56 protein-coding genes and 3 tRNA genes (2 of these 59 cut by a window edge) are annotated in these 55498 nt (G+C 71.2%); 37 read left to right on the top strand and 22 right to left on the bottom strand.

What is annotated here, in order from left to right:
* The 3 genes from ABD831_RS18425 to ABD831_RS18415 all read right to left on the bottom strand — a co-directional run.
* Positions 1-1304, bottom strand: the 5' portion of a protein-coding gene (locus ABD831_RS18425) for a hypothetical protein (protein WP_344950090.1). 1522 nt of this gene lie to the left of the window's left edge; only the first 1304 of its 2826 coding nucleotides appear in the window; its start codon is at positions 1302-1304; its stop codon lies off the left edge, out of view.
* The gene (locus ABD831_RS18420) at positions 1301-1654 is read right to left on the bottom strand and encodes a hypothetical protein (protein WP_344950087.1); all 354 of its coding nucleotides are present in this window, start codon (positions 1652-1654) and stop codon (positions 1301-1303) included. Before ABD831_RS18420 ends, ABD831_RS18425 begins: the two co-directional genes overlap by 4 nt.
* Before the next feature lie 130 nt (positions 1655-1784).
* Positions 1785-3554, bottom strand: a complete 1770-nt coding sequence (locus ABD831_RS18415; protein WP_344950222.1) for a glycoside hydrolase family 13 protein — start codon at positions 3552-3554, stop codon at positions 1785-1787.
* A gap of 166 nt (positions 3555-3720) precedes the next feature.
* Between ABD831_RS18415 and ABD831_RS18410 the strand changes: the two genes are divergently transcribed.
* Positions 3721-4575, top strand: a complete 855-nt coding sequence (locus tag ABD831_RS18410; protein WP_344950084.1) for an LLM class flavin-dependent oxidoreductase — start codon at positions 3721-3723, stop codon at positions 4573-4575.
* A gap of 53 nt (positions 4576-4628) precedes the next feature.
* Here ABD831_RS18410 and ABD831_RS18405 read toward each other — a convergent pair whose 3' ends face one another.
* Positions 4629-5126 carry a MarR family winged helix-turn-helix transcriptional regulator gene (locus ABD831_RS18405; protein ID WP_344950081.1) on the bottom strand — a complete coding sequence of 166 codons (498 nt, stop codon included), beginning with the start codon at positions 5124-5126 and terminating at the stop codon, positions 4629-4631.
* Positions 5127-5180: 54 nt separating this feature from the next.
* On the opposite strand from ABD831_RS18405, the gene ABD831_RS18400 reads away from it, so the two are divergent.
* Positions 5181-6392 carry an FAD-dependent oxidoreductase gene (locus tag ABD831_RS18400; protein ID WP_344950078.1) on the top strand — a complete coding sequence of 404 codons (1212 nt, stop codon included), beginning with the start codon at positions 5181-5183 and terminating at the stop codon, positions 6390-6392.
* On the top strand, positions 6389-6796 hold the full coding sequence (locus ABD831_RS18395) for an NUDIX hydrolase (protein ID WP_344950074.1): 408 nt from the start codon (positions 6389-6391) through the stop codon (positions 6794-6796). Before ABD831_RS18400 ends, ABD831_RS18395 begins: the two co-directional genes overlap by 4 nt.
* Before the next feature lie 46 nt (positions 6797-6842).
* Here ABD831_RS18395 and ABD831_RS18390 read toward each other — a convergent pair whose 3' ends face one another.
* The 4 genes from ABD831_RS18390 to pepN all read right to left on the bottom strand — a co-directional run bounded on the left by ABD831_RS18390 (position 6843) and on the right by pepN (position 11792).
* Positions 6843-7469, bottom strand: coding sequence for a hypothetical protein (locus tag ABD831_RS18390; RefSeq protein WP_344950071.1), 627 nt, complete (start codon positions 7467-7469; stop codon positions 6843-6845).
* Positions 7470-7601: 132 nt separating this feature from the next.
* Complete coding sequence (locus ABD831_RS18385; protein WP_425582852.1) at positions 7602-7988, bottom strand: globin; 387 nt, start codon at positions 7986-7988, stop codon at positions 7602-7604.
* Between the two features lie 55 nt (positions 7989-8043).
* Positions 8044-8967 carry a mechanosensitive ion channel family protein gene (locus ABD831_RS18380; RefSeq protein WP_344950068.1) on the bottom strand — a complete coding sequence of 308 codons (924 nt, stop codon included), beginning with the start codon at positions 8965-8967 and terminating at the stop codon, positions 8044-8046.
* A 242-nt stretch (positions 8968-9209) separates the two neighbouring features.
* Positions 9210-11792, bottom strand: coding sequence for an aminopeptidase N (gene pepN, locus ABD831_RS18375; protein ID WP_344950065.1), 2583 nt, complete (start codon positions 11790-11792; stop codon positions 9210-9212).
* A 139-nt stretch (positions 11793-11931) separates the two neighbouring features.
* Here pepN and ABD831_RS18370 point away from each other — a divergent pair, with 139 nt between their 5' ends.
* From ABD831_RS18370 to trmB, 4 genes are all read left to right on the top strand, one after another.
* Complete coding sequence (locus tag ABD831_RS18370; RefSeq protein WP_344950062.1) at positions 11932-12567, top strand: mycothiol-dependent nitroreductase Rv2466c family protein; 636 nt, start codon at positions 11932-11934, stop codon at positions 12565-12567.
* Between the two features lie 71 nt (positions 12568-12638).
* The gene (locus ABD831_RS18365) at positions 12639-13121 is read left to right on the top strand and encodes a ribose-5-phosphate isomerase (RefSeq protein WP_142180014.1); all 483 of its coding nucleotides are present in this window, start codon (positions 12639-12641) and stop codon (positions 13119-13121) included.
* A 45-nt stretch (positions 13122-13166) separates the two neighbouring features.
* The gene (locus tag ABD831_RS18360; RefSeq protein ID WP_344950056.1) at positions 13167-14282 is read left to right on the top strand and encodes a PP2C family protein-serine/threonine phosphatase; all 1116 of its coding nucleotides are present in this window, start codon (positions 13167-13169) and stop codon (positions 14280-14282) included.
* Positions 14283-14316: 34 nt separating this feature from the next.
* The gene (trmB, locus tag ABD831_RS18355; RefSeq protein ID WP_344950053.1) at positions 14317-15057 is read left to right on the top strand and encodes a tRNA (guanosine(46)-N7)-methyltransferase TrmB; all 741 of its coding nucleotides are present in this window, start codon (positions 14317-14319) and stop codon (positions 15055-15057) included.
* Positions 15058-15228: 171 nt separating this feature from the next.
* Here trmB and ABD831_RS18350 read toward each other — a convergent pair.
* Positions 15229-15302, bottom strand: a tRNA-Pro gene (locus ABD831_RS18350).
* 148 nt (positions 15303-15450) lie between these two features.
* Between ABD831_RS18350 and ABD831_RS18345 the strand changes: the two genes are divergently transcribed.
* A tRNA-Gly gene (locus ABD831_RS18345) sits at positions 15451-15524 on the top strand.
* A gap of 46 nt (positions 15525-15570) precedes the next feature.
* On the top strand, positions 15571-15867 hold the full coding sequence (locus ABD831_RS18340; RefSeq protein ID WP_344950050.1) for a DUF2087 domain-containing protein: 297 nt from the start codon (positions 15571-15573) through the stop codon (positions 15865-15867).
* Positions 15868-15908: 41 nt separating this feature from the next.
* Here the strand turns inward: ABD831_RS18340 and ABD831_RS18335 are convergent, their stop codons facing one another.
* Entirely contained in the window at positions 15909-16424 is a 516-nt protein-coding gene (locus ABD831_RS18335; protein WP_344950047.1) for a hypothetical protein, read from the bottom strand.
* A 140-nt stretch (positions 16425-16564) separates the two neighbouring features.
* Between ABD831_RS18335 and tig the strand changes: the two genes are divergently transcribed.
* The 8 genes from tig (at position 16565) to ABD831_RS18295 (ending at position 23177) form a co-directional block, all read left to right on the top strand.
* Positions 16565-17914 (top strand): trigger factor, encoded by a 1350-nt coding sequence (tig, locus tag ABD831_RS18330; protein ID WP_344950044.1) that lies wholly within the window; start codon positions 16565-16567, stop codon positions 17912-17914.
* 214 nt (positions 17915-18128) lie between these two features.
* Positions 18129-18422 carry a hypothetical protein gene (locus ABD831_RS18325; RefSeq protein ID WP_344950041.1) on the top strand — a complete coding sequence of 98 codons (294 nt, stop codon included), beginning with the start codon at positions 18129-18131 and terminating at the stop codon, positions 18420-18422.
* Positions 18423-18630: 208 nt separating this feature from the next.
* Positions 18631-19269, top strand: a complete 639-nt coding sequence (locus tag ABD831_RS18320) for an ATP-dependent Clp protease proteolytic subunit (RefSeq protein WP_142180023.1) — start codon at positions 18631-18633, stop codon at positions 19267-19269.
* Between the two features lie 31 nt (positions 19270-19300).
* The gene (locus ABD831_RS18315) at positions 19301-19954 is read left to right on the top strand and encodes an ATP-dependent Clp protease proteolytic subunit (protein WP_142180025.1); all 654 of its coding nucleotides are present in this window, start codon (positions 19301-19303) and stop codon (positions 19952-19954) included.
* Between the two features lie 105 nt (positions 19955-20059).
* Entirely contained in the window at positions 20060-20314 is a 255-nt protein-coding gene (locus tag ABD831_RS18310) for an acyl-CoA-binding protein (RefSeq protein ID WP_344950038.1), read from the top strand.
* 86 nt (positions 20315-20400) lie between these two features.
* On the top strand, positions 20401-20847 hold the full coding sequence (locus ABD831_RS18305; protein WP_344950035.1) for a hypothetical protein: 447 nt from the start codon (positions 20401-20403) through the stop codon (positions 20845-20847).
* Positions 20848-20995: 148 nt separating this feature from the next.
* Positions 20996-22273: an ATP-dependent Clp protease ATP-binding subunit ClpX gene (gene clpX / locus ABD831_RS18300; RefSeq protein ID WP_142180030.1), complete on the top strand. Its 1278-nt coding sequence runs from the start codon at positions 20996-20998 to the stop codon at positions 22271-22273.
* A 46-nt stretch (positions 22274-22319) separates the two neighbouring features.
* Positions 22320-23177, top strand: a complete 858-nt coding sequence (locus ABD831_RS18295; RefSeq protein ID WP_344950032.1) for a hypothetical protein — start codon at positions 22320-22322, stop codon at positions 23175-23177.
* Here the strand turns inward: ABD831_RS18295 and ABD831_RS18290 are convergent.
* The 8 genes from ABD831_RS18290 to valS form a co-directional block, all read right to left on the bottom strand.
* Positions 23080-24627 (bottom strand): MFS transporter, encoded by a 1548-nt coding sequence (locus tag ABD831_RS18290; RefSeq protein WP_344950029.1) that lies wholly within the window; start codon positions 24625-24627, stop codon positions 23080-23082. The two genes, ABD831_RS18295 and ABD831_RS18290, sit on opposite strands and share 98 nt — an antisense overlap.
* A gap of 59 nt (positions 24628-24686) precedes the next feature.
* Complete coding sequence (locus tag ABD831_RS18285) at positions 24687-25340, bottom strand: TetR/AcrR family transcriptional regulator C-terminal ligand-binding domain-containing protein (RefSeq protein ID WP_142180036.1); 654 nt, start codon at positions 25338-25340, stop codon at positions 24687-24689.
* Positions 25341-25428: 88 nt separating this feature from the next.
* The gene (locus ABD831_RS18280; protein WP_344950024.1) at positions 25429-25968 is read right to left on the bottom strand and encodes a hypothetical protein; all 540 of its coding nucleotides are present in this window, start codon (positions 25966-25968) and stop codon (positions 25429-25431) included.
* Between the two features lie 143 nt (positions 25969-26111).
* Entirely contained in the window at positions 26112-27425 is a 1314-nt protein-coding gene (locus tag ABD831_RS18275) for a DUF58 domain-containing protein (RefSeq protein WP_344950021.1), read from the bottom strand.
* A 6-nt stretch (positions 27426-27431) separates the two neighbouring features.
* On the bottom strand, positions 27432-28424 hold the full coding sequence (locus tag ABD831_RS18270; protein WP_142180039.1) for an AAA family ATPase: 993 nt from the start codon (positions 28422-28424) through the stop codon (positions 27432-27434).
* Between the two features lie 3 nt (positions 28425-28427).
* On the bottom strand, positions 28428-29063 hold the full coding sequence (locus tag ABD831_RS18265) for a hypothetical protein (RefSeq protein WP_344950015.1): 636 nt from the start codon (positions 29061-29063) through the stop codon (positions 28428-28430).
* Positions 29060-29827 carry a DUF4129 domain-containing protein gene (locus ABD831_RS18260; RefSeq protein WP_344950012.1) on the bottom strand — a complete coding sequence of 256 codons (768 nt, stop codon included), beginning with the start codon at positions 29825-29827 and terminating at the stop codon, positions 29060-29062. Before ABD831_RS18260 ends, ABD831_RS18265 begins: the two co-directional genes overlap by 4 nt.
* 103 nt (positions 29828-29930) lie before the next feature.
* On the bottom strand, positions 29931-32597 hold the full coding sequence (valS, locus tag ABD831_RS18255; RefSeq protein WP_344950009.1) for a valine--tRNA ligase: 2667 nt from the start codon (positions 32595-32597) through the stop codon (positions 29931-29933).
* 199 nt (positions 32598-32796) lie between these two features.
* Between valS and ABD831_RS18250 the strand changes: the two genes are divergently transcribed.
* The 12 genes from ABD831_RS18250 (at position 32797) to ABD831_RS18195 (ending at position 46545) form a co-directional block, all read left to right on the top strand.
* The gene (locus ABD831_RS18250) at positions 32797-33570 is read left to right on the top strand and encodes a lysophospholipid acyltransferase family protein (protein WP_344950006.1); all 774 of its coding nucleotides are present in this window, start codon (positions 32797-32799) and stop codon (positions 33568-33570) included.
* Between the two features lie 47 nt (positions 33571-33617).
* Entirely contained in the window at positions 33618-34391 is a 774-nt protein-coding gene (locus tag ABD831_RS18245; protein ID WP_344950003.1) for a TIGR03936 family radical SAM-associated protein, read from the top strand.
* 209 nt (positions 34392-34600) lie between these two features.
* A complete protein-coding gene (locus ABD831_RS18240; protein WP_344950000.1) occupies positions 34601-37831 on the top strand; it encodes an Rne/Rng family ribonuclease in 3231 nt (1076 codons plus the stop codon).
* A 125-nt stretch (positions 37832-37956) separates the two neighbouring features.
* Positions 37957-38265: a 50S ribosomal protein L21 gene (gene rplU / locus ABD831_RS18235; RefSeq protein ID WP_142180216.1), complete on the top strand. Its 309-nt coding sequence runs from the start codon at positions 37957-37959 to the stop codon at positions 38263-38265.
* Positions 38266-38304: 39 nt separating this feature from the next.
* Complete coding sequence (rpmA, locus tag ABD831_RS18230) at positions 38305-38574, top strand: 50S ribosomal protein L27 (protein ID WP_030200289.1); 270 nt, start codon at positions 38305-38307, stop codon at positions 38572-38574.
* Positions 38575-38707: 133 nt separating this feature from the next.
* Positions 38708-40234 carry a GTPase ObgE gene (obgE, locus tag ABD831_RS18225; RefSeq protein ID WP_344949996.1) on the top strand — a complete coding sequence of 509 codons (1527 nt, stop codon included), beginning with the start codon at positions 38708-38710 and terminating at the stop codon, positions 40232-40234.
* A 118-nt stretch (positions 40235-40352) separates the two neighbouring features.
* Positions 40353-41477, top strand: a complete 1125-nt coding sequence (locus ABD831_RS18220) for a sensor histidine kinase (protein WP_344949993.1) — start codon at positions 40353-40355, stop codon at positions 41475-41477.
* Positions 41474-42277: a LytR/AlgR family response regulator transcription factor gene (locus tag ABD831_RS18215; protein WP_344949990.1), complete on the top strand. Its 804-nt coding sequence runs from the start codon at positions 41474-41476 to the stop codon at positions 42275-42277. The genes ABD831_RS18220 and ABD831_RS18215 overlap by 4 nt, the downstream gene beginning before the upstream one ends.
* Entirely contained in the window at positions 42274-42654 is a 381-nt protein-coding gene (locus ABD831_RS18210; RefSeq protein WP_344949988.1) for a hypothetical protein, read from the top strand. Before ABD831_RS18215 ends, ABD831_RS18210 begins: the two co-directional genes overlap by 4 nt.
* A 17-nt stretch (positions 42655-42671) precedes the next feature.
* The gene (locus tag ABD831_RS18205) at positions 42672-44333 is read left to right on the top strand and encodes a sodium/solute symporter (protein ID WP_344949986.1); all 1662 of its coding nucleotides are present in this window, start codon (positions 42672-42674) and stop codon (positions 44331-44333) included.
* 281 nt (positions 44334-44614) lie between these two features.
* Entirely contained in the window at positions 44615-44902 is a 288-nt protein-coding gene (locus ABD831_RS18200; RefSeq protein WP_185744907.1) for a DUF485 domain-containing protein, read from the top strand.
* Positions 44899-46545 (top strand): solute symporter family protein, encoded by a 1647-nt coding sequence (locus ABD831_RS18195; protein ID WP_344949984.1) that lies wholly within the window; start codon positions 44899-44901, stop codon positions 46543-46545. Before ABD831_RS18200 ends, ABD831_RS18195 begins: the two co-directional genes overlap by 4 nt.
* 146 nt (positions 46546-46691) lie before the next feature.
* Here the strand turns inward: ABD831_RS18195 and proB are convergent, their stop codons facing one another.
* Positions 46692-47804: a glutamate 5-kinase gene (gene proB, locus ABD831_RS18190; protein ID WP_344949981.1), complete on the bottom strand. Its 1113-nt coding sequence runs from the start codon at positions 47802-47804 to the stop codon at positions 46692-46694.
* Between the two features lie 191 nt (positions 47805-47995).
* Here proB and ABD831_RS18185 point away from each other — a divergent pair, with 191 nt between their 5' ends.
* A complete protein-coding gene (locus ABD831_RS18185) occupies positions 47996-49279 on the top strand; it encodes a glutamate-5-semialdehyde dehydrogenase (RefSeq protein WP_344949978.1) in 1284 nt (427 codons plus the stop codon).
* Between the two features lie 46 nt (positions 49280-49325).
* Positions 49326-50021: a class I SAM-dependent methyltransferase gene (locus tag ABD831_RS18180; protein ID WP_344949975.1), complete on the top strand. Its 696-nt coding sequence runs from the start codon at positions 49326-49328 to the stop codon at positions 50019-50021.
* Here the strand turns inward: ABD831_RS18180 and ABD831_RS18175 are convergent.
* Complete coding sequence (locus ABD831_RS18175) at positions 50006-51220, bottom strand: glycosyltransferase family 2 protein (protein WP_344949972.1); 1215 nt, start codon at positions 51218-51220, stop codon at positions 50006-50008. The genes ABD831_RS18180 and ABD831_RS18175 overlap by 16 nt on opposite strands.
* A 94-nt stretch (positions 51221-51314) precedes the next feature.
* Here ABD831_RS18175 and ABD831_RS18170 point away from each other — a divergent pair, with 94 nt between their 5' ends.
* The 6 genes from ABD831_RS18170 (at position 51315) to ABD831_RS18145 (ending at position 54167) form a co-directional block, all read left to right on the top strand.
* Positions 51315-51923, top strand: coding sequence for a DUF402 domain-containing protein (locus ABD831_RS18170; protein WP_344949969.1), 609 nt, complete (start codon positions 51315-51317; stop codon positions 51921-51923).
* Positions 51924-52040: 117 nt separating this feature from the next.
* Complete coding sequence (locus tag ABD831_RS18165) at positions 52041-52268, top strand: hypothetical protein (RefSeq protein ID WP_344949966.1); 228 nt, start codon at positions 52041-52043, stop codon at positions 52266-52268.
* Positions 52269-52285: 17 nt separating this feature from the next.
* A complete protein-coding gene (nadD, locus tag ABD831_RS18160; protein ID WP_425582851.1) occupies positions 52286-52942 on the top strand; it encodes a nicotinate-nucleotide adenylyltransferase in 657 nt (218 codons plus the stop codon).
* A complete protein-coding gene (gene rsfS / locus ABD831_RS18155; protein WP_344949960.1) occupies positions 52939-53349 on the top strand; it encodes a ribosome silencing factor in 411 nt (136 codons plus the stop codon). Before nadD ends, rsfS begins: the two co-directional genes overlap by 4 nt.
* Complete coding sequence (locus ABD831_RS18150) at positions 53346-54011, top strand: histidine phosphatase family protein (RefSeq protein ID WP_344949957.1); 666 nt, start codon at positions 53346-53348, stop codon at positions 54009-54011. The genes rsfS and ABD831_RS18150 overlap by 4 nt, the downstream gene beginning before the upstream one ends.
* An 83-nt stretch (positions 54012-54094) precedes the next feature.
* Positions 54095-54167: transfer RNA gene (locus ABD831_RS18145), tRNA-Ala, on the top strand.
* Positions 54168-54260: 93 nt separating this feature from the next.
* Here ABD831_RS18145 and ABD831_RS18140 read toward each other — a convergent pair.
* Together ABD831_RS18140 and ABD831_RS18135 are read right to left on the bottom strand one after the other, a co-directional pair.
* The gene (locus ABD831_RS18140; protein WP_344949954.1) at positions 54261-55352 is read right to left on the bottom strand and encodes a glycosyltransferase family 4 protein; all 1092 of its coding nucleotides are present in this window, start codon (positions 55350-55352) and stop codon (positions 54261-54263) included.
* Positions 55353-55496: 144 nt separating this feature from the next.
* Positions 55497-55498, bottom strand: partial view of an amylo-alpha-1,6-glucosidase gene (locus ABD831_RS18135; RefSeq protein WP_344949951.1) — a 2-nt sliver only. It continues 2146 nt past the right edge of the window; a 2-nt sliver of its 2148-nt coding sequence is all that appears in the window; the start codon falls outside the window, past its right edge; its stop codon straddles the right edge of the window (only 2 of its three bases are visible, at positions 55497-55498).

Raw genomic sequence — 55498 nt, 5'->3', positions numbered from 1 at the left:
GCGTCATCGAACCACGACGTGAAGCTCGAGACGCCGTCGGGCAGCAAGGTGCTGCCGTGTTCGAGCCTGGCGTCGGCGTCGCGGGTCTCAGCGATCTCCGAGGTCGCGGCCGCCGCTGCTGCTCGGCGAGCGAGGCGGGCCGGGAGGGACCGGTCGTCCCCTGCGGCGCGGGCACCGGCGAGCAGCTGGCCGAGCAGCCAGGCGCCGGAGGCGCGTCCACCGCCGCGCGGGTCGACGTGCACCGTGTCGACACCAGCGACGAGCTCATCGGCGAGAAGCGCTGCGCCCGAAGCCAGCTGGGCGCGGGTCCGCGGGTCGGTCCCGGCTGGCGCCGAGTGGCTCGTCGCGGTGACGAGGAGCGAGCCCAGGGCCCCGAGCAGGCCGCGCACCCCGTCGACAGGTGCACCCGAGACGGAACGCGTGACGCCTGCGGCCACCAGAAGCTCGGAGAGGCCGCCTGCGCCGAGCTCGGACAGCAGCGCTTGCGCGTAGACAGGATCGTCCACTCGAGCCATGACCCGGTTCGTCAGCTGCACCGTCTCACCCGCCCCCGCTGCGCCAGGACCGCCGACAGCGCCGTCGACCGGGTCGACGCCGGCCAGGAGCCGACGAGCGAGCACGCCGTCGGCCACCGCCGCCTCACGTGAGGCCCGCGCGGCGACCGCACCGTCGGCGAACCAGAGGCCGCCGGTCACCACCTCCCGGACGGCCGCTGCGCTGGTCAGGGTGTCCGCCGGAACGGTCGTGTCGGTCACGGCGGCCACGAGCCCCGAGCACCGGCGCGCCGTGGCTCGCAGCTCGTCCATGACGACGGCGTAGGAGCGGCTGAGCCGAGCGCGCCCGGCACGCTGCTCGGAGCGAGCTCGCTCGACACCCAGCGTGCCCATGGCACCCGTCGGGTCGGGGATCCCGGCGACGCGGAGGACGGCGAGCAGGTGTTCATCGTCGAGCGCGTCCCACTGCCGCTGCAGCGAGCGCACCCGGGCGATCGCGTGCTCCAGAGCCGCGGCATACGTCATCAGCGACCGGGATGCCTGAGGGAGGGCGTCGACGACCCGACGCGCCCGGCACCCGAGCTCGTCCGCCTCAGCACGGGCCACGGAAGCGGCCTCACCGGACCAGACGGCTCCCAGCCGACGTCCGAGCGTGCCGCTGACCGTGGTGCTGGCGCGGGCGCGCGATGCGGCCCGGTCGAGGGACCGTGCTGCGGAGCGCAGGCCGGCGACGTCTCCGGAGGGCAGGGGGAGTGCGACATCACCCGGGACGGTCACCGCCGAGTGCCCGGCCTCGTGCGCTCGGCTCATCGCGGACCGGGGCCGGACGGATCACCCGGTGCTGCCTGGCCACTCGCAGCGATGGCGGCGAGACCGGAGGTGACGAAGAGCTCGACCGAACGAGCCTCCAGCGTCGACCGGTCCAGGCGGTCGCCCAAGGCGCTCGCCGCGTCAGCGAGCGCGTCGAGGGCATGGACGTGCACGCTGCGGAATCGCTCGAGGGCGATGCCGAGACCATCACCCTCGCCTCTGACGGCTGCCGAGGCGAAGGCCCCGGCTGAGGCCACGGCCGACGCGCAGGCGCTCAGCTCGCTCGGATCGTTGGACAGGGCGAGCCGCTCGCAGGACACCCCGTGGGTGTCGATGGAGTAGCGCGTCATGCCACGACCGTAGGAGAGCGGGACGCTCCGTCTCGGCCGTCATCCACAGGACCTGGTATGCCGTGAGGCCCCCGTCCCAAGGGGACGGGGGCCTCACGTGCGAGGGGCCGGATGCGCCCCCGTCATCAGGTCAGGACCAGCGGGCCCAGACCGTGGTGTCGGTCGGGACGAGCCCGTTCTCGAGCGGTCCGGAGGCCACGATGAGCTCCGCGCCCTCGGGCAGGGCGACCGCCTCGGCGCCGAGGTTGGCCACGACGAGCACCCGGTCGCGCCCGGACGCGCCGTTGGTCAGCGCGACGACGTCGTCGCCGTACCCCGTGACCCACGTGAGCGAGCCGGTACCGAGCGACAGCTCGCGACGCGACGCGAGGAGCGAGCGGTACAGCTCGAGCGTCGACCCTTCGACACCTTCCTGGCGGTCCACGGCGTACTCCGCGTAGGCGCTGGGCTGGGGGAGCCACGTGCTGGCGCTCGGGCCGAATCCGAGCGACGGGCCGTCGGCCGACCACGGGATCGGGACGCGGCAGCCGTCGCGGCCGGTCTCTGCGCCGTCGGTGCGCGCGAACGTCGGGTCCTGGCGGTACTCGGCCGGCATGTCGGTCGAGTCCGGCAGGCCGAGCTCCTCGCCCTGGTAGATGTAGGCGCCGCCGGGCAGCGCGAGCATGAGCGCGGTCGCGGCGCGGGCCCGGCGCAGGCCGAGGGCGCGGTCGGGCTGCGGGTCGGTGGCCGAGATGCCGTTCATCCGCGGCGTGCCCGGCGCGTAGCCGAGGCGGGACGCGTGACGCACGACGTCGTGGTTGGACAGCACCCACGTCGACGGGGCGCCCACCGAGTCGGCGGCGTGCAGCGAGGAGGTGATGACGGTGCGCAGGTCGTCAGCGATCCACGACGCCGTGAGGAAGTCGAAGTTGAACGCCTGGTGCATCTCGTCCGGGCGGACGTAGGCGACAGCGCGCTCCTGCGGCTCGACCCAGGCCTCGGCGCACAGGATGCGGTCGGGCGTGCCGTAGGACTCGAGGATCTGGCGCCAGGCGCGGTAGATCTCGTGGACGCCGTCCTGGTCCCACATCGGGCTGCGCTTCGTGTGGTCGATGCGGGGGGCCTCTTCGGCGGGTGCGTGCCCGTGCTCGACACCGTGCTCGACACCGTGCTCGTGCTCGGAGTGACCGAGCATCGTGGTGCGCTCCTCCTCGGTGTCGGGCAGGCCCTGCTCCTTGATGAGACCGTGCGCCACGTCGACGCGGAAGCCGTCGACGCCCCGGTCCAGCCAGAAACGCAGGATCGACTCGAACTCGGCGCGCACCTCGGGGTGCTCCCAGTTGAAGTCCGGCTGCTTGGTGTCGAAGATGTGCAGGTACCACTGGCCGGGCTTGCCATCGGCCTCGGTGACCCGCGTCCACGCGGCGCCGCCGAAGACGGACTCCCAGTTGTTCGGGGGCAGCTCGCCGTGCTCGCCGCGGCCCTCGCGGAACATGTAGCGCTCGCGCTCGGCCGAGCCGGGACCAGCGGCGAGAGCAGCCTTGAACCACTCGTGCTCGTCGGAGGAGTGGTTGGGCACCATGTCGACGATGACCTTGAGGCCGAGCTCGTGCGCCCGGGCGATCATGGCGTCGGCGTCGGCGAGCGAGCCGAAGATGGTGTCGATGTCGCGGTAGTCCGCGACGTCGTAGCCGGCGTCCGCCTGCGGTGAGGTGTAGAACGGCGAGAGCCAGATGGCGTCGACCCCGAGGGCGCGCAGGTGCGGCAGGCGCGAGGTGATGCCGGGGAGGTCGCCGATGCCGTCGCCGTCGTGGTCGGCCCACGAGCGCGGGTAGATCTGGTAGATCACGGCCTGCCGCCACCAGGCGGCATCCGGGCGGTCTGCGGCGTGCACGGGGGTCGCGTCCTCGCGGACTTCCACGTCGTGCCGGGCGTCGAGCTCGGGGTGGTTCAGGGTCTGGGTTGCTGATGGCGTCACGAGCCACCATCGTTCCTCATCGGACCGAAAACTCAAAGAAAGTTCTGCAACTTCTTGCAACGCGTCGCTCTGCGCCTTGGCTGTCCGCGCCTCTTGGTAGGAACGGGTGATGAAGACCGGCTTCGTCGTCCCCTATGCCACCGAGCGTGAGTTCGCCGACCTCGCGCGTCTGGGCGAGGACCGGGGCTGGGACGCCGTGCTCGGCTGGGAGGCGCTCTACGGCGTCGAGGCGTGGGTCCAGCTCGGCGCCGCGGCCATGGTCACCGAGCGCATCCGTCTCGGCACGCTGCTCACTCCAGCCTCCCGGCACCGCCCCTGGGACCTCGCGTCCAGGGTCGGCTCCGTCGACCGCCTGAGCGGTGGCCGGGCGTTCATGTCGGTCGGACTGGGCGCGCTGCACCCCGGCTGGACCGCCTTCGAGGCCGACGAGGGTCGCGCCGAGCGGGCGCGCAAGCTCGACGAGTGCCTGGCCGTCTACGCCGGGCTCCTCGACGATCCCGCGACCTTCACCTATGCCGGAGAGCACTACAGTGCCGGGCCCAACGACTTCATGCTGCCTCCGCCGACCCCGCAGCGCCCCCACCCGCCGGTCTGGGTCGTCGGGGCCCCGACCCCGGGCGGGGGTCGCCAGCGCTCGCTCGAGCGCGCGGCCCGCTGGCAGGGACTCATCCCCGCCATCCACCCGCCCGACGGTCAGCCCAAGACGCTCGAGGCGTTTGCCGGTGTCGTCGAGCCGGTGCGCCGTCTCCGTGAGGAGGCCGGCCTGCCGTGGGAGGGCTACGACGTCGTCATCGAGGCCGACTCGTGGGGTTCGTTCACCTCTCTCGAGCCGGCCGAGCCTGCGGCATGGGAGCACGCCGGGGCGACCTGGTGGGTCGAGAGCTGGTGGGACGTGCCGCAGGGTCCCGCCGGCCTGGCCGAGGTGCGCCGGCGCGTCGAGGCGGGCCCGCCCACCGACCGCTGACCGTTGGGTCGAGGCTGATCTCGAGGACGTATGCCGGGTGGCCCGGCCCGGTGTCAGGGCCGGTCGGGTGCCTGCCGGGCGAGCAGCGTCCGGTGCTCGTCGGTCAGCGTCGTGATGCGCCGCAGGTAGTCGGCCATGAACGCGAGCTGCTCGGTGCTCAGCTCGTCGAGCATCGGCTGGCCGGCACGGACGAGGGGTCCGTAGGCCTCCCAGGTCTGCGCCTGCCCCAGCTCGGTTATCTCGACGAGCACGGTGCGCCGGTCGCGGTCGGACCTGGTCCGGCGCACGAGGCCGCGCTTGACGAGCCGGTCGATGAGGGCTGTCGTGGCGGCCGGGCGCAGACCGGTGGCGGTGCTCAGCTGGCCTGCAGACTTCGGTCCGTCGACGAGCCAGTCGAGGCAGCGCAGGTCGGTGGGGCCGAGTCCGAGGCGGCGGCCGACGGTGTCGTCGAAGGCCTGGACGGAGCGCTGGTACTGCTGCATCGCGTGTCCGAGCGCCTCGGTCAGCTGCTCCCGGTCGGTCGGACGGGAGGGTTGACGGGCGGCGGACATGAGCATACCTTTCGAATCTCGAAACATTCGAATCTCGTAAGGAAGGGTACCAAGATGAAGGCTCTCGTCGTGGGAGGCGGCATCGCCGGTCCGGCTGCTGCGCTTGCCCTCCAGCAGGTCGGCATCGAGACGGTCCTGCTCGAGGCGTGGCCCCGTTCGGACGGTGAGGCCGGCTCCTGGTTCACCCTCGCCCCCAACGGCCTGCACGCCCTCGACCTCCTCGGCGCGCGCAGCCTCGCGACGCAGATCGGGTTCCCGAGCGAGCGCAACGTCATGGTCGGTGCCACCGGCCGCGTGCTCGGCTCGATGAGCCTCGGGGTCCCGCTCGACGACGGCACTGTGGCTGTCACGACGAAGCGGTCCCGTCTCGCCGCAGCGCTCGTCGGCGAGGTCGAGCGGCGCGGCGCGGACGTGCGCCACGCGAGCCGGGTCGCCCACGTCATGAGCCGTCCCGACAGCGCGACCGTCGCCCTCGAGGACGGCTCGACGCTGGACGCCGACCTCCTCGTCGGCGCGGACGGCGTCCGGTCCCTGGTCCGGGGCGTCATCGACCCGGCGGCCGCACCGGCCCGCTACGTCGGGCTGACGAACTTCGGTGGGATCACCGAGCGGACGCCCCTCGCCGCGAGCCTCCCCGCGCGCCAGTGGCACTTCGTCTTCGGGTCGAGGGCCTTCTTCGGGGCTCACCCGACACCCGAGGGCGACGTCGTGTGGTTCGTCAACGTGCCCGGTCCGGTGATCACGCCCGTCGAGCGCGCAGCGCGCACGTCTGAGCAGTGGCGCGACCACCTCGTCGATCTGCTCGCCACGGACGCAGGCCCGGCGGCTGACCTCGTCCGCACCGGACGTCTGGAGCTCTGGGCCGACAACACCCACGACCTGCCGCGCGTCGCCCGCTGGCACCGGGAGCGCATGGTCATCGTCGGCGACGCAGCGCACGCTCCCTCCCCGAGCTCCGGCCAGGGGGCCTCGCTGGCGCTCGAGGACGCCGTGGTCCTCGCCACGTGCCTGCGTGATGCGGGTTCGGTGGAGGAGGCCCTGACGGCATACGAGAGCAGGCGGCGTGGCCGCGTCGAACGCATCGTCGCGGCAGGCGCACGCAGCAGCAGCTCGAAGATCCCGGGCCGCGTCGGACGGACCGTCCGCGACGCGATGATGATGCTCGTCTTCCGCTTCGTCGTCACCGACCGGTCGAGCGCCTGGGTCACCGGTCACCGGGTCCGCTGGGAGCCAGATCCCGGCCCGGCACTACCGTCAGGTGCATGACGACCTTTGTCACGGCTGCCTTCTGCCTCGTCCGGGACGGAAGGCTGCTCACCGTCCGCAAGGCCGGGTCCGTCCGCTTCATGCTGCCCGGCGGCAAGATCGACCCCGGGGAGAGTGCCCGGGAGGCCGCGGTGCGTGAGGTCATGGAGGAGGTCGGTCTCGACGTCTCGGGAGTGGGGGAGCCCCTGGGCCGCTTCCACGACGTGGCGGCCAACGAGCCGGACGCGTGGGTCGACGCGACCGTCTTCGTGACGCACCTGGATCCCGGCGACGCGCCGGCACCGCTCGCCGAGATCGCCGAGCAGCGTTGGCTCGGCCTGGACGAGGAGCTGCCCGCCGACCTGGCACCGCTGCTGCGCAACCACGTCGTGCCCTCGCTGCGCGCGCACCTCGCCACACGCTGAAGGGCGTCCCCCGCGAGGTGGGGACGCCCTCCGGGGGCGCTCTCGGTCAGCGAGGACCGTCGTGCATGTCGATGACACCCGCCTGGGCTGCCTTCTTCACGGCATCGGCCTCGGACTGGGTGAGCTTGCCGTCCTTGACGGCCTGGGCGAGCCGGTCGTCGAACGACTTCTGCTCGTCGGCGTCGTGGGCGGCCCGGAGGTCGGCGAAGGCCGCCTTCACCTTGGCCGCGTCGATCCCGAGCTTGCTCGCGAGCTTCGTGGCCAGCTCGTCCTGCATCGTCGTCGGGTCGGGCTTCGTGGCCGTGCCCTGACCGGCCTTCCGGCTGGCCTTGAGCTCGTCGCGCACGGCCTTGAGCGCGTCCTGGAGCTTGGTCTGGTCGACGCCGAGCTTGGTGGCGAGCGCCGACAGGTCGGCGCCGCGGCCCATGCCCATTCCCATGCCGCCGCCATGGCGACCGCCGGGGCCCCAGCCCTTGCCGCCGTTGCCGGAGTCGGTCGTGCCACGGTTCGGGTCGCCCTGCGTGGAGGTCGCGGTCGGGGTGGGCGTCGTCGTGCTCGCGTCGTCGGCTCGCGCCACCTGCGTGACGCCGAGTCCTATGACGGCGGCAGCAGCTGCGACGGCTGCGACGCCCGCCGTCTTCCGGTTCAGCGGCTTCCCGTTGATCGACACCATGAGCGTCCCTCCGTCGTGGTTGCCGGGCCCGGGCCCGACCGTGAGTTCACCTGGGTCCAGAGAACACCCTGGGCCGGGTCCGTCACCCGTGAACGGGCTGTGAGTTGCTGTGAGTCCCCGCCGGGCGCGGTCTCAGAAGGTCCCGTCGGGACCGGGAGCGTTGACGAGGGAGTATGCCGCCCGCGTGAGGTAGTCGCGCAACCGGTCGTCGTTCTCGGGGGAGAGCTCCAGCGTGTCGACGGCCTTCATCATGTGCAGCAGCCAGCGGTCGCGCATGTCGGGCGTCACCTGGAAGGGCATGTGGCGCATTCGCAGCCGCGGGTGCCCCCGCTGCTCGGAGTAGGTGGTCGGACCACCCCAGTACTGCTCGAAGAACATCCGCAGGCGATCCTGGGCCGGCTCGAGGTCCTGCTCCGGGTAGAGGGCGCGCAGCGGCTCGTCCTCGGCGACGCCCCGGTAGAACTCGCGCACGAGCTTGGCGAAGGTCTCGTGGCCGCCGAAGTCGTCGTAGTAGGTCACGTCGGCCAGTCTCCCAGAGCCGGGCCGCCGCCCGGCGTCGGGCCGCCGTGGCGCCTCACTTGGGGGCAGCCCCGCCGTACGGCGGCAGGACCGGCAGGGGGCTGCGCACACCCTCGCGGTCGAAAGCCGACTTGACGCGCTCACGGATCTCGCGCTGGATCCCGAACTGCTCGTTGGCGATCGTCTTGGCGATGACGCGGATGGTGATGGCGCCGTTGGCGATCGACTCGACGCCGACGACGTTGGGCTCCTCGAGCAGGATGTCCTTGAAGGCGTCGTCATCATCCATGACGCTGACGACTTCACGGATGACGCGGATCGCCTTCTCGACGTCCTGGTCGTAGGCGACGGGGAGGTCGACGATGGCGGTCGACCAGCCCTGCGTCTTGTTGCCGATGCGGACGATCTCGCCGTTGCGGACGTACCACGTCATCCCGCCGGCATCACGCAGCTGGGTGACGCGGAGCGACACGTTCTCGACCGTCCCGACGACCTCCCCCGTGTCGATGACGTCGCCGACGCCGTACTGGTCCTCGACGATCATGAAGACGCCCGACAGGAAGTCCTTGACGAGACTCTGGGCGCCGAAGGCCAGGGCCACACCGCCGACGCTGGCGGAGGCCAGCATCGGACCGAGCGGGATGCCGACGAGCGACAGGACGGTCAGGGCGGTGATGCCGAGCACGACGAACGTCGTGATGCTCTTGAGCAGCGCGCCCATGGTCTGCGTGCGCTGGACGTGCCGCACGTTGGCGACCCCGACCGCCTGCAGCGCGCGACCCGCGCCGGGGATGCTCGCGAGCCGCTCGGCCCGCTTCGAGGTGGCTGTCGTGACGACCCGGTTGATGAGCCGGTGCAGCAGGAACCGGGCGACGATGCCGACGAGCACCACCGTGATGATGAGCAGCGGCGTGCCCACGAGCCAGTCGCCGACGCCGGCCCAGGTCAGGTCGGAGAGGTCGGGCATGGAGAGGTTCACGGGCAGCTCCTGCGAGGGAGACGGACTCGGGGCGGGGGTCGGGGCCGGTGTGGAGCTCTGGTGGAGGACGGAGGTCAGGTTCGTGAAGGCGTCGATCACAGTGGGTCTCAGTCAGGGGTCTCAGTCGGGGTGTCGGTCAGGCGTGTCGGTGAGGTTCGGGTCATCCGGCCGGTCCTCGGCGCGGGGTCCCGGGGGAACCCGCGGTGCGGGACCGCCCACCGGGACGGTCCCGCACTCGTGGTTCAGCCGCGGCGGTCGCGCTCCTGCGCGACGAGCGCGCGGGCGATCGTGTCGCGGTTCTCGGCGACGGTGCGCACGAGGCCGGGCGCCGCGTCGGTGTTGGCCGCGAGCCACGCGTCCGAGGCGTCCTTGAGCTGCGCGCTGGCCAGCGAGAAGGGGTAGAAGCCGCCGACGACGCGCTCGCCGATGGCGACGCTGCGCTGGGCCCACGCGTCGACGAGCATCGCGTGGTACTTCTCGACGTAGGGCTCGAGCAGCGAGAGGTCCGCGCTGCGACGGAAGCCGGCGCTGACGGCCTCCACCATCTGGTTCGACAGGTCGTTGCGCTCGACCGCCTTGGCCCAGGCGTCGGCCTTGGCCTCGGCGGTGGGGCGCGCGGCGAGGGCCTCGGCGGCCCGCTCCTTGCCCGTGGCGGTGGGGTCGCGGTCGAGCTCGGTCGCGATCTCGACCTCGTCGGCCGCGCCGAGGGCGGCCAGTGCCTTGATGAAGGTCCAGCGCAGCTCCGTGTCGACGGTCAGCTCCGGCAGCGACTCGGCGCCGGTCAGCAGGGCGCGCAGGCGTGGCTCGTCCGCAGGGTCGGACGTCGACGCGGCCCACGCCTCGACGAGCTGGAACTGGGCGTCGCTGCCGGACTCGGCGCTCTCGGCGAGCGAGCGCAGCGACGACGACAGGAGCGCCGACACCTCGGCGCGGTGCTCCGGCGCCGTGTAGAGACGCGCTGCCGTCGACACCTGGCCGATCAGCACGCGCAGCAGCGTCGAGTCGGTCTCGCCGGGCAGCGACTCGAGGACGAAGCGCACGAAGTCCCGGGCCGGCATCTCGCCGTCGCGGGTCATGTCCCACGTGGCGCCGAGCACGAGCGAGCGGGGCAGCGAGTCCGCGAAGCCGCGGGGGAGCGACAGGGCGGTGGCGAGCGAGCGCTCGTCGAGGCGGATCTTGCCGTAGGCGAGGTCGTCGTCGTTGAGGAGCAGCAGGTCCGGCTGCTCCTGGCCGACGAGCTCGGTGAGGTCGGTGCGCTCGCCCGAGATGTCGACCTCGTCGTAGCCGATGCGCTCGAGCACGTCGCTCGCGTCACCCGACCCGGAGCGGCGCACGGCGTAGCGCCCGACGCCGATCCGGTGGGGGCGGAGCGTCGGGTACTCCTCGGTGGCGGTCTGGGTGATCGCGAAGGAGCTGTAGCGGCCGTCCGCGTCGACCTCGAAGACCGGGCGCAGCGTGTTGACGCCGGCCGTCTCGAGCCACAGCTTGCTCCACTCGGTCAGCTCGCGGCCGGAGGCCTTCTCGAGCTCGCCGAGCAGGTCGGCGAGGGTCGTGTTGCCCCACGCGTGCTTGCGGAAGTACTCCCGCAGCGCCGCGACGAACGGCTCGCGGCCGACGTAGGCGACGAGCTGCTTGAGCACCGAGGCGCCCTTGGCGTACGTGATGCCGTCGAAGTTGACCTCGACGTCCTCGAGGTGGCGCATGTCGGCGGCGATCGGGTGCGTCGAGGAGAGCTGGTCCTGGGTGTAGGCCCAGGCCTTCTCCGAGGTGCCGAAGGTCGTCCACGCACTGGTCCACTCGGTGGCCTCGGCCTGGCACGTCGTCGACGCCCACTCGGCGAACGACTCGTTGAGCCAGAGGTCGTCCCACCACTTCATCGTCACGAGGTTGCCGAACCACATGTGGGCCAGCTCGTGCAGGATCGTCAGCGCCCGGCGCTCGATCTTCGCCTCGGACACCTTGGACCGGAAGACGTAGACCTCGACGAACGTCACGGCGCCGGCGTTCTCCATCGCACCCATGTTGTACTCGGGCGTGAAGATCTGGTCGTACTTCTCGAACGGGTACGGCTGGTCGAACTCCTCCTCGAAGAACGCGAAGCCCTTCTTGGTGCAGTCGAAGATGTTGTCGGCGTCGAGGTACTGGGTCAGCGACCTGCGGCAGAAGACACCGAGCGGCACGACTCCCTTGCGGGTCTGCACCTCGTCGCGGACCTCGTCGTAGGGGCCGGCGATGAGCGCCGTGATGTAGGAGGAGATGCGCTTCGTCGGCTCGAACGACCACGTCGCGCGCTCGACACCGTCCGCCACGCCGGCAGCCTGCGGCGCGGGTGTGGGGGAGTTGCTGATGACCTTCCAGTGTGCGGGTGCGGTCACCGTGAAGCGGAAGGACGCCTTGAGGTCCGGCTGCTCGAACACGGCATACATGCGCCGGGAGTCCGGGACCTCGAACTGCGTGTAGAGGTAGACCTCGTTGTCGACCGGGTCCACGAAGCGGTGCAGGCCCTCGCCGGTGTTGGTGTAGCGGCCCGTCGCGTCGACGGTCAGCTCGTTCTCGGCGGCCAGGCCGGACAGTGCGATCCGCGAGTCCGCGAAGACCTCGGCCGGGTCGAGGTCGACGCCGTTGAGCGTCACCTTCTCCACCGAGTCGGCGATGAGGTCGATGAAGGAGTCGGCGCCGGCCTCGGAGCAGGAGAACGTGACCGTGGTGACGGTGTGGAAGTTCTCCGGACCCGTCGTCAGGTCGAGACGGACGTCGTAGGAGTCGACGCGCAGGATGCTGGCGCGGCTCGCCGCCTCGTCGCGGGTCAGGTTCTTGCCGGGCACGTAGGGACCTCCTGGGAAGGGTGCTGTGGGCACGACGGAGCGTCGGTCGGACGGCGTCGTCGCGGGCCATCCTCGCACGGAACCCCGACCGGTCCACCACCGCAATCGGCGGTCGGGGGGCAGTGCCATGATGGGCCGCATGGCCGATGAGAACGACAGCCCGCAGACGAGCCGCGACGCCGTCGAGATGTGGTTCGACCCGATCTGTCCGTGGGCGTGGATGACGTCGCGCTGGCTCATGGAGGTCGAGACCCTGCGCGAGATCGACGTGACGTGGTCGGTCATGAGCCTCGCCGTGCTCAACGAGCACCGCCACGACCTCGACGCCGCCTACCGGGCGCGCATGGACGAGGCGTGGGGTCCCGTGCGTGTCATCATCGCCGCCGCCGAGGCGCACAGCGACTCCGTCATCAAGCCGCTCTATGACGCCATGGGCACCCGCATCCACCTGCGGAGGATGAACGACTTCGACCAGGTCATCCGTGAGTCGCTCGAGGAGGTCGGCCTCCCGGCGGCGCTCGCCAAGGACGCCCACCACAAGAAGTACGACGCGGCGCTGCACCGCAGCCACAAGCGCGGCATCAGCCTGGTCGGCACCGACGTCGGGACACCGATCATCTCCGTCGCCGGTGTCGCCTTCTTCGGCCCGGTGGTGACGCCGTCACCCAAGGGCGAGGACGCCGCGCGACTGTGGGACGGCTGCGTCCTCGTCGCCGGCACGCCGGGCTTCTACGAGCTGAAACGCAGCCGCACCGAGGGCCCCATCCTCACCTGAGCGCTCGACCTCGCGAGACCCTTCACCGACACCCCTCCCAGACCCATCCTCCGACGCACCCAAGGACGGACATGCGCATCCACATCGGCGGCGACCACGCGGCATACGAGCTCCACCAGTCCCTCGTCGCGCACCTGCGGGACGGAGGCCACGAGGTGATCGACCACGGCCCCTTCGACTACGACGCCCAGGACGACTACCCGGTCTTCGTGCTGCGCGCCGCTGAGGCCGTCGCGGCCGACCCGGGCTCCCTCGGAGTCGTGCTCGGCGGCTCGGGCAACGGTGAGCAGATCGCCGCCAACAAGGTCTCGGGGATCCGGGCGGCGCTCGCCTACAGCACCGAGCTCGCGAGCCTGGCGCGCGAGCACAACGACGCGCAGGTCGTCTCGATCGGAGCGCGGTTCACCGCGGAGGACGAGGCCAAGCAGATCGTCGACACCTTCGTCGCGACGAAGTTCAGCGATGAGGCGCGCCACAGCCGTCGTCTGGGTATGGTTTCCGCGTACGAGAACACGGGGGACTTGCCGGCTTTGCCGGAGTTGGGCGCGCGCTGACCGCATGACGTCCACCGTCCGCCTTCATCGCCGATAGGGAGGCACGTGGCCCACAACGAGAGCGTCGTCTCTCGACGCTCCCGCTACCCTGCCGGCCCGGTCCGACGCCTCCGACTGCTGGGCCCGTGGCTGAGCCGTGCACCCTGGGTCCTCGTCGGCGCGTTCCTGGCCCTGAGCATCGTGGCCACGGTGGCGATCGTCATCTGGCCGACCCGGGTGCCGTGGGGCGTCTACGGCTTCATCGTCGTGCTCGCGGGCCTCTTCCTCGAGCCACGGCTGCTTCTCGTCGTCTACATCGGGCTCTTCCTCGCCATGGCGATCCTCGGCGCCTACCTCGGCCAGGTGAAGTCCACGACCACGGGCGCCCAGATCGTCACGGTGGCCACGATGCTGCTCATGATCTGGCTGTCGCACGCTCGCGCGCAGGTGGGCGTCAGCGGCGTCACGGGGGAGTCGATGCTCGTCGACATGCGCGACCGCCTCCGGGTCCAGGGCGAGCTCCCGCCCTTGCCCCCGTCGTGGGGCGCCGAGGTCGCGCTCGAGTCGGCCTACGGCGACAGCTTCGCCGGCGACTTCGTCGTCGCGAGCAGGTCGACCGACGGCTGCACCCTCGAGGTCGCCCTCGTCGACGTCTCCGGCAAGGGGCGCGAGGCCGGGGCGCGATCGCTCCTGCTCTCGGGTGCGCTCGGTGGTCTGCTCGGCGAGATGAGCGAGGGTGGCTTCCTGCAGTCCGCCAACAACCACCTCCTGCGGCTGCGCTGGAACGAGGGCTTCGCCACGGCCGTGCACGTCGCCGTCAACCTCGAGACCGGCAACTTCACCATCGGGTATGCCGGGCACCCGGCTGCCGCGCAGTTCGCGGCGGGTTCGGGGCGGTGGCGGATGCTGTCGGGCGGTCGCGGCCCCCTGCTCGGCGTCATCGAGCAGGCCGAGTACCCCCGTGAGACCGGCACGATCCGTCGCGGCGACGCGCTCGTGCTCTACAGCGACGGTGTCATCGAGGCCCGCGACAAGGCCCTCGTCGACGGCATCGACCGCATGCTCGGCCGGGCGGAGTCGTTCATCCGGACCGGCTTCGAGGGGCTCGCGCAGCGACTCTGCGACCAGGCCGCGGCTGGGCTCGGTGACGACCGCGCCGTCGTGACCATCTGGCGCTCCTGACGGCCTGGGACGGCTGGCTCACTACGATGCCTGCGTGACCGAGCACCCCACCGAACCCACGACCCGCGACGCCGGCCCCGACCGCCGCAAGGAGCACGTCGTGCCTGACCTGCCGCCAGGGGTCACGCCCGCGCGCGTGCGCACCTTCGTCCGCCGCGGCCGGCTGTCCTCGCTGACCAAGGACCGTGTCGAGCGCCTCGCTCCCGCCCGGTCCCTGCCCGAGGGCACGTTCATCGCCGCCGCGGCGTTCGGGCGCAGCGCCCCCGTCGTCCTCGAGATCGGCTGCGGGCACGGCCATGCCGCGATCGCGTATGCCGCGGCGTTCCCCGAGCACGACATCGTCGCCATGGACGTCCACACCCCCGGACTCGCCCGGATGCTCGCCGACGCGGACGCGGCTGGTGTGCCGAACCTCAAGGTCGAGATCGGCGACGCCGTGCTCTTCCTCGAGGAACGGGTCCCCGACGCGACGTTCGACGCCGTCCACCTGTTCTTCCCCGACCCGTGGCGCAAGCAGAAGCACACCAAGCGCCGGTTCGTCAGTCCCGCCAACCTCGACCTGCTCGCACGGGTGCTGACGCCCGGTGGGCACGTGCTCATCGCCACGGACCAGGACTTCTACGCCGAGCACGCGCTGGCCGAGGTCGCGGCGCACCCACGCTTCGAGGCGCATCGCGTCGAGCGACCGCAGTGGCGCCCGCGAGATGGCTTCGAGGCCAAGGGAATTGCCGTCGGGCGCACGATCAACGAGCTGCGCCTCGATCTGTTGCCCTAGGTCTGGCCAGGGGGTCCGCTTCGCAGAGTCGGGGTGACAGGCGCCGCCGTCGCGTCCCGCCGCTCGTTCCTCGCGGTCAGTGCGCTCCGGCTCCCGGCATCCTGTGTCCCCCACGCAGCGAAAGGGGACGAGGACGGCGACTTCGTCGCGTCCTCGTCCCCTTTCGTGAAGTCGGGGTGACAGGATTTGAACCTGCGGCCCTTGCGTCCCAAACGCAATGCGCTACCAAGCTGCGCCACACCCCGTGGCGTCGGAATCGTAGCGGAAGAGCCACCAGCGGCCTCGTCCACGCCGACCCACCGACGTCCTCGCCCGTCAGGGCGGCCCGATTTCTGTGCAACGTCCACGACCCAGTACGCTGGCACCTCGGATCGCCGGCCCGACCGGCGCCGTGCGGGCGTAGCTCAATGGTAGAGCCTCAGTCTTCCAAACTGATCACGCGAGTTCGATTCTCGTCGCCCGCTCCAGAAACCCCCTTGGCACGGGGCCGCGGCCCTTCCTAGCGTGGGCTGCATGTTCCGCCCCGACCTGCAGGACGCCCTGCGTGACCGCGACGCCGTGCTCCGATCGTTCCTCGCGCCCGATGGCACGCTGACGAGCATCCCGACCAGGATCCGCAAGCGTCTCGTCGTGCTCGACCTGCTCGCGCAGGAGTTCGAGCCTGGGCAGAAGTACGACGAGTCCCAGGTCAACAACCGCCTGCGTGCCTTCCACCCCGACGTCGCGGCGTTGCGCCGCTACCTCGTCGAGGAGGGCTTTCTCGAGCGAGCCGACGGCAGCTACTGGCGCAGCGGCGGCACCGTCTCCTGACGGGCCGGCCGCACCACACGGCATACGCCAAGAGGGAGGCGTCAGCGGAAGCCCAGGGTCTCGCTGAGCCAGCTCTCGGCGCCGTCGGCCTCGAGACCGGCCTCGACGGCCGCTGCGGTGCGGGCCGAGGGCCAGCCGTGGATCCAGAACAGCGCCAGGCCGCCCGGCAGGGCGATCAGCAGCGGCAGCCACGAGTGCGGCATGAACACGAACGAGCACGCGAAGGCCACGAGCACCGGAGCCTCGGCGAGGGCCGTGCGCAGGGTCGTCGTCGACGTGAAGTAGCGCAGGCTCGTGGCCTCCGCGTTCTCGCGGGGGAGTCCGTGCGGAAGGGCCGGCACGGCATACCCGACGTAGCGGATGAGCGTGGCCGACGCGACGAGCGTGGCGAGCACGATGGCGACCGCCCACGGCGACGGCATCGGAGCGGACGGGTCGACGACGATGCGCACCGCGCTCAGCATCAGAGCGCCCATGCCGACCGCGATCGACACCATCTGGATCGGTCGCAGCGCTGCGCTCTCGGGGGAGGCGAACGGTCCGGGAGGAGTGCTCATGGAGCCCGAGCATAGGCGCCGGGGACCCGGGGACGATCCGTGCATTTAGCCATCTGCCGCGTGGCCGATAGCATGGTGCGCTGGCCCGTCCATTCACCGTCGACGACAGCGTCGGCACCACCCCGATGGAGTAACCCGCAGTGAAGAGTGCGCTCGAGACCCTCAGCCCGACCCGGGTCAAGATGACCGTCGAGGTCCCGTTCGAGGAGCTCAAGCCGAGCCTCGATGCGGCCATCAAGCACATCGGTGAGCACATCCAGGTGCCCGGCTTCCGCAAGGGCAAGGTGCCGGCCCGCATCATCGAGCAGCGCGTCGGCCGCGCCGCCGTCCTCGAGGAGGCCGTCAACAACGCCCTCCCCACGTTCTACGGCCAGGCCCTCGAGGAGAACGAGGTCCGTCCGCTCGGCCAGCCCGAGATCACCGACCTGCAGGTGCCCGCGACCGACGGCGAGGACTTCGTCTTCACCGCCGAGGTCGACAAGCGCCCCGAGATCACCCTCCCCGACTTCAGCGACATCGAGCTGACCGTCGACGAGGTCAAGGTCGAGGACGAGGCCGTCGAGCAGCGCCTCACGGACCTGCGCGCCCGCTTCGGCACCCTCAAGGGCGTCGACCGTGCCGTCCAGGACGGCGACTTCGTCTCCATCGACCTGTCCGCCGAGATCGACGGCGAGCAGATCGACGAGGTCACCGGCGTCTCCTACGAGGTCGGCAGCAAGAACATGCTCGAGGGCCTCGACGAGGCGCTCATCGGCATGGCCGCCGATGAGACGAAGCAGTTCACCGCCCCGCTCGCCGGCGGCGACCAGGAGGGCCAGGACGCCAACTGCACCGTGACCGTCACCGCGGTCAAGGAGCGCGAGCTGCCCGAGCTCGACGACGAGTTCGCCCAGCTGGCCTCCGAGTTCGACACGCTCGACGAGCTCAAGGCCGACCTCACCGCCAAGGCCGAGGTCGACGCCAAGTTCGCCCAGGGCGTCGCCGCCCGCGACCAGCTGCTCGAGGCCATCCTCGAGAAGGTCGAGGTGCCGATCCCCGAGAGCATCGTCGAGGCCGAGGTGCACAGCCACCTCGAGGGTGAGGGTCGTCTCGAGGACGACGAGCACCGCGCCGAGGTCGGCGAGAGCACCCGCAAGGGCCTCAAGACCCAGCTCGTGCTCGACGCGATCGCCGAGAAGGAAGAGGTCAAGGTCGAGCAGCAGGAGCTCATCGAGTTCCTCGTCATGAGCTCGCAGCAGTACGGCATGGACCCCAACCAGTTCGCGCAGTCGCTCGACCAGGAGGGTCAGATCCCCGCCATGGTCGCCGAGGTCGCCCGCCGCAAGGCGCTCGCGACGGTCCTCGAGAAGGTCGCCGTCAAGGACACCGCCGGCAACGTCATCGACCTCAACGAGGCCGTCCCGGGCACCGAGGGCGACGAAGCCGAGTCCGCCGACGAGACCGCTGACGAGGTCGCTGACGACACCCAGGCCGAGAAGGCCGACGCCTGACCGTCGCTCGACAACTTCCGTATGCCGTGAGGCCGGCTCCCCTGGGGGAGCCGGCCTTGCGCCGTACCGGGCCGGGGCGCCGGGCACTCGGGCTGAGCAGTCGGGACGGGGTGCCGGGTCGTCGGACCAGCTGTCGGGGTTGTCGGTCGGGAGGCGCGGGTACGAGACGATCGGTCGCCGTCCGGCGGCTCGCACCTCGACGAGGGAGCCAGAGATGAGCAACACCGACGAGTCGGGCGCCGGCATGGCGGACACCGACATCAACAGCACCGACACCGACGGCACGAACGTCCCCGGCAGCGACGGCGACGTCGGCGCAGCCGCGCAGGGCTCGGGTGACGACGCGGACCGCGGCAACCTCGACGGGAGCAACGCCGTCGCCGAGCCGCGCGACCGGTCCCTCGACCAGGCCGGGGGCAACGGTTCCTTCGACGACGTCTCGGACCAGACGAACGGGGCCGAGTCCGATGCAGCCGACGCCGGGCAGGACAACGGCCTGAACGGCTGACCACACACGGTCACGGACCCCGCCGGACGGCATACGACCGGTGGGGTCCGTGCGTGTGGTTGCGTCCGCCCGGCTCAGGTTTGTGCGCTCACGGCGAACACGGTGCGGTTCGGGAAATCTGCCCGAGGGGTCGGGCGTTAGGGTCAGTGACGAGCCAGCCGGCGCCACATCCCGTGGTGAGAGGCTGGACCACTTCGACGATGGAGACATGGTGATTTCGGAGACCTCCGCCAACGGCAACGGCATGCCGGGTGGTCTGGACGACCACATCTACAACCGCCTGCTCAAGGAGCGGATCATCTTCCTCGGGTCCGACGTCCGCGACGACAACGCGAACGCCATCGCGGCGCAGCTGCTGCTGCTGTCGGCCGAGGACCCCGAGAAGGACATCTGGCTCTACATCAACAGCCCCGGCGGTTCGATCTCTGCCGGCATGGCCATCTTCGACACGATGAACTGGATCCCCAACGACGTCGCCACCGTCGCGATGGGCATGGCCGCCTCGATGGGACAGTTCCTCCTGTCGGCCGGCACCAAGGGCAAGCGCTACGCCACGCCCCACGCCCGCGTGATGATGCACCAGCCCTCCGGCGGCATCGGCGGCACGGCGACGGACATCAAGATCCAGGCCGAGCAGATGCTCTACGTCAAGAAGCAGATGGCCCGGCTCATCGCCGAGCACACCGGCCAGACGATCGAACAGATCGAGAAGGACTCCGACCGCGACCGCTGGTTCAGCGCGGAGGAGGCCAAGGAGTACGGCTTCGTCGACCACGTGTTCAGCCGCTCCGACCAGGCGGTCGAGGGCAAGGGTGTCGGCCAGGCCGACGCCAAGGCCGAGAACTGACCGCGGGCCTGAACAGGACTTGGAGACACGCATGAACATCGAACCCACCAACCGCCTCGCGGTCGCCGCTCCCTCGAGCCGCTACATCCTGCCGCAGTTCGAGGAGCGCACCTCCTACGGGATGAAGCGGTCCGACCCCTACAACAAGCTCTTCGAGGACCGCATCATCTTCCTCGGCGTGCAGGTCGACGACGCGTCGGCCGACGACATCATCGCCCAGCTGCTCGTGCTGGAGTCGCTCGACCCCGACCGCGACATCCTCATGTACATCAACAGCCCGGGTGGCTCGTTCACCGCCATGACGGCGATCTACGACACGATGCAGTTCGTCCGGCCCGACATCCAGACGTTCGTCATCGGCCAGGCTGCCTCGGCCGCCGCGGTGCTGCTCGGCGCCGGTGCACCGGGCAAGCGCTTCGCCCTGCCGAACGCCCGCATCCTCATCCACCAGCCGGCGCTCTCGGGCGGCGACTACGGCCAGGCTTCGGACATCGAGATCCAGGCCAACGAGGTGCTGCGCATGCGCACGTGGCTCGAGGACACCCTCGCCCACCACACGGGCCGCACGTCCGAGCAGGTCCGCAGCGACATCGAGCGCGACAAGATCCTCTCGTCCGAGGACGCCAGGACCTACGGCCTCATCGACGAGGTGCTCGCCTCGCGCAAGGCCTCCCTCGAGGTCTGAGCCTCCGGCTCGTTCACGTGTGCCGTCGGGCCCGGTCATGACCGGGCCCGACGGCATACCTGCTTTGATGGGGTCGAGCCGACGTCGAGCGTGGAGGGTCCTGTCATGGCGAGTGCGGAGTTCGAGCAGGCGGTCGTGGCCGTCAAGGGGCTGACGAAAGACCCCGGCAACGACGTCAAGCTGAAGCTCTACGGCCTGTTCAAGCAGGCCACGACAGGCGACGCGACCGGCTCGCGGCCGGGTTTCACCAACCCGGTCGGGCGGGCCAAGTACGACGCCTGGGCGAAGCTCTCGGGCACGGCCCCCGAGGCCGCGGAGCAGCAGTACGTCGCGATCGTGCGCGACCTCACCGCCGACTGACCCAGCGCCCGGCGGTCCGGCCTGAGGTCCGCACGGCACCCGGCCGGCAGAGGGTCGTCGCGTTCCGCGGGCCTACGCTGCAGCGCATGAGAACGTATGCCGTGCGCGTGCTGGCCGTGCTGGCTGTGCTGGCTGTGCTGGCCGTGCTGGCTGGGTCGTCGGTGGGTGCGCCGACGGCAGCGCTCGCGTCGTGCGCGGGCCGCGAGCCCGCCCAAGTGGTCGCGGACTCCGACGTCGTGCTCACCGGACGCCTCTCGGCCGTCGAGGTCCCGGCTGGCGACCACGCTGGACCCGGCCGGGCGCCCGCGGCGGACGGCACGACGCTGCCCGGGTCTCGCGCCGTCGACGTCGGTGGGGGCGGGATGACACTCACGACGATGCTCGTCATCGCGCTGGTCGGGCTGCTCGTCGTGACGTTCGGCGGCCTTGCCCTGGCCATCGGGCTCGGGCTCCTCACGGCACGCCGGCGCAACAGGTCGGGCGGCAGCGACCCTGGGACACGGCCCGATTCGACTGGAACGCCGTTCAAGTGACAGCGCCGTCGTTTGTCCGCCATCAGCGGACAAACGGCGTTGCGCGAGCGGGGGCGGCCCCCTCCGTCGTCTAATAGGAGTCGGCCCCTAGGTTGGGGTCGGCCGGGTGCACCCCAGCGTTCGGCGCCGACGAACCAGGAGCAAATCCGTGGCACGCATCGGAGAAGGCGGAGACCTCCTCAAGTGCTCTTTCTGCGGAAAGAGCCAGAAGCAGGTCAAGAAGCTCATCGCCGGGCCCGGTGTGTACATCTGCGACGAGTGCATCGACCTCTGCAACGAGATCATCGAGGAGGAGCTCGCCGAGAGCAGCGAGCTGGGCCTCGACCACCTGCCGAAGCCGCGCGAGATCTTCGACTTCCTCGAGAACTACGTCATCGGCCAGGACGTCGCCAAGAAGTCGCTCGCCGTCGCCGTCTACAACCACTACAAGCGCATCCAGGCCGGTGAGGGCGTCAAGCGCGACGACGACCACATCGACATCGCGAAGTCCAACATCCTGCTCATCGGTCCCACGGGATCGGGCAAGACGTACCTCGCGCAGACGCTCGCCAAGATGCTCAACGTGCCGTTCGCCATCGCCGACGCGACGGCCCTGACCGAGGCCGGCTACGTCGGCGAGGACGTCGAGAACATCCTCCTCAAGCTCATCCAGGCCGCCGACTACGACGTCAAGAAGGCCGAGACCGGTATCATCTACATCGACGAGGTCGACAAGATCGCCCGCAAGAGCGAGAACCCGTCGATCACCCGCGACGTCTCCGGTGAGGGCGTGCAGCAGGCCCTGCTCAAGATCCTCGAGGGCACGACCGCCTCGGTGCCACCGCAGGGTGGGCGCAAGCACCCGCACCAGGAGTTCATCCAGATCGACACGACCAACGTGCTCTTCATCGTCGGCGGCGCGTTCGCCGGCCTCGAGAAGATCATCGAGTCGCGCTCGGGCCGCAAGGGCCTCGGCTTCGGCCAGCCGCTGCACAACCCCAAGGACCTCGGCGACAGCTTCCAGGACGTCATGCCCGAGGACCTGCTGAAGTTCGGTCTCATCCCCGAGTTCATCGGTCGCCTGCCCGTGCTGACGACGCTCGCGCCGCTCGACCAGCAGGCCCTCGTCAACATCCTCACGGTGCCCCGCAACGCGCTGGTGAAGCAGTACCAGAAGATGTTCGAGATCGACGGCGTCGACCTCGAGTTCACCGAGGACGCCATCGCCTCGGTCGCCGACCAGGCGCTGCTGCGCGGCACCGGAGCCCGCGGGCTGCGCGCCATCATGGAGGAGGTCCTCCTCCCCGTGATGTTCGATGTCCCCAGCGATGACGAGATCGCCCGGGTCGTCGTGACCCGTGAGGTGGTCCTCGACAACGTCAACCCGACGATCGTGCGCCGCGAGGCCGAGCCCCGGGCCAAGCGCCCGCGCAAGGAATCTGCCTGACCTCGACGGCGGCTCGCGGCACTCCCGCGTGAACGGAGGCTGATCCGTGGTTGCCCCCTTCTGGCTCGTCGCAGGCGACGTCGCGCCGGTGCAGCAGACGAGCACCACGTGCGGTTCGGCGGCCTTGACGGTGGCCCGCATGCTTGCCAACCCTGCCTTCGCGCAGTGGATCCGGGACGGCATACGCAAGGACGCCCGGGAGGGCGAGGTGCCCGACGCCGGCACCGAGGCGGACCGGTTCGCGGCGTACGAGCAGGTCGTCGCGTCGCGGACCAACGCCGTCGTCGGGGCCGGCAGACGACTGCAGCTGCCGTGGCCCCGTGCGCTGGGCACCCCGCCCTGGGGAGCCCTGCACGAGCTGGAGCTGGGCGCCGCCGAGCCCGACGCCGGCTACGCGGTGGCGTGGTTCCGCCATCGCGGCCGGGTCGGCCTGGAGCGCACGTATGCCGACCTGCGCCGCCGGGTGCGTCCCGGTCGTCCCGCGCTCCTCTACGTGGGGAACGCGTGGTCGCCGCGGCACGTCGTGCTCGTCATGCCGCCGACGGGGGAGCAGGAGCTCGACGTCTACGAGCCGTCCATCGGGCGCGTCGTGGACCTGCCGCAAGAGCGGTTCGTCGAGCGCCGGCTCGCCATCGCCGGCTGGGACGTCCCCTGGGCGGCCGTGTGGGCTGCTCCGGGAACCCCTGACCCGTCGAGAGGTCACCGCGGGCCGGGAGCCCGAAAGGCCATTGCTCTGGACGAGCAGTGGCCTCTCGACCGGTGCAACCCGGCCACGCGTGGCAGTTCGGCGGATGCGCTGCGGGATGTCAGCCGATGTGGGCCGGGGCGGCTCCATCGGTCGCGAGCTCCTCGTGCCGCACGTGCAGGGCGACGAGGGTCACGACGCCGCCGACCGCGATCATGATGGCCGCGACGAGGTAGGCCCGGCTCGCGCCGTAGGCGAACGCCTCGTCGGCGATCATCTTCTGCGCCGCCGCCAGCTGCTCCTTGCTCGGGGCCGGACCGCCCTGGGGCAGCTTGGCCGTCAGCTCGGCGACCTTGTCGTTGAGGTTGTTGACGAAGATCGTGCTCAGCGTCGCGAGGCCGAGCGTGCCACCGACCTGCTGCATCGTGTTGAGCACGGCCGAGGCGACCGACGAGTCCTCGTGCGCCACGCCGTGCACCGCGGTGAGCGTGAGCGGCACGAAGATCAGGCCCAGGCCGAACGCGAGGACGACGATCCACGGGAGCAGCCCCGAGGCATACGTGCTCTGCGGCGTCAGGTGGGTGAAGCCCCACATGCCGAGCGTCGCGAAGCCGGCGCCGGCGCCGGAGATCCAGCGCGGGTCGACCTTGGCGATGAGGAAGCTCGCCACCTGCGCGGCCACGACGATGCCGACCGAGAACGGCAGGAACGCGAGGCCGGTCTTGAGCGGGGAGTAGCCGAGGATGCTCTGGATGTAGATGCCGAGGAAGTAGAACATCGCGAACATGCCGGCGCCGACGATGAGCATGACGAAGTAGGACGTCCCACGCGTACGGTCGCCCGGGATGCGCATCGGCAGGAGCGGGTGCGCGACCCGGGTCTCGATGACAACGAAGGCCACGAGCAGCGCGACGCCGACAGCGAGGTAGGTGATCGTCGTGGCATCGCTCCACGAGGTGCTCGCGGCGTGCGTGAGTCCGTAGACGAGCGAGGACAGGCCGGCGATCGAGGTGATCGCACCCGGGATGTCGAGCGAACCGCGGCCGTCCTCGGACTCGGTGAGGATGCGCTGCGCGAGGAACGCGACGACGATGCCGATCGGCAGGTTGATGAAGAAGTTCCAGCGCCAGTCGATCTCGGTCAGCGCGCCGCCGAGGATGAGGCCGATGGCCGCGCCGGCGCCCGACATGGCGGCGAAGACGCCCATGGCGCGGTTGCGCTCCTTGCCCGCCGGGAAGGTCGTCGTGATCAGGGCGAGGGCGTTGGGAGCGGCGAGTGCGCCGCCGAGGCCCTGCACGGCACGCGCTGCGAGCATCATCGTCTCGTTCTGGGCGACGCCGGCGACGAGAGAGGCGATCGTGAAGAGCACGATGCCCCACACGAACATGCGGCGCCGGCCGTAGAGGTCGCCGAGCCGGCCGCCGAGGAGGAGCACGCCGCCGAAGGCCAGTGTGTAGATGGTGATGACCCACTGGAGGTTGGCCTGGCTGAAGCCCAGGTCGCTCTCGATGTGGGGGAGCGCGATGTTCACGATGGTGCCGTCGAGCACGATCATGAGCTGCGCGGCACAGATGACGAAGAGCGCCAGACCGAGGCGCTTGGGCGGCGTGTCGTGGGAGGTGAACTCGCCCGCGGGCTCGTTCACCTCCAGGGCCGTGGTCGAAGACATGGGTGTTCCTTCCGAGGACATGCAGGAATGGTGGTGTGGACGCCGCGTCGCGGTCCGGCTCAGCGGGTGCTGGGCGCGGAGGCGAGGGTGGCGGCGCACGCCGGGAGGACGACGCTGTCCACGAACTCGGCGATGCGGTCCGGCCCCGGTCGTCGTCCCGAGAGCAGGGCCTCGTGGATCGACAGGGACGGCAGGATCATCAGCAGGGTGTCGAGGTCGGCGTCGTCGCCGATCTCGCCTCGCTGTCGGGCGTGCTCGAAGATGGTGCGGGCGGCCTCGATCTTCGGGGCCAGGAACCGCTCGTGGATGCCGCGTGCCAGGTCGGGCTCGCGGTGGATGACGGGGAGCAGCGCCCCCCACGTGCCGATGACGACCTCGTCGTCGAGGCCTCCGTCGGCGCACGCCTGGGCGAGCAGGTCGCCACGCAGGGTGCCGGTGTCCGGATCCTGCTCGGCGGGGCAGTCGATGAACAGTCCGACGGCGTCGATGACGAGGTCGCGCTTGTGCGGCCACCGCCGGTAGAGCGTCGCCTTGGACGCCCGGGCCGTGGTGGCGACGGCGTCGAAGGTGAGCCGGTCGTAGCCGGTCTCACGCAGCACCTCGATGGCCGCCTCGAGGATCTCGACCTCGCGGTCACCTGCCACCCGCGGACGGCTCGCGTGGGCCGCGTCCGTCGTGCTCGCGCCGGTCGTGCTCGCGTTGGTCGTGCTCATGCTCACCCCGGTTCTCCCGCCGATGAAACGAAACTGTTTCGTTTCATTCAGAGAATAGATCGGGGGTGCGGCATTGGCAAACGTGGGCTCACCCCGGGTTGACGGGCGGGCTCGTGCGGACGAACCACAGGCCCACGGCGACCCCGCCGAGGCCGATGACGTATGCCGTCGGCACCAGTCCCAGCGAGCGGCCGTCCAGCAGCCCCGCCAGCACCGCGACGGGGACGGCGGCGGCGAACGCTGCGGCGGTGTGACGGGTCCAGCGTCGTGCCGTCCGTGCGGTCACCGAGCCCGCGGGCGGTGACGAGGCGGACAGCGCCGTGGCGGCGTGCGCCACGATGCACCCCGCTGCGGCCGGCAGCGACCACCAGGAGAAGGTCCCTGCCGGCGTGAGGGTGAACCAGCCGAAGAGCATCAGGGCCCAGTAGGCGAGGGGCGCCGCGGAGCCGGCCCAGGCCATGGTGAGCAACGGCAGCAGGACGAGCGCCCACCAGAAGGCGTCGAAACCTCCGGCCGACAAGGACAGGCTCGCGAGGTAGACGGCGACCCCGCCCATCGCAGCCGCGGCCGCGGCGAGCTGGCTCAGCGACCACTCGGACCCGGCTCCCAGGTACAGGGTGCGGCGCACGCGCACCCTGCTCCGGACGCCCCGCACACCGGGCGCGGCCGCTGTCGTGGGGAATTCGGAGCTCGCACCTGTCGTCGCCGCAGCCGGGGTCGCCGCAGCTGCTGCGGGTGCGGCCGGGCGCTCGTCAGCCGGCTCGGGCACGGTCACCGCCTCGCCATCCGGGGCGCGGACGCGCGTCGGGCGATGTCCCTCAGCACCTGGTCGAGCGAACCCGCTCCGCGCCACGGCACGACGGGCACGCCGCGCTGCCTCAGGGCATGGACCTCGGCGTTGCGGGACAGCAGGCGCATGCGCCAGGCCAGCGCCGCATAGACGTTCGTCGGGTCGGCGACGAGGTGGTCGGGGAAGGTGTCCACGACGACCACGGTCATCCCCCGCACGGCGAGGGTGTGCGCGAGAGCGACCATCGTCGGGTCGATGAGCGGGGACAGCACCAGGCACAGGGCGTTCGGGTCGACGCCCCGGATGGCGCGCTCGCCCGTGTCGCGGCGCTCGGTCGCGGGCGAGATCGCCGCCAGCGTGTCGAGGACCCGCCGCAGGTGGTTGGTGCCCGACCCGACCCCGAGCGTCGGGACCTCGGCCGCCCCGACCGTGCGCAGCGTCAGACGGTCGTTGCTGCGCAGAAAGTGCTCGCTGATGGCGCCGGCGGCCCGCACCGTGACGTCGAGGCTCGTCGGGCGCCCGTCGATGCCCTCCCGGGGACCGAGGTCGCTCAGGCAGTCGACGAGCAGGAAGACGTGGGCGTCCTCGTCGGTGAAGGTCGACGTGACGTGCAGCGCGCCGGTGCGCAGCGAGACCGGCCAGTGGATGCGCCGGAGCCGGTCACCGGGATGGAACTGGCGGATCGTGTTGAACTCGGAGCCGGACCCCGGCCGGTTGGAGCGGTTGAGGCCGACGATGCCGCGAGGATGCGGGGTCGGGGCACTGGCGTCGAACGACGCGGGGACCGGGAGTGTGGCCGCGTCGAGGTCGGGCAGGTCCAGGGGACCGGCTCTGAACGCCCCCCAGGCGCTGGTCAGCGCGATGCTGACGGTGCCCACCCGGCGACGCCCCCAGCGCGTTGACCGCACGCCGAGGGTCGCGGCGCCATCCTCGAGCTCGGCTATGCCGCCCGAGGGCTTGCGTTCCACCCACGGCGCCTGCGCCAGGGTGACGATGCCGTGCAGCTCGGGAAGCGTCGGCTCGGTGCTCACCCGCAGGCCCGTGACCGCGCCCTCGCGCAACGTCGTGTCACCGAGGTGTGCCGTGCCGGTGACCTCGACGCGAGGGCGGGCGAGGTGGCCCCAGAGGGCGGCGACGACGAGCGGCGTGACGATGACGAGCAGGTCCGGCCGCCGGCCGATGACCGCGACGATGGCGCCCGCAGCCGCGAGCACGATCGCCCGCTGGTGGGCAGCCGTCGACTCCCACCTGCCCAGTCGGCGGGTGGTCGTCCCGTGCGGGCGCCACTCGGGCATGGCCGCTCAGGCGCCCTTGGTCGGGCCGGTCGCGAGGTGCTCACGCGCCGACGGGGTCGCGACCGTCCGGAGCAGGCTCTCGACGACACCGTGGCCCGACGCGTTGCTCATCCACAGCTCGGGCTTGACGGTGATGCGGTGCGCCAGGACGGGCACTGCGACTGCCTTGACGTCCTCGGGGGTCACGTAGTCACGGCCGTCGACGACGGCATACGCCCGGGCACACAGGAGCAGGCCGAGCGCGCCACGCGGCGAGGCGCCCAGGAGGACGTCGCCATGGGTTCGGCTCGCCGCGGCCAGGGCGACGCAGTAGCGCCCGACCGACTCGTCGACGACGGTTGCCTCGATGGCGGCCTGCATCGCGAGCAGCTGCTCGGCGTCGACGACGGGCTCGAGCTCCTGCTCCTCACGCTGCCGGGCCATGCGGTTCGAGAGGATCTCCCACTCCTCGTCGAGCGTCGGGTAGCCGAACGAGATGCGCATGAGGAAACGGTCGAGCTGCGCCTCGGGCAGCGGGTAGGTCCCTTCGTACTCGACGGGGTTCGCGGTCGCGAGGACGTGGAAGGGCCGGGGCAGCTGGAAGGTGCGACCCTCGACGGTCACCTGCTTCTCCTGCATCGCCTCGAGCAGCGCCGACTGCGTCTTGGGCGGTGTCCGGTTGATCTCGTCGGCCAGCAGCAGACCGGCGAAGAGCGGGCCCGCCCGGAACTCGAACTCGCCCGCACGCTGGTCGTAGATGAACGATCCGGTGATGTCGCCGGGCAGCAGGTCAGGAGTGAACTGGGCCCGCTTGAAGTCGAGCCCGAGCGTCTGGGCGAAGCTGCGCGCGGCGAGCGTCTTGCCCAGCCCCGGGAAGTCCTCCATGAGGACGTGCCCGCCGGCGAGGATGCCCGACAGCACGAGCCGCAGCGCCTCTCGCTTGCCGACGACGGCGCGGTCGACCTCGTCGAGGACGGCGCTGCTCAGCTCGCTGACCCGGGCCAGGTTCATCTCGGTCATGGATTACCACTGCTCGATTCGTCGGAGGATGGGGTCGAGGCGCTGCGGGCGGTAGAGGTCGGGGGGCGGGAGACCGACGAGCAGGTCCCAGAGCTCGGGCGGCGTCACGCCCTGGGCCCACTTGGGCTCCTCCTCTGCCACGATGCCGTGCTTGGCGTAGAGCCGCTCGCGGATGAGCACCTGCAGCTGCAGGTGCAGGTCGTGGACGACGCTCTCGCGCCCCTCCCGACGGGTGTCGGCGGCCTCGAGGCGAGTCGCGAGGTTCGTGACGCGGAAGTCGTTGCCGCGTGAGTGGCTGGCGTAGTCACCGTCGACGAGGGGCCAGAGGGTGAGGTGATGGGGGGCGGTGTGGTCGATGAGGTGCCAGAGCAGCAGGGCCCCCGCGACGAGGATGGCGAGGATGACGGGCACGTCGGGCTCGAGGCCCAGCGCGGCTGTCAGCGCCGAGAGCGCCACCCACGTCAGGAACAGGCCGACGAGACGTCGCCGCCAGGGGCGCAGGGCCGCCAGGACTGAGCGTGCGGCGCTGGGCTCGCGTCGCACCGCACCTCGGGGTAGCGGGCGGGCGCCCGTCGTCGCGGCAAGTGCCCGCGCCTCACGGCGCGTGCGAGCAGGTGTGCCGTCCGGCTGGCTGCTCATGACAACCGCCTGCGCGTGGCCGGCGACGGGTTCAGCGCTCCGGGCTCTGTCGCCTGCGACCTGGCCCGGTCGGCGGCCTGCCGGTCGGCGACCTGCTCGAGGTCGGCGATGAGCACCCGGAGGTCGCTGATGGCGCGGTCGCGGTGGGACTCGCCGAGGGGGTGCACCGAGAAACGGGCCTCGCGGAAGAGGGCAGCGAGGTCGCCGAGCCGGTCGGAGTCGACGGGCCAGACGCCGATGACGCGCTCGGTGTACTCGCTCGAGGTCTCGGCCGGCAGTCGCGGCAGACCGGTCGCCGCTGCCGAGGTCTCGAGCCCGAGCCACGCCGCCACGATGGCGTTGCGCGGCTCTCCGGACTCGAGGTCGAGCAGCCGCTGGCGGGCCGCCTCCAGCAGCTCGGTCGGCACCACCGGGATGGCGAAGTCGGGCTCCTCGTGGAGCTCGAAGTGGGGCCGTCGCCGCAGGAGCGACCGGATGAGGTGGGCCAGGACGACGAGGACGATGACGATGACGAGAACGATGAGCAGCTGGACCAGGACGATGAGCACCGGCGAGGGGTCGAAGGGGGCGGTGTTCGTGGCCGCCGTCGGGGCCGGGGTCGCGGACGGTGGCGGCGTCGAGGCCAGGGTGGGCAGCCGGGTGACCGTGTCGGCGTCGGCCGGGCGTGAGAGGAGAGGCAGCGGTTGGCCCATCGCCGCCACGACCAGAGCGGCCATGACGACGGCGCCACCCGCGATGGCGACCTGCTGCCCCCGCCTCGACATGCGAGAGACCCTATGCGAGCGCGGGGCCGCACAGGTCGGTAGCGGCCCGATCGTTGCCGTCCTGAGAGGTCAGGTCGGCAACGACCGCGCCGAAGCCGAGGGATCAGCCCTGTTTGGGCGCCTTGTCGACGGGGACGAGCTCGGCGTCGCGAACCTCGACCGTCTCGCCCTCGGCATACGTCATCTCACTGATGCGTCCGCTCGCGCGCAGGTCGGACTCGGCTGCCTGCACGTGGGCGACCGACCTCGCGGGAGCGACGAGCGTCATGGTGCGCACCTCGGCGCGCATGCCGACCTTGGCCTCGGACTTGACCTTGCGCACGCCCGCCAGGGCTGCGCCGACCGAGGAGAGCAGCGTGGGGTCGCCTCCGGACGGCAGCTCCTCGCGCGTCGGCCAGGACTGCCGGTGCACCGAGCCCTCACCGAACCACGACCAGACCTCCTCGGTCGCGTAGGGGATGAACGGAGCCAGCAGGCGCAGCAACGTCTCGAGCGCGAGGCGCAGGGAGGCGCGGGCACTGGCCGCAGCCTCCTCGCCCTGACCGCCGTAGGCCCGGTCCTTGACGAGCTCGAGGTAGTCGTCGCAGAAGGTCCAGAAGAAGGTCTCGGTGGCCTCGAGCGAGCGGGTGTAGTCCCAGCTCTCGAACCCCTGCGTGGCCTTGTCGACGACCTCGGCGAGCGCCGAGAGCATCGACAGGTCGAGCGGATGGGTGACCGCGGCCCGCAGGTCGCCCTCCACGTCACCGAAGCCCAGGGCGAACTTGCTCGCGTTGAGCACCTTGATCGCCAGGCGGCGGCCGACCTTCATCTGGCCGGTGTCGTAGGCGGCGTCGGTGCCGAGGCGACCCGAGGCCGCCCAGTAGCGCACGGCGTCGGCACCGTTGGCCTTGACGACGTCCTCGGGCGTCTCGGCGTTGCCCTTGGACTTGCTCATCTTCTTGCGGTCGGGGTCCAGGATCCAGCCGCTGATGGCGGCGTGACGCCACGGCGCGACGCCGTGCTCGAGGTAGGAACGCGTCACCGTGGCGAAGAGCCAGGTGCGGATGATGTCGTGCGCCTGGGGGCGCATGTCGTAGGGGAAGAGCGAGGCGAACAACGCCTCGTCGGAGCCGAGCCGGTCGGCCTCGGCTGCACCTTCGCGCACCGGCCAGCCGGCGGCGATCTGCGGAGTCAGCGACGACGTCGCCCACGTGTCCATGATGTCGGGGTCGGCCACGAAGCCACCGGGCACGCCGCGCTGGCTCTCGTCATAGCCCTCCGGCACGTCGATCTGCGGGTCGACGGGGAGTGCCGACTCCGGAGCGACGATCGGGTGGCCGTGGTCGGTCTCGCCCTCGGCAGTGACGGGGTACCAGACGGGGAAGGGCACGCCGAAGAAGCGCTGGCGGGAGATGAGCCAGTCGCCGTTGAGGCCCTCGACCCAGTTCTTGTAGCGCGAGCGCATGAAGGCCGGGTGGAAGTCCACGGCGTCGCCCATGCCGACCAGCTTCGAGCGCAGCGCCTCGTCCCGGCCGCCGTTGCGGATGTACCACTGGCGCGAGGTGACGATCTCGAGGGGCTTGTCGCCCTTCTCGTAGAAGTTGGCCTTGCGCTGCGTCTTCTGCGGCTCGCCGTCGAGGTCGCCGGACTCGCGCAGGGCGGCCACCACGGCCTCGCGGGCGCTGAACGTCGTCTTCGTCGCGAGCGACTCGGCGTAGAGCGCCTCGCCGGGACCGCCGGCGATCCAATCGGGCGTCTCGGCCTGGAGGCGGCCGTTGCGGGTGATGAGCGAGCGGATGGGCAGCTGCAGCTCACGCCACCACATGACGTCGGTGAGGTCGCCGAAGGTGCAGCACATGGCGATGCCGGCGCCCTTGTCCATCTCGGCGGCGCGGTGGGCGAGCACCGGCACCTCGACGCCGAAGAGGGGCGAGGTGACGGTCGTGCCGAAGAGCGGCTGGTAGCGCTCGTCGTCGGGGTGGGCGATGAGGGCGACGACCGACGGGATGAGCTCGGGGCGGGTCGTCTCGATGTGGACGGGCTCGCCGCCGTCACGGTGGAACGCGACGCGGTGGTAGGCGCCGGGGTAGTCCCGGGCCTCGAGCTCGGCCTGCGCGACGGCCGTCTGGAACGTGACGTCCCACAGGCCCGGGGCCTCGCTCTGGTAGGCCTCGCCGCGGGCAAGGTTGCGCAGGAACGCCTGCTGCGCGACGGCGCGCGAGCGCTCGTCGATGGTGCGGTAGGAGATGTCCCAGTCGAGGCTGAAGCCGAGGCGGCGGAAGAGGGACTCGAAGGTCACCTCGTCCTTGACCGTGAGCACGTCGCACAGCTCGATGAAGTTCTTGCGGCTGATGGGGCGCTGGTCGGCGGCCTTGATGGCCTTGCCGTTGCTGTCGACGCCCTCCTCGAAGGGCGGCGTGAAGCCGTCCTCGTAGGGCAGGCTGGCGTCGCCGCGGACGCCGTAGTAGTTCTGCACCCGGCGCTCGGTCGGCAGGCCGTTGTCGTCCCACCCGATCGGGTAGAAGACCTCGAGCCCCTGCATGCGCTTGTAGCGCGCCATGCAGTCGGTGTGGGTGTAGCTGAAGACGTGGCCGACGTGCAGGCTGCCACTCGCGGTCGGCGGCGGGGTGTCGATGGCGAAGACCTGCTCACGGGGGAGCGCCAGCGCCTTCTCGCGGTCGAAGGTGTAGGTGCCCTCGTCGGCCCATACCTGCATCCACTTCTCCTCGAGTCCGTCGAGCGAGGGCCGCTCGGGGATCCGCGAGGTCGTGGTGGCAGGCGTGTCAGTCATGCGCCAATCCTTCCATGCGCGCCGGGGTGCCCTCGACCGCCTTTGCCGCCGCGGCGCGCCCGGACCCGACCCGAGCGTGGCCTGCGTCACTGCATCGCCTCGTGATCGCCTCGTGCTCACGGTCAACCCAGTCCGTCGGCACGCCCGGTTGCCGGCCTCGGCGTGCCGAAGCGTGGCCACGCAGGGCAGAGTGTCCCCCATGGAGCCCGTCTACTCGTCCGTCATCGGAGTCGCCCGCGGGGTGTTCGCGATGCAGGGACTGAAGTTCACCATCCTCGGCGACGACAACGTGCCACGCACCGGAGGCGCGGTGATGACGGTCAACCACACCGGATACTTCGACTTCGCCTACGCCGGCCTGGCGGCGCAGAAGTCCGGGCGCCTCGTGCGGTTCATGGCCAAGGACAGCGTCTTCTCGCACGCGGTCAGTGGTCCCCTCATGCGGGGGATGCACCACATCCCGGTCGACCGCACCGCTGGTGCGGCGTCGTATGCCGCTGCCGTGACCGCGCTCCGATCGGGCGAGATCGTCGGGGTCTTCCCGGAGGCCACGATCTCGCGCTCGTTCGAGCTCAAGGAGTTCAAGACCGGCGCGGCGCGGATGGCGATCGAGGCGGGCGTCCCCATCCTGCCCGTCGTCATCTGGGGGTCACAGCGCGTCTGGACCAAGGGTCACCCCAAGCGCCTCGGCCGCACGAACGTCCCGATCCTCATCAACGTGGGCGAGCCGATCCCCGTGGCCCCCGACGCGGACCCCGGCGCCGTGACCGTGCAGTACAAGGCAGTCATGGCCGAGCTGCTCGCCGTCGCCCGAGCGGCCTACGAGCCGCTCACCGGTCCCGACCTGAAGTTCCTCCCGGCCAGCATGGGTGGCACGGCACCGACCCTCGCCGAGGCGACGAGGCTCGACGAGGCGGACACGGCAGAGCGGCAGCGGCGCGCCGACGAGCGGCGCGGCTTCGCCTCCGACTGACTCGGCCCGCTGGGGCCGTGAGCTCCCGACGGGCTAGCCTTCCGGGCATGGCTCGTCAGGCACGTCAGCGCGTCCCCGAGGGTCCGGCCCCGGACCCCGCGGTCCAGAAGCTCCGGATCCGCTACACGAAGCGGGGGCGGCTGAGGTTCACCTCGAGCCGGGACTTCCAGCGTGCTCTCGAGCGGGCGCTGCGGCGTGCAGACGTGCCGATGGCCTTTTCCGCGGGCTTCCACCCGCACCCGAAGATCAGCTACGCCAACGCCGCGGCCACCGGCACGGGCAGCGAGGCGGAGTACTTCGAGATCTCGGTGACCCAGCGCGTCGAGCCCGAGTCGGTCAGGGTCGCGCTCGACGAGGCGCTTCCGGAGGGGATCGACATCCTCCAGGTCGTCGAGGCCGCTCCCGGGGCCCTCGCCGACCGCCTCGAGGCCAGTGACTGGCTGCTCGAGTTCGCGGGCGTGCCGTTCGAGGTCCTGCAGGCTGCCGTGACGGCCCTGCTGGAGCGCGACACCGCGGAGGTGACCCGGCTGACGAAGTCCGGCCCGCGCACCTTCGACGTGCGGGCGTCGATCGTTTCCGCGCGGGTGCTGGAGCCGCGCGACGCGCTGGCCGACACGGTCACGACTCACGTAGTCGGGTCCGACTGTGCGATACTGCGCATGGTCGTACGGCACACCACACCGGCTGTACGCCCCGACGACATTCTGACCGCGCTGCGTGAGATCGCCGACCTGCAGCCTCCGCGTCCGCCACTGGTGACGCGTCTGGCGCAGGGACCGCTCGACATCGCAAACGTGCGGGTGACCGACCCGCTGGAATGACCTGCCAGGTCATGACGGCGAACCGGTTGCCGACCAGGACGTCGACGGCATTCGATCACGGGGCCGCGCCCAGCGCGAACCGTTTTCGGGTGTAGCGAGACGACTTCCGTCCCGTCGCACACGCGGCGCGACGACTGCAACCGCACTCGTGCGGTGTCGGCGGCTCCGGCCGGGTGTGGGTCGCACCGCACCTGACGGGAGACTGCCCGATGGCACCCAACGACACCACCACCGGCGACGACGTGACCCTGTTCCCCGCCGAGCACGACCAGGGCAGTGCCCGGCAGGAGACCGACGCGCCCTCTGCGCAGGGCGCCCCGGCTGCCGACGCCCCTGCCCCTCGCCGTCGTGCCCCGCGCCGCAGCACGAAGAAGGCCACGACGATCGAGCCGAGCGTCGAGCCGACGGTCGAGCCGACCGTCGAGCCGGCTCCCGCCGCCCCGGTCGACGATGCTGCTGTAGCCGCTCCCGCGAGCGAGGCCGGCGAGACGAAGCGTCCGGCACGCAAGCGCGCCGCCCGCAAGAAGGCCGACTCCGACGAGGCGCCCGCGGCGCCCCGCACCACCAAGCGCGCTGCACGCAGCAAGGCCGACCGGGCCAGCGCCGCCGTCGAGGAGCTCGTCGCAGGCGCCCAGGGCGACGTGCCGGCAGGTCCCGAGTCCACCGAGGCCTCCGGGTCCGACGGGTCTGACGGGTCCACCGGTACGGCCGTCGACCCCGCCGTCCTCATCGACGTCGACGCCTTCGACGAGACCGAGAACACCGACGACCTGCCCGTGCTCGGCACGGCCGAGGCCGATGGGCGCCAGCCGGCCGTCGTCCCCAGCTTCAGCGTGCTCTTCCAGGCGCCCGACGCGACCCAGGCCGTCCCGACCCGCCGTCGCCGAGGCGCAGCGCCGGTCGAGCCGCTCGAGCAGGTCGAGGAGCCGGACGAGGAGCACGTCGAGGACGTCCCGGAGCCCGAGGCTGCCGCCGAGGGTCGCACCGAGGCTGACGAGCAGTCCGACGAGGAGAACGGGCCCCGCCGTTCCCGCCGCCGCCGTGGCGGCAAGGGCCGTCGGGGACGCGTCAACGACGAGGACGACGCCCAGGACCAGCAGTCCGACTCCGGCACCTCCCGGGGCTCGGGTGACACCCGTGGCGCGTCCGCCGAGAGCGCCGAGGACGTCGACGCCGACCAGGAGGCCGACGCCGACAGCGAGGCCGAGGGCGACACGGACGACGAAGGCGTGTCGAGCCGACGCCGCCGACGCCGCCGGCGCGCCGGCTCCTCGCCCGACGCCGGCGACGACACCCCCAACGTCTCGACCCGCGTGCGGCAGCCGCGCAGCCAGAGCGACGAGCCGGTGGCCGTCAAGGGGTCGACCCGCCTCGAGGCCAAGAAGCAGCGCCGCCGCGAGGGCCGCGAGGCCGGACGCCGCCGCACGATCATCACCGAGGCCGAGTTCCTCGCCCGCCGTGAGGCCGTCGACCGCGTCATGGTCGTGCGCAACAAGGACGGGCGCACCCAGATGGGTGTCCTCGAGGACGGTGTGCTCGTCGAGCACTACATCGACCAGGCCACGAACGTCTCGATGGCCGGCAACATCTACCTCGGCCGGGTCCAGAACGTCCTGCCCTCCATGGAGGCCGCCTTCGTCGACATCGGCAAGGGGCGCAACGCCGTGCTCTACGCCGGCGAGGTCAACTGGGACGCCGCCGGACTGGAGGCCAACCAGCCCAAGCGCATCGAGAACGCCCTGGGCTCCGGCCAGACCGTGCTCGTGCAGGTCACCAAGGACCCGATCGGCCACAAGGGCGCCCGCCTCACCTCGCAGATCTCCCTTCCCGGCCGCTACCTCGTGTACGTGCCGAACAGCTCGATGACGGGCATCAGCCGCAAGCTGCCCGACACCGAGCGGGCCCGCCTCAAGAAGATCCTGCGCGACGTCGTGCCGGACTCAGCCGGCGTCATCGTCCGTACCGCCGCCGAAGGGGCGAGCGAGGAGGAGCTGCGCGCCGACGTCGAGCGCCTCACCCGCACGTGGGAGGACATCCAGGCCAAGGCCGACGCGGCTTCTAGCCCGCGCGCCGGCAAGAGCAAGGGCAAGAAGAAGAACGGCGCACCCGGCTCCGCGACCGGTGGTCAGGCCCCGATGCTGCTGCACGGCGAGCCCGACCTCACCGTCCGGGTGATCCGCGACGTCTTCAACGAGGACTTCAAGCAGCTCGTCGTCGCCGGAGACCAGGCGTGGAACGAGATCCACCCCTACATCTCGTCGGTCGCGCCTGATCTCGCCGACCGGGTCAGCAAGTGGACGGCCGAGGAGGACCTCTTCACGCACCACCGCGTCGACGAGCAGCTCTCGAAGGCGATGGACCGCAAGGTCTGGCTCCCCAGCGGAGGTTCGCTCGTCATCGACCGCACCGAGGCGATGACCGTCGTCGACGTCAACACCGGCAAGTTCGTCGGCTCCGGGGGCAACCTCGAGGAGACGGTGACGAAGAACAACATCGAGGCGGCCGAGGAGATCGTGCGCCAGCTCCGGCTACGCGACATCGGCGGCATCATCGTCATCGACTTCATCGACATGGTCCTCGAGAGCAACCGGGAGCTCGTCGTGCGCCGGCTGCTCGAGTGCCTCGGCCGCGACCGGACGAAGCACCAGGTGGCCGAGGTGACCTCGCTGGGCCTGGTCCAGATGACTCGCAAGCGGGTGGGCTCGGGCCTCATCGAGGTCTTCTCCGAGACCTGCGACCACTGCAACGGCCGCGGCTTCATCATCCACACCGACCCCGTCGACAAGGGTGCGCACTCCCAGGAGCAGGGCCAGCAGGGCCAGCAGGGTCAGGGGGAGAACGGCAGCAGCCGCCGACGGGGGCGCGGCCAGGGCTCCGGGCAGGGTGGCACCCAGAACGGCAACGGCGGCGGCACCTCGCCCCAGCAGTCGGGCCAGCAGGGCTCGCACGCCGAGTCCAGGAGTGGTGGCCCGACGGCGGCCCAGATCGCGGCGGCGGCCCACGCGGCCGCGCTCAAGAGCGCCTCGGGCCAGCCCGCGGGGGAGGCGGCGGCCGAGGCCCTCGCAGAGGTGGGTGCCGAGGTCGGTGCCGACGTCCCGTCGCAGGACGGCGCGCACCACCACTTCCCCGAGGACGACGGTCCCTGGTCCGGTGACGACGTCCACGCGGTCGACCCCGGCGACGAGCAGGCCACCCAGGGTGGCGGGCACGTCGAGCTGGAGTCCGACGTCACCGACACGACCGACGTCTCCGCGGTCCCGACGTCCTCGGCGTCCTCAGCGTCCTCAGCGCCGGAGGTGACCGTCGAGTCCACGGGCACCGCCCCGGTCGAGGCGGAGGTCCAGGTCCAGCCTGCTGCACGCGGTCGGCGCCGTCGTGGACGGGTCGTCGCGCCGGCAGGTCCGCCGCGGGGCGCGGGCACGGGTGACGGCGAGAGCTGACCTCGGTTTGGAGCTGGGGCTTCCCAGCCGGTAATCTTTGTCCTTGGTGCGCCCACCGGGCCCGTGTTGACGGGCCGGTGCCGAAAGCGGCGATACCAACCCTTGATGAGAGAGTGAGTTTCACTGTGTACGCGATTGTTCGCGCTGGCGGTCGCCAGGAGAAGGTGTCGGTGGGCGATGTCCTGCTCGTCGACAAGGTGACGGGTCAGCCCGGCGATGCCATCGAGCTCACGCCGCTGCTCCTCGTTGACGGCACCACCGTCACGTCCGACGCCGACAAGCTGTCCAAGGTGTCGGTCAAGGCCGAGGTCGTCAAGGCCGCCAAGGGCCCCAAGATCGTCATCATGAAGTACAAGAACAAGACCGGCTACCGCAAGCGTCAGGGCCACCGTCAGCCGCTGACCCAGGTCAAGATCACCGCCATCGACGCGTGATCCACCCGGAACCCAGAGACTCACGAGAGAAGGACTGACATGGCACACAAGAAGGGTGCGTCCTCGACCCGCAACGGTCGCGACTCGAACGCACAGTTCCTCGGCGTCAAGCGTTTCGGTGGCCAGAAGGTCAACGCGGGCGAGATCCTCGTCCGTCAGCGCGGCACGCACTTCCACCCGGGTGAGGGTGTGGGTCGCGGTGGCGACGACACGCTGTTCGCCCTCGTCGCCGGCGCCGTCAAGTTCGGCACCAAGCGCGGCCGCAAGACCGTCAACATCGAGCAGCCGGAGACCGCTGCCGCTGAGTGATCGACACGATCACCACTGATGTACCGGAAGGGCGGGCCCGAGCGGCCCGCCCTTTCCGCCTTTCCCGGGCGACACGGCATTCGCCATCTTGCGTATGCCGTCCGCCCACCCTGATCTGGAAGAGTGACCCCCCATGGCAGTGACCTTCGTCGACCGCGTGGTGCTGCACCTGAGCGCCGGGGCGGGCGGGCACGGTGTCGCCTCCGTCAAGCGCGAGAAGTTCAAGCCGCTCGGTGGCCCCGACGGCGGCAATGGCGGCCGGGGAGGCTCGGTCATCCTGCGCGTCGACCCGTCGTCGACGACGCTGCTCGACTACCACCGTCACCCGCACCGCAAGGCCGGCAACGGCGCTCCGGGCGCCGGTGACGAGCGCAACGGCGCCGACGGCGACGACCTCGTGCTCGCGGTGCCCGAGGGCACCGTCGTCAAGGACGCGTCCGGCCAGATCATCGTCGACCTCGTCGGCATGGGCACCGAGCACGTGATCGCCGCCGGCGGCCGAGGCGGCCTGGGCAACAAGGCCCTGTCGAGCGCGCGCCGCAAGGCTCCCGGCTTCGCCCTCCTCGGTGAGCCCGGCGAGGACATCGACGTCGTGCTCGAGCTGAAGTCGCTCGCCGACGTGGCGCTCATCGGTTTCCCGAGCGCCGGCAAGTCCTCGCTCGTCTCGGTGCTCTCCGCCGCCAAGCCGAAGATCGCCGACTACCCCTTCACGACGCTCGTCCCGAACCTGGGCGTCGTGACGGCCGGGTCGAGCCGGTTCACCGTCGCCGACGTGCCCGGGCTCATCCCGGGCGCCCACGAGGGCAAGGGACTGGGGCTGGAGTTCCTGCGCCACGTCGAGCGCTGCTCGGTCCTCGTCCACGTCATCGACTGCGCGACCCTCGAGCCGGGCCGTGACCCGATGAGCGACCTCGACGTCATCGAGAACGAGCTCTCGCTCTACGTCCCCGACGCCGACCTCGGTGGCCGACCGCTCTCCGAGCGCACCCGCATCGTCGTGCTCAACAAGGCCGACGTGCCCGAGGCGCGCGAGCTCGCCGAGATGGTCAAGCCCGACCTCGAGGCGCGCGGCATCGAGGTCTTCATCGTCTCGGCCGTCGCCCACGAGGGCCTGCGCGAGCTGAGCTTCGCGATGGCGCGTCACGTCGACGCCGCCCGCAAGGAGATCGGCGATGCCGTCCCGAAGCGCGTCGTGCTGCGGCCGCGGTCGGTCGACGACCAGGGTTTCACGGTGACCAAGGAGAACGGTCCCGACGGCGTCTTCTTCCGCGTCACCGGCGCGCGTCCCGTCCGCTGGGTGCGCCAGACCGACTTCAGCAACGACGAGGCCGTCGGCTACCTCGCCGACCGGCTCGGCCGGCTCGGTGTCGAGGACGAGCTCTACAAGGTCGGCGCGGTCGCCGGCGACACGGTCGTCATCGGGGCCACCGACGACGCGGTGGTCTTCGACTGGGAGCCGACGCTGCAGGCCGGCGCCGAGCTGCTCGGCTCGCGCGGCACCGACCTGCGCCTGTCCGAGTCCGCGCGTCCGACCCGCGACGAGAAGCGCGAGGCGCAGAAGGACCGCTACGCGGCCCGTGCGGCGACGCAGGAGGAGCTCGACGCCGAGCGGCGTTCGGGCCTGTGGCACGTCGCCGCCGACGAGGACGACGACGCCTGACCCGCACCCTCCGGCGACGCCGAGTGGGCACCTCCCCCCGGGGAAGGTGCCCACTCTGCGTCTCGACAGCGAGGAACAGTGCCCACGCGACGGGGAAGGGGCCGCATAGGGTGTCGGCATGAGCTCGTGGGGCGCGTTGTGGCGTCGCGGTCACCTCGGCACCGAGGCCGACCGTGCGACGTACCGCACGCTGCACACGGCCCTGCTCGCGTCGCCGCCCCTGCGGATGGGCCTGACGCCCACCGCGGCCGAGAAGTCGCTCAAGCACCTGCGCTCGCTCCTCGGGGCGACCGCCGTGGCGATGACCGACACCAACGGCCTGCTCGCCTGGGACGGCGGGCGCTCACACCACGCGCACCAGCCGGCCGTGATCTCCGCAGGCACCCTGGCGCACGGTCGCACGACCGTCGTCGACGGGGCCGACGTGTCCTGCGCCGAACCGTCGTGCATCGTGCGCCAGGCCATCGTCGCGCCGCTCGACGTCGACGAGAAGGTCGTCGGGACGCTGCAGGTCTTCACGGGGCGAGCCTCCGCCGGACTCGTCCGGGCGACCAACGAGGTGGCGCGCTGGGTGTCGGGGCAGCTCGAGCTCGCCGAGCTCGACGCCTCGCGCACGCGCCTCATGGAGGCAGAGGTCCGGGCCCTGCGCGCCCAGATCAGCCCGCACTTCATCTACAACTCGCTCACGGCCATCGCGTCCTTCACGCGCACCGATCCCGAGCGCGCCCGCGAGCTGCTCCTCGACCTCGCCGAGTTCACGCGCTACTCCTTCCGCAGGCACGGCGAGTTCACGACGCTGGCCGAGGAGCTGCGCTCCATCGAGGCCTACCTCGTCATCGAGAAGGCGCGCTTCGGCGACCGGCTCACCGTGACCGTGCGGGTGGCCCCCGAGGTGCTGCCGGTCGTCGTGCCGTTCCTGTGCCTGCAGCCGCTCGTGGAGAACGCCGTCCAGCACGGCATCGAGGGTCGCGAGGGCAGCGGCGAGATCAGCATCCTCGCCCAGGACGCCGACCACGAGTGCGTCGTGACGATCGAGGACAACGGCGTGGGGGAGGACCCCGAGCGGGTGCGGCGGGTCCTGGCCGGCGACCCGGGCAGTGACTCGGTGGGGCTGGCCAACGTCGACGAACGACTGCGGACCGCGTTCGGTGACGACTACGGGCTCGTCGTCGAGACCGCTCCCGGCGCGGGCACCAAGGTCGTCGTCCGGCTGCCCAAGTTCCGACCGGGGGTGCACGTGTGAGCGGTCCCTCCAACAGCGTCGAGAACCACGGTGACTCGTCGTCATCGGACGTGGAGCCGCTGCTGCGCGTCCTGGCCGTCGACGACGAGGCCCCCGCGCTCGACGAGCTCGTGTGGATGCTCGGCCGCCACGAGTGCGTGCGCCAGGTCGTGCCGGCCGGCTCGGGGGAGGCCGCCCTGCGCGTGCTCCACGAGGAGCAGGTCGACGCGATCTTCATGGACGTGCAGATGCCCGGCCTCAGCGGCCTCGACCTGGCCCGGGTGCTCTCACGGTTCACCACCCAGCCCCCGATCGTCTTCGTCACGGCGCACGAGCAGCACGCCGTGGACGCCTTCGAGCTCAACGTCGTCGACTACGTCCTCAAGCCGGTTCGGGACGAGCGGCTCGACCAGGCCGTGCGGCGCGTCGTGCGGCAGCTCCACGGGCGCGAGCCTGCCGCGTCGTCCACCGACGAGAGCATCGTCGTCGAGCTGGCCGGGGTGAGCCGCCTCGTAGCGCGGTCCGACGTGCTGTTCGTCGAGGCGCAGGGGGACTACGCCCGCCTCCACACGGCCACCGAGAGCCACCTCGTCCGCGTTCCGCTCACCACGTTGGCCGACCAGTGGCGGGACGCGGGCTTCGTGCGGATCCACCGGTCCTCGCTCGTCGCCCTGGGACACATCAGCGAGTGGCGCACCGAGAGCGGACGCACGACCGTCGTCGTCGGTGGCCACGAGCTCGTCGTCAGCCGCCGTCACACCCGCGCGCTCCGCGACCTGCTCGTCCGGCGCGCCCAGCCGCTCGGGCGCGGCGGCTCATGACGCCCCAGGACGCACCGCGCGCGCGGGTGCGCGTCACGAGCCCGCGCACGTCCGCCGCGCGCACCCGGAGCGTCTCGATCGCGTCCGAGATCGACGAGCAGACGCGCCTCGGTGAGGTCTACATCTCCTCCCTCATGCGCAGCCAGCTCCGACTGGCTCTCGCGGTCCTCCTCGTCCTGGCCTCGACCCTGGGCCTGCTGCCGCTGGTCTTCCGGGCCGTCCCCGGCATCGCCGACGTCGACGTGCTCGGCGTGCCGCTGCCCTGGGTCCTGCTCACGGTCGTCGCCTTCGCCGAGATCATCACCCTGGGCTGGTTCTACGTGCGCCAGTCCGAGCGCAACGAGGACGACTTCAGCGACCTGCTCGAGGGCCGGTGAGCCGCGGTGCGTGACCGGTGAGCAACGCGGCCAGCATCGTCGCCGTCGTCCTGGTGTCGATCGCGTCCCTCGCCGTGGGCGCCTTCGGGCTGCGGTTCTCGCGGACCATGAGCGACTTCTACGTCGCGTCGCGTGGTGTGAGCCCGGTGCTCAACGCCTCCGCGATCAGCGGCGAGTACCTCTCGGCAGCATCGTTCCTCGGCGTCGCAGGTCTCATCCTGGCGCGCGGGGTGGACATGCTGTGGCTGCCGATCGGCTGGACCGCGGGCTACCTGCTGCTGCTCACCTTCGTCGCTGCGCCGCTGCGTCGCTCGGGCGCCTACACCCTGCCCGACTTCGCCCAGCTGCGCCTCGAGTCCGTCGTCGCGCGGAGGGCCTCGAGCCTGCTCGTCGTCGCGATCGGACTGCTCTACCTCATCCCGCAGTTCCAGGGCGCAGGCCTGACCCTCCGCACCCTCACCGGGGCCCCGTCGTGGGTCGGCCAGCTGGCTGTCGCCCTCGTGGTCTGCCTCAACGTCCTGCCCGGCGGCATGCGCAGCGTCACCCTCGTCCAGGCGTTCCACTACTGGCTCAAGCTGCTGGCCCTGCTGACGCCGCTCTTCTTCCTCCTCGGCGCGATGGGGGACCGGAGCAGCGACCCGAACGTCGGCGCCGTGCTCGTCGCCGACTGGGTCGAGCCGCTGCGCGGCGACCACGCGCTCTACCTGACCTACTCGCTCGTGCTGGCCACCTTCTTCGGCACGATGGGCCTGCCCCACGTCGTCGTGCGCTTCTACACCAACCGGGACGGGCGCGCCGCACGGCGAGCGACCCTCGCAGTGCTCGTGCTGCTCTCGGGCTTCTACCTGCTGCCCGTCGTCTACGGCGTCATCGGCCGCTACGTCGCCTTCGACCTCGTCGCGGCGGGACGCGCCGACACCGTCGTGCTCGAGCTGCCGAGCCGGCTCTTCGACGGGCCCGTCGCCGAGGGCCTCACGGCACTGCTGGCGGCAGGCGCCTTCGCGGCGTTCCTGTCGACGTCGACCGGGCTCGTGGTCTCGGTCGCCGGTGTCGTGAGCCAGGACCTCGTGCGCTGGGGAGGCGGCCACCGGCAGGGGATCCGGACCTTCCGCCTCTCGACGGTCATCGTCGTGACCGTCTCGCTCGCCCTCACGCTCGTGTCCGCCGGCGTCCCCGTGGCGCACGCCGTCGAGCTGACCTTCGCCGTCGCGGCGTCGACGTTCTGCCCGATGCTCCTGCTCGGGATCTGGTGGCGGGGACTCACGGCGCGCGGGGCGATCGCCGGCCTGGTCGCGGGCGGTGGCCTGTCCATGGGAGCCGTCGTGTCGACGACGTTCGGCATCGCGACAGGCGGGTGGTTCGGCGTCGTCATGACCCAGCCGGCCGCCGTCAGCGTGCCCCTGTCGTTCGCCACGATGGTGCTCGTGTCGCTCGCCACCCGCGCGAGCGCACCGGAGCACGTCGCACAGACCATGGTGCGGCTCCACGCCCCGGAGCACATCGACCTCAACCGCGGCTCGTTCCACCCCGAACGGTGGGACCGCCCGGCCTCGGCGGCGCCGACGGGTGCCGTGACGTCGCCGGGCACGGAGGACACGGGCGGGAGAGCGAAGCACACGGCATACGCCAGCGGGGACGCGACCGCTCGTCGCTCCCGGCCGACCGTTCGTCGCGACTGAACCCGCGCACGGCGAGCGCTCGGCGCCACTGGGCGATGCCGCCCCCGCTGCGCCTCACCGGACCCCGCGGAGGCTCCTACCTTTGCTCTCGTCGGCCCTGTGGCCGGCAGCGCGGAGCGACAGGGGCGTCGACCCACCACCGGACGGTCGGGGGAGCGTCGGCGGCAGCAGGTCCGCGCCGAGCCAGGAGACCCGCCAAGAACAGCACGACCAACCGCCCCGGAGGTGGCCCAGTGAGCAAAGAGGCTCCAGAGCGCGTGGTGGACGATCCCAACGTCGCCATGCAGGACTCACCCGAGTTCGCGCAGCTGCGCAGCAAGTTCCGCAAGTTCGTCTTCCCGCTGACCGCGCTGTTCCTCGCGTGGTACTTCCTCTACGTCCTGCTGTCCGTCTTCGCGAAGGACTTCATGGGCACGCGCGTCATCGGCAACGTGACCTGGGGCCTGATCCTCGGCCTCCTCCAGTTCGTCTCCACCTTCACCATCACGATGGTCTACGCCCGCTGGGCCGACCGCGTGTTCGACCCCGAGGCCGAAGCCCTCGCCCAGAAGATGGGAGGGCAGCAGTGAGCGCGCTCGTCACGTCGGCCCCGTCAGTCGTCCCTGCGGCCACGACGGTCGGCAACCCGGCCATCAACATCGGCATCTTCGCCCTCTTCGTCGTCGTCACCCTGGCGATCGTCATCCGGGCCTCGCGCAACAACCGCAGCGCCGCGGAGTACTACGCGGGCGGACGGGCCTTCACCGGCCGGCAGAACGGCATCGCCATCGCCGGCGACTACCTCTCTGCGGCCTCGTTCCTCGGCATCGCGGGCGCCATCGCCATCAACGGCTACGACGGGTTCCTCTACTCCATCGGCTTCCTCGTCGCCTGGCTCGTCGCGCTGCTCCTCGTCGCAGAGCTGCTGCGCAACGTCGGCAAGTACACGATGGCCGACGTGCTCAGCTTCCGGCTGCGCCAACGTCCGGTGCGCATCGCCGCCGCCATCTCGACCCTGGTCGTCTCGTTCTTCTACCTGCTCGCGCAGATGGCGGGAGCAGGTGGCCTCGTCGCGCTCCTGCTCGGCATCGAGGGCGCAGTGGGCCAGCGGCTCGTCATCGTCGTCGTCGGCGTCCTCATGATCTTCTACGTCATCTACGGCGGCATGAAGGGCACGACCTGGGTGCAGATCATCAAGGCCGTCCTGCTCATCATCGGTGCCGCCATCATGACGGTCTGGGTGCTCGCCAAGTTCGGCCTCAGCCTCTCGACGCTGCTGGGCGAGGCCACGGCGGCCTCCCAGGAGGCGGGCGGCAAGGACCTGCTCCAGCCGGGTCTGCAGTACAAGAACCCGGTCGACTTCATCTCCTTGTCGATGGCCCTCGTGCTCGGCACCGCGGGCCTGCCGCACGTGCTCATGCGCTTCTACACCGTGCCGACCTCCCGTGAGGCCCGCCGTTCGGTCGTGTGGGCGATCTGGCTCATCGGCATCTTCTACCTCTTCACCCTCGTGCTGGGCTTCGGGGCTGCAGAGCTCGTGGGCGCCAAGGAGATCAAGAACGCGCCGGGTGGCGTCAACTCCGCCGCTCCGCTCCTCGCGTTCGAGCTCGGTGGCGAGATCCTCCTCGGCATCATCTCGGCGGTGGCGTTCGCGACGATCCTCGCGGTCGTCGCCGGCCTGACGATCACGGCGAGCGCGTCCCTCTCGCACGACATCTACAACACGGTCGTCAAGGGTGGCAAGGCCACGCCCGAGGAGGAGGTCAAGGTCGCGCGGCTCGCTGCGCTGGTCCTCGGCGCCATCGCCATCATCGGTGGCATCTTCGCCCTCGGACAGAACATCGCCTTCCTCGTGGCGCTCGCCTTCGCCATCGCCGCGAGTGCGAACCTGCCGACGATCCTCTACTCCCTCTTCTGGAAGCGGTTCAACACCAGGGGCGCGCTGTGGAGCATCTACGGCGGTCTGGTCAGCGCCATCACGCTGATCATCTTCAGCCCGGTCGTGTCGGGCAAGGCCATCGACCCGGTGACGAAGAAGAGCCCCTCGATGCTCCAGGGCGTCGACTTCCACTGGTTCCCGCTCGACAACCCCGGCATCATCTCGATCCCGCTCGGCTTCGTCCTGGGCTACATCGGGACGGTCACGAGCAAGGAGTACAACGCAGCCAAGTACGCCGAGATGGAGGTCCGTTCGCTGACCGGTCACGGCGCCGAGAGGGCGACGCACCACTGAGTCTCGACCGGGCATCGTCGCGTCGGCGTGAGCCGTCGCTCAGGTGAAAGTGGCCGCGCACACCTTGGGTGTGCGCGGCCACTTCCGCGTTCGGACGTGGTTCGCCCTCGCCGCTCGGGCGTCGCCGTCGCCGGGCGGCCTGCGGCTCAGATGACGACGAGGTCGTCGCGGTGGATGACCTCGCGCTCGTACTCGGGACCGAGGTCACGGGCCAGCTCCTTGGTCGACCGGCCCAGCAGGGCCGGCAGCTCACTGGAGCTGTAGTTGACCAGACCGCGGGCGACCGCGGTCCCGTCGGGGCTGCACACGTCGACGGGGTCACCGTCGTGGAAGGTGCCCTCGACGGCCGTGATGCCGGCGGGCAGCAGCGACTTCTTGCGCTCGACGAGGGCCGTCACGGCCCCGTCGTCGATGATGAGCCGGCCGCGGGCCGTCGTCGCGTGCTCCAGCCAGAGCCGCCGGGACCGGCCCCGCACCCCGACGGGGAGGAACATGGTCCCGATGTCCTCGCCGGCGAGGACCTGCTCGACGCGCTCGGCGGCCGCGACCGTCGTGACGACGCCGGCGGCCGTGGCGATGCGCGCCGCCTCGATCTTGGTCGTCATGCCTCCCGTGCCCACCTTGGACCCGGTGCCGCCGATCTCGACGCCGACGAGGTCGTGCGGGCCGCGCACCAGCGGGATGCGTTGCGCCCCGGGCCGGCTCGGCGGAGCGTCGTAGAGGGCGTCGACGTCCGAGAGGAGCACGAGGGCGTCGGCGTCGATGAGGTGGGCGACGAGGGCTGCCAACCGGTCGTTGTCGCCGAAGCGGATCTCGCTCGTGGCCACGGTGTCGTTCTCGTTGACGATGGCCAGCACGTCGAGGTCGAGGAGGCGCTCGAGCGTGCGGCGGGCATTCGCGTAGTGGGTGCGCCGGGTGACGTCGTCGGCGGTGAGCAGCACCTGCCCCACCGTGATCTCGTGCGCTCCGAAGGCCCGCGTGTAGGCCGCGAGGAGGGCGCCCTGGCCGACCGAGGCCGCAGCCTGCTGCGTCGCCAGGTCGCGCGGGCGGCTGGCCAGGCCGAGCGGGTGGATCCCCGCCGCGATGGCGCCCGAGCTGACCAGCACGATCTGCGTACCGTCGAGGTGCTTGCGGGCCAGCGCGTCGGCGAGCGCGACAAGCCGGTCGTGGTCGATCCCGCCGTCGGGACCCGTCAGCGAGCTCGAACCGACCTTGACGACGAGCCGTCGGGCGGTGCTGATGACGGAGTGGGGCGACACACTCGCACTCTAGTGACGGACCGTGGCGACTGCAGGTCCGTCCGGAACGGACCGGCCGACCGCCATCACCAGACGGCGACGGAGACCTCCACGGCGCGCGACCGGCCGGCTCACGGGTCCCGTGGCGGTCCGTCGGTCCAGCCTCCGGAAGCGGGAGGTCGTGTGACGGCGCCACGACCTACGCTGGAGGCATGTCCCAGACGATCGACCCTGCTGTCGTCGAACACGTGACGGCGCTCGCGGAGAAGGCGCGCGTCGCCTCCCGCCGCCTCGCCCTGATGTCACGCGCCGAGAAGGACGCCGCCCTGCTGCTCCTCGCCGACGCCCTCGACGCGGCCGCCCCTGCCGTGGTCGCCGCCAATGCCGAGGACATCGAGCGCGGCCGCGCCGGCGGCATGAGCGAGAGCCTTCAGGACCGGCTCCGACTCGACCAGGCGCGGGTGACGGCGGTCGCCCAGGCGCTGCGTGACGTCGCGGCGCTGCCGGACCCCGTCGGCGAGATCGTGCGCGGGTCCACGCTGCCCAACGGTCTCCAGATCCGTCAGGTGCGCGTGCCCATGGGTGTCATCGGGATGATCTACGAGGCGCGTCCGAACGTCACGGTCGACGCCGCCGGGCTCGCCCTGAAGTCCGGCAACGCCGTGCTGCTGCGCGGCGGGTCCGCCGCGGCCAGCAGCAACCACGCCCTGGTCGAGGCGATGCGCGACTCGCTTGCGGCGCAGGGGCTCCCCGCCGACGCGGTCACCCTCCTCGAGGGGGGTGGGCGTGACGCGGCCCGTGCCCTCATGACCGCGCGAGGCCACGTCGACCTCGTCATCCCCCGAGGCGGCGCCGACCTCATCGAGACCGTCGTGCGCGAGTCGACGGTGCCCGTCATCGAGACCGGCGTCGGGGTGTGCCACGTCTACGTCGACCGCGCCGCAGACCTCGACAAGGCCCAGGCGATCACCCTCAACGCCAAGACGCACCGCCCCAGTGTCTGCAACGCCGCGGAGTCGCTCCTCGTCCACCGCGACGTCGCCGCGGACTTCCTGCCCAAGGCCCTGACCGACCTCGCCGGCGCGGGCGTGCGACTGCACATCGCGCCCGAGGTCACGGACTACGCGCAGGCGGCCGGGGCGGCATACGACCTCGCGAGCGAGCGGGACTTCGGCACGGAGTGGCACGGTCTCGAGATGAGCGTGGCGATCGTCGACGACCTGGACGAGGCCATGGACCGCATCCGCCGCTACGGCACGGGACACACCGAGGCCATCGTCACGGAGGACCGTGCGGCGGCCCGGCGGTTCACCGCGGAGGTCGACGCCGCGGCCGTCATGGTCAACGCGAGCACCCGCTTCACCGACGGTGGCGAGTTCGGGTTCGGCGCCGAGATCGGCATCTCGACGCAGAAGCTCCACGCCCGCGGACCGATGGCGCTGCCCGAGCTGACGACGACGAAGTGGATCGTCGAGGGCGACGGACACATCCGCTGACCACCGCGTCCGCAGCCGGCCGAGCCGGATGGCATGATGTCCGACCATGGAAGGCACCGAGGTCCGCAAGCTCGCTGAGCTCGAGGACGACCACTGGTGGTATCGCGAGCGACGCCACCTCCTGGCCAAGGCCATCTCGGGGCTGACGCCCGGGCGAGCCATCGACATCGGCGCTGCGGGAGGCGGGAACACCCGCGTCCTGCGCCAGCACGGCTGGGACGCCGTCGCGCTCGAGTACGGCGCCGACGGGGCGGAGGTGGCGCACGGCCGAGGGCTCGCCACGATCCGCGGCGACGCGACCCGGCTCCCGCTCGCGGACGCCTCGCTGGATCTCGTCGTGGCCTTCGACCTGCTCGAGCACCTCGTGGACGACGACGCGGCCGTGGCCGAGGTGCGCCGGGTGCTCAAGCCCACCGGCACCTACCTCGTCGCGGTCCCGGCCGACCCCAGGCTGTGGTCCGACCACGACGAGGCGGTCGACCACGTCCGCCGCTACACGCGCGAGGGCCTCGTCGACCTGCTCGACCGCGGTGGCTTCCAGGTCACCGACGTGCGCTCGTGGAACGTGCTGCTGCGCCCGGTCGTGGCGATGCGACGCAAGTCGAGCTCGGGCTCGGACCTCGACGACATGCACCCCCTCGTGAACTGGGGACTGCGCACCATCATCACGGCCGAGCGCTACCTGCCGGTCGGCGGCCTGCCGGGCGTCAGCCTGCTCCTGCGGGCTCAGCCGCGCAGCTGACTCGGCTCCGGTGACGCTGGGGCCGGCGTGGTGGCCGGCGGTGCTGTCACCGGTGCGGTGGGCGGCGTCGGCTCCCGACGCGTAGCCTCGGGCAGCTCGGCCGTCGGTGCGGCCGGTGCGGCCGGAGCGGCCGGAGCCGTCGGAGCCGTCGGTGACGGCGGTGCGGCCGGAGCGGCGGGAGCGGCCGGAGCGGCCGGGTCGACGGAACGGTGCGTCCCGCCCGGTTGCGCCGGGAGGGGTGTGTCGGTGGGTCCGTGGGCGCCGGAGTCGGCCGTCATCGAGTCGTACGCGATGAAGTAGGTCGGTCGGCCCTGCATGTGGCCGTACATGCGTCCGATGTACTCGCCGAGGATGCCGACGCAGACCAGCTGCACGGCACCGACTCCTGCGACGATGGCGACGGTGGAGGTCCAACCCGCCACGGTGTGCCCCTGCGAACGCGAGATGAACGTGTAGAGCACGAGCAGGACCGCGAGGACCGCGCCGCCGAAGCCGGCGAAGGTCGCGAGCCGCAGGGGCGCCGTCGAGAAGCCCGTCAGGGAGTCGAGCGAGAGCTTGACCATCTTGAGCAGGGGGTACTTCGAGTCCCCGGCCGCCCGTTCCTCGCGCTTGTAGTGCACGGTGTCGGAGGGGAAGTTCAGGGCCGGAACGATGAAGCGCAGGACCCGGTTGTGCTCGGGGAGGCTGTTGATCGCGTCGACCGTGGCGCGGGACATGAGGCGGTAGTCGCCGGCGTCGGCGTGCGCCGAGGTCTGGGACATCAGGCCGATGAACCGGTAGAAGGCCCGGGCCGAGACGCGCTTGAACCACGTGTCGGTGGAGCGGTCGTTGCGCACGCCGTAGACGACGTCGACGCCATCGCCCTTCGCGGCGGCCAGCATCTGGGGGATGATCTCGGGCGGGTCCTGCAGGTCGGCGTCGATGGTGACGACGTAGTCGCCGAGGGCGCTGACGAGCCCGGCGGAGATCGCCGCCTGGTGACCGGCGTTCGCGCGCAGGCGCACGACGCGCAGCGCCGGCCACTCGCGGTGGTAGCGCTGCAGCAGCACGGCCGTCAGGTCCTTGCTGCCGTCGTCGACCGCGACGACCTCGTAGGTCGTGCCCATGCCGTCGAGGAGCGGGCGGAGCCGCTCGACGAGGAGGGGGAGCACCTCCTCCTCGTTGTACATCGGGATGACCACGGACAACTCAGGAACCATGCGATCTAGCGTACGGCCGTCGATGGGCTGCGGCTGTCACGTCACTGTCCCGCGTCTGTGCCCGTCCCGTTGCGACGGAGGTAGGGTTCGCGGCGTGACCGAGCCGAGCGCGCAGCACCCGCCGGGGCGAGGGATGCCGCCGGGCGGCCTCGCACCCGGCACCCCTGTCGCGGCTCGTTCCACGAAGTGGGGCGGCGGCGCGCACCGCGCGTGGGTCGGGACCTACCTCGGGGCCGACGAGCACGGACACTGGTGGTACTCCCCGGCAGGCACGCGGTGCCGTACCCCGGCGGGGGAGTACGTCGCGGCGAGCAGCTGGGTCTCGCTCGCGCCCCACGCCGGGGCGTATGCCGTGGGGTTCTACCCGGCCCATCGCGAGGTGAGCGTCTACGTCGACATGACGACGGCGCCGGTCTGGACCCGACGGGCCGGCAGCGAGGGGATCGAGGGGGACCCCGAGTGGGAGGTCGTGGTTGTCGACCTCGACCTCGACGTCGTCCTCACCCGGGAGGGCCACCTCTACGTCGACGACGAGGACGAGTTCGCGGAGCACCGGACCGTGCTCGGCTACCCGCCCGAGGTCGTGGCGCTCGCCGAGCGCTGGCGCGACCTCGTCCACGCAGCCGTGGCGGCGGGGGAGGAGCCGTTCGCGACGGTCGGCCACACGTGGCTCCGTCGTGCCGAGGGTGCCCAGGGAGCCTGAGGGTGCCCAGGGCGCCGGGGCCGCGTCCGGCGGAACGGTCGGCGGGTGAACCGACCCGCCGGCACACTGCACGGACTGGCTGCGTCGAGCACGGTGAGCGGGCGCTAGGCTGGGCGCATGTCTGATCGTGTACTCGCACTCGTGACCGAGGGGGAGGAAGCCGCGCGCGAGCTTCCCCTGCCGGTGATCGCCTACTTCCTCATCACGTTCGCGCTGTTCCTCGTGGCCCTCGGCGTCACGTGGAGCTTCCGCAACACCGCGTACAAGGTGCAGGCGCCCCGTCCGACCCGTCCCTCCGAGGGCACGCACGGCAGCTCGAGCGGATCCGACGTGGCCCACCACTGAGCATGCGCCTCGGCGTCATGGGCGGGACGTTCGACCCGATCCACCACGGTCACCTCGTGGCCGCCAGCGAGGTGCAGTCGCGGTTCGACCTCGACGAGGTCGTCTTCGTCCCCACGGGGCAGCCGTGGCAGAAGGCCGACCGCCATGTCTCGCCTGCGGAGGACCGCTACCTCATGACCGTCATCGCGACGGCCTCCAACCCGCGCTTCACCGTCAGCCGGGTCGACATCGACCGGCCCGGCCCGACGTTCACGATCGACACCCTGCGGGACATTCGGGCGGAGCGGCCCGGGGACGAGCTGTTCTTCATCACCGGCGCCGACGCGCTCGCGGAGATCCTCTCGTGGAAGGACGCCGAGCACCTGTGGGAGCTGGCCCACTTCATCGGCGTCACCCGTCCCGGGCACGAGCTGTCCGACAAGGGACTGCCCGAGCACCGGGTCACGCTCCAGGAGGTGCCGGCCATGGCGATCAGCTCCACGGACTGCCGCTCGCGCGTGGCAGACGGCGAGCCGGTCTGGTACCTCGTGCCCGACGGAGTCGTCCAGTACATCAACAAGTACCACCTGTATGCCCACCCACAGGGGGCTCCGTCCCCCGTGCACCCCTCGACAAGCCGCGTGGCCCAGCCCGTGGACGCAACCGGGGCCTTCGCGCCCCAAGGAGATTCGTGACCGCAGCAGACCATTCGATCCAGCTCGCGAAGGTGGCCGCCCTGGCCGCCGGGGAGAAGCTCGCCGAGAAGGTACTCGCCATCGACGTGAGCGAGCAGATGCCACTCACCGACGTGTTCGTCATCGCGTCGGCCCCGTCCGAGCGCCAGGTCGGCGCCATCGTCGACGAGGTCGAGGACCGGCTGCGCGAGCTCGGCAGCAAGCCCATCCGCCGCGAGGGTGAGCGCGAGGGGCGTTGGGTCCTCATCGACTTCGGCGACATCATCGTTCACGTCCAGCACGAGGAGGAGCGCGAGTACTACGCGCTCGAGCGCCTGTGGAAGGACTGCCCGGAGATCGACCTGGCGACCGTGGCCGCCCCGGCCCGTCCGGGGGCCGAGGCCGTCGACGCGGCCGACGAGGCGTGACGGCGCCCGACTCCTCGGCGTCCTCCGGGCCGCGTCGCGTCGTCGTCGTCCGCCACGCCGAGACGGTCGACAACGCGGCCCGGGTCTGGCAGGGGCACAAGGACACCGAGCTGTCCGACCGTGGGCGCGAACAGGTGCAGGCCGCGGCCCCGCACCTCGCCGCCTACGCGCCGGCCCTCATCGTCTCGAGCGACCTCCGTCGCGCGGCCTCGACCGCCGAAGCCATCGCGGGACTCACCGGTCTGGCGGTGCGTCTCGACGCGCGGCTGCGTGAGGTGCATGTGGGCGAGTGGCAGGGCCTGCACGCCGACGAGGTGCGTGAGCGCTACCCCGACGTCATCGCGGCCCTCGACCGGGGCGAGGACGCCCCGCGAGGGGTCACCGGCGAGACCCGGGCGCAGGTGGCGCAGCGGGCTGGGGCGGCCCTGCGCGAGATCGCGGACGGGCTACGGCCCGGAGAGACCGCCGTCGTGGTGGCTCACGGCGTGAGCGCGCGCGTCGCGGCGAGCGACCTGGTCGGACTCGACCAGGACACGTCGGACGCCGTCTTCCGCGGACTCGACAACTGCCACTGGATCGAGCTCGTCGAGGTCGGCAAGAGCTTCTCGAAGCAGACCCGGTGGCGCATCAGCGGCTGGAACCTCGGGCCCTGGAACGTCTGACCCGAAAGGCCGCCCCCGATTTTGGCTCACGGGCGCGGACCCGCTATGGTTACGCAGTCGCTTCGACGAGGTGACACCCGCACGGGGCTGTGGCGCAGCTGGTAGCGCACCTGCATGGCATGCAGGGGGTCAGGGGTTCGAGTCCCCTCAGCTCCACCGAACGAAGAAGGACCAGACACGCTTTGTGTCTGGTCCTTCTTCGTCGTTCCGGGGCAACGAGTGCCGCTCCCTCCGCCGGCTTCGGGTCCTTCAGACCGTCGTCGGAGGCCGCATCGCAAAGGCGCCGCCGGCGGCAGCAGCCCCCGGGCTCGCCAGCACCCGGCGGTAGGCGTTCTCGTAGCCGGTCGCCATCGCGTCGAGGCTGAAGCGGCTGCTGACGTAGCGGCGACAGTCGGCTGGGTCCAGGGTGGCGCAGTCGGAGATGGCCGCCGCAAGCTGCTCGGGCCGGTCGACGACGAAGCCCGTGCGACCGTGCGCCACCACCTCCGGGGCGGCGCCCCTCGCCAGGGCCACCACGGGCGTACCGCACGCCATCGACTCCACCATGACGAGACCGAACGGTTCCTCCCACCGGATCGGGAAGACCAGGCACCGGGCCCCGGCCAGCAGTCGACGCTTCAGCGCCGGGCCGGCCACCCCCACCTCGACGGCGTCGTGCCCCAGGAGCGGCGCCAGCCGGTCCCGGTAGTAGTCGTGCTCGATCTCCTCGCTGCACTTGCCAGCCAGGATGATCCGGACCCCGGCGCGCCGGGCGGCCTCGATGGCGAGGTGGGGTGCCTTCTGCGGGTGGAAGCGACCGAGGAAGAGGACGTAGTCGTCCTTGTCGGCTCGGTACGGGAAGCTGTCGACGTCGATCCCGTTGTGGACGGTCGCCACCCAGTTGAGGTCCGGCGCGCGGCGGCGTTGGGCGTGGGAGACGGCCACCAGGCTGACGGCACTCCCCAGCGGCCGGTACACCCCGGCCAGGTCGTCCATGGTGCCGTGCACGGTCACGATGGTCGGGGAGTGCCGTGCGTCCGCGGTGAGGGGACCGGCCAGGGTGTGGTCGTGGACGAGGTCCACGGTGTGCGCGCGCAGCAGGGCCTCGACCCGGGCGGCGTGCACCACCTCCGGCAGGGCCAGCGTCAGCTGCTCCGTGGGGGGCGTGTCCCAGGTGCGCACGAACTCCTGCGCGGCCGTCCCGCGCCTGCCCGCGGCGAACAGGATGACGTGGTGCCCCCGCGCCACGAGTCGGTCGACGAGCCCGGCGACGACGGACTCCACCCCTCCATAGCCCTGCGGTGGGACCGTGTAGTAGGGCGGTGCCACCATCGCGATGCGCAGGGGTCTCGGTCGGAGCACGACGCGAGGCCCTGCGCCGGACGTCGAAGTGGTCGACACGGTGCATCACCCCCAGGGTCCGTGACGGCCCCACACCGCCTCGTCGATGGACCCTCTTTCACCGTACTCGGCCCCGGCCGGGTGCACCGTGTATAGCGACAGGCCTC

It is taken from the genome of Terrabacter ginsenosidimutans, assembly GCF_039539425.1.
Classification (GTDB): Bacteria; Actinomycetota; Actinomycetes; order Actinomycetales; family Dermatophilaceae; genus Terrabacter; species Terrabacter ginsenosidimutans.
Note: the sequence above shows the minus strand (reverse complement) of the source record. Positions and strands in the feature narration are given on the sequence as shown.

What these genes read in the sequence shown, in the direction of transcription:
- ABD831_RS18420 (WP_344950087.1), bottom strand. Translation starts at nt 1,654, where the DNA reads ATGACGCGCTACTCCATCGACACCCACGGGGTGTCCTGCGAGCGGCTC.
- ABD831_RS18410 (WP_344950084.1), top strand. Translation starts at nt 3,721, where the DNA reads ATGAAGACCGGCTTCGTCGTCCCCTATGCCACCGAGCGTGAGTTCGCC.
- ABD831_RS18405 (WP_344950081.1), bottom strand. Translation starts at nt 5,126, where the DNA reads ATGTCCGCCGCCCGTCAACCCTCCCGTCCGACCGACCGGGAGCAGCTG.
- ABD831_RS18400 (WP_344950078.1), top strand. Translation starts at nt 5,181, where the DNA reads ATGAAGGCTCTCGTCGTGGGAGGCGGCATCGCCGGTCCGGCTGCTGCG.
- ABD831_RS18395 (WP_344950074.1), top strand. Translation starts at nt 6,389, where the DNA reads ATGACGACCTTTGTCACGGCTGCCTTCTGCCTCGTCCGGGACGGAAGG.
- ABD831_RS18390 (WP_344950071.1), bottom strand. Translation starts at nt 7,469, where the DNA reads ATGGTGTCGATCAACGGGAAGCCGCTGAACCGGAAGACGGCGGGCGTC.
- ABD831_RS18370 (WP_344950062.1), top strand. Translation starts at nt 11,932, where the DNA reads ATGGCCGATGAGAACGACAGCCCGCAGACGAGCCGCGACGCCGTCGAG.
- ABD831_RS18365 (WP_142180014.1), top strand. Translation starts at nt 12,639, where the DNA reads ATGCGCATCCACATCGGCGGCGACCACGCGGCATACGAGCTCCACCAG.
- ABD831_RS18340 (WP_344950050.1), top strand. Translation starts at nt 15,571, where the DNA reads ATGTTCCGCCCCGACCTGCAGGACGCCCTGCGTGACCGCGACGCCGTG.
- ABD831_RS18335 (WP_344950047.1), bottom strand. Translation starts at nt 16,424, where the DNA reads ATGAGCACTCCTCCCGGACCGTTCGCCTCCCCCGAGAGCGCAGCGCTG.
- ABD831_RS18325 (WP_344950041.1), top strand. Translation starts at nt 18,129, where the DNA reads ATGAGCAACACCGACGAGTCGGGCGCCGGCATGGCGGACACCGACATC.
- ABD831_RS18320 (WP_142180023.1), top strand. Translation starts at nt 18,631, where the DNA reads ATGGTGATTTCGGAGACCTCCGCCAACGGCAACGGCATGCCGGGTGGT.
- ABD831_RS18315 (WP_142180025.1), top strand. Translation starts at nt 19,301, where the DNA reads ATGAACATCGAACCCACCAACCGCCTCGCGGTCGCCGCTCCCTCGAGC.
- ABD831_RS18310 (WP_344950038.1), top strand. Translation starts at nt 20,060, where the DNA reads ATGGCGAGTGCGGAGTTCGAGCAGGCGGTCGTGGCCGTCAAGGGGCTG.
- ABD831_RS18305 (WP_344950035.1), top strand. Translation starts at nt 20,401, where the DNA reads ATGAGAACGTATGCCGTGCGCGTGCTGGCCGTGCTGGCTGTGCTGGCT.
- ABD831_RS18290 (WP_344950029.1), bottom strand. Translation starts at nt 24,627, where the DNA reads ATGTCTTCGACCACGGCCCTGGAGGTGAACGAGCCCGCGGGCGAGTTC.
- ABD831_RS18285 (WP_142180036.1), bottom strand. Translation starts at nt 25,340, where the DNA reads ATGAGCACGACCAACGCGAGCACGACCGGCGCGAGCACGACGGACGCG.
- ABD831_RS18275 (WP_344950021.1), bottom strand. Translation starts at nt 27,425, where the DNA reads ATGCCCGAGTGGCGCCCGCACGGGACGACCACCCGCCGACTGGGCAGG.
- ABD831_RS18270 (WP_142180039.1), bottom strand. Translation starts at nt 28,424, where the DNA reads ATGACCGAGATGAACCTGGCCCGGGTCAGCGAGCTGAGCAGCGCCGTC.
- ABD831_RS18265 (WP_344950015.1), bottom strand. Translation starts at nt 29,063, where the DNA reads ATGAGCAGCCAGCCGGACGGCACACCTGCTCGCACGCGCCGTGAGGCG.
- ABD831_RS18260 (WP_344950012.1), bottom strand. Translation starts at nt 29,827, where the DNA reads ATGTCGAGGCGGGGGCAGCAGGTCGCCATCGCGGGTGGCGCCGTCGTC.
- valS (WP_344950009.1), bottom strand. Translation starts at nt 32,597, where the DNA reads ATGACTGACACGCCTGCCACCACGACCTCGCGGATCCCCGAGCGGCCC.
- ABD831_RS18250 (WP_344950006.1), top strand. Translation starts at nt 32,797, where the DNA reads ATGGAGCCCGTCTACTCGTCCGTCATCGGAGTCGCCCGCGGGGTGTTC.
- ABD831_RS18245 (WP_344950003.1), top strand. Translation starts at nt 33,618, where the DNA reads ATGGCTCGTCAGGCACGTCAGCGCGTCCCCGAGGGTCCGGCCCCGGAC.
- ABD831_RS18240 (WP_344950000.1), top strand. Translation starts at nt 34,601, where the DNA reads ATGGCACCCAACGACACCACCACCGGCGACGACGTGACCCTGTTCCCC.
- rpmA (WP_030200289.1), top strand. Translation starts at nt 38,305, where the DNA reads ATGGCACACAAGAAGGGTGCGTCCTCGACCCGCAACGGTCGCGACTCG.
- obgE (WP_344949996.1), top strand. Translation starts at nt 38,708, where the DNA reads ATGGCAGTGACCTTCGTCGACCGCGTGGTGCTGCACCTGAGCGCCGGG.
- ABD831_RS18220 (WP_344949993.1), top strand. Translation starts at nt 40,353, where the DNA reads ATGAGCTCGTGGGGCGCGTTGTGGCGTCGCGGTCACCTCGGCACCGAG.
- ABD831_RS18210 (WP_344949988.1), top strand. Translation starts at nt 42,274, where the DNA reads ATGACGCCCCAGGACGCACCGCGCGCGCGGGTGCGCGTCACGAGCCCG.
- ABD831_RS18200 (WP_185744907.1), top strand. Translation starts at nt 44,615, where the DNA reads ATGCAGGACTCACCCGAGTTCGCGCAGCTGCGCAGCAAGTTCCGCAAG.
- ABD831_RS18185 (WP_344949978.1), top strand. Translation starts at nt 47,996, where the DNA reads ATGTCCCAGACGATCGACCCTGCTGTCGTCGAACACGTGACGGCGCTC.
- ABD831_RS18180 (WP_344949975.1), top strand. Translation starts at nt 49,326, where the DNA reads ATGGAAGGCACCGAGGTCCGCAAGCTCGCTGAGCTCGAGGACGACCAC.
- ABD831_RS18175 (WP_344949972.1), bottom strand. Translation starts at nt 51,220, where the DNA reads ATGGTTCCTGAGTTGTCCGTGGTCATCCCGATGTACAACGAGGAGGAG.
- ABD831_RS18165 (WP_344949966.1), top strand. Translation starts at nt 52,041, where the DNA reads ATGTCTGATCGTGTACTCGCACTCGTGACCGAGGGGGAGGAAGCCGCG.
- nadD (WP_425582851.1), top strand. Translation starts at nt 52,286, where the DNA reads ATGGGCGGGACGTTCGACCCGATCCACCACGGTCACCTCGTGGCCGCC.